This window comes from Reichenbachiella sp., from assembly GCF_965223055.1.
Lineage (GTDB): Bacteria > Bacteroidota > Bacteroidia > Cytophagales > Cyclobacteriaceae > Reichenbachiella.
Genome location: NZ_CBDCVM010000012.1, coordinates 1 through 57,671, shown reverse-complemented (window position 1 = coordinate 57,671; position 57,671 = coordinate 1). Strand labels below are relative to the sequence as shown.

The window sequence follows — 57,671 nt, the reverse complement described above, 5'->3', positions numbered from 1 at the left end:
TTTTTGAGCTGCCGACTTAGCTTTTGGGCAGCCAGTGGTTCGTCTTCTACAATGATAACTCGGGTCATTTTATTCCTCTTTGATCAATGGGAGCTTTGCAACATACTCTTTTTCAGTTTTTAGAAAAACAGGCTTCAGACTGGCCAGCATCTCATACCTGGCGTTTAGGTTATTCAACCCAATCCCTGTAGACTTGAGACTTTCAGACCTAAGCTGCAAAGAGTTCTTCACAACAATCATGTCCTCTTCGTCCTTGATAGATATATTCAACGGCTGTTCAGCAGTGACTTGATTATGTTTAATAGCATTTTCAACCAACAGCTGTAGCGAAAGAGTAGGTATCAAATATTTCAGCTTGTGTTCCTCAACCGCTATTGTCGACTGCAAGCTTTCACCAAACCTTATCTCCTGTAACGACAAAAAAGAACGAACAAAAGTCAATTCATCTTCTAACAAGTGAAGGTTTTTATCTTGGTGCTCCAGCAAAAATCGATAAATTTTTGAAAACTCATCGATAAACTCTTCGGCTCTATTAGGGTCTTCATGAATTAAGGCAGAAGCCGTATTCAAGCTATTGAAAAGGAAATGAGGGTTGATCTGGTTCTTAAGTGCCTCATATCGGGCGGTCATATTTTCTTTTTTCAATTGTTCATTTCTGACCAATGAAGTTTTCCACAAATTAAAAAAATAATACCCTTCATAAATTCCCACCATGATCATGTCCATCACTATAGCCATCACCAAATTAGTAATCATGTGATCTCTCAATGTAGGATGATCATAATCCATGCCTACGTAAAACGTAGTAATCGAAAGCGGTACCATAACCACGACAGCCACCAGAGGAGTAATTAACAGGTCGGCTGCAAATCGCAGATAAGCATTTTTGTTCCAGGGAAATACTTTATTGATCCATGACAAAACCAATAACACCACGCTAGCTACGATAACTACTAAGAGGTAGCCTTGAATTGCATTAAGAAAGAAATTTCCGCAGACGTTTATAATATCTCCCTCAAAATTATTCTGCACAAATCTCAGCACAGACATAAATGCAGAAGATAACACACCCGCAAACCCAAAGTAAAGTATGATTCTAAAATTGAATTTCATCAACCGTAAAGATGTTTGATTTTAGAATATATCAGTCATAAAAGAGAATGAACCTGAAAAGATTAGGTATGAGCCTGAAATTTGACGGCTAGTATAAAACTATTGACTGTAGTGGCATTAACCTCAATTGATAAAAACAGACCTTTGCGGCGAGCTAGTTACCAAATGATCTGTCCAATAAACAGACCTTTTTGATCAGTAGTACCTGATTTCTACGCGCCTGTTCTTCGCATCTGCTTCAGCAGATTTGGTTTTGTCTATAAGCTTGGTTTCTCCATAGCCTACTACTTTCGCTCGTTTGGCATCATACCCATGATCGAACATATAATCGGCTACTACTTTCGCTCTGCGTTCTGATAATTTCTGATTGTATGCCATTGGCCCTTTTGGATCCGTATGCCCGCTAATTTCAATTTTATACCTGCCGGTCTTCAACAGATCCTTATACAACTCATCCAGTACTTCTCTGACTGATGAGCTCAATTCTGTACTATTAAATTCCAGATACACCGTAACAGTACCCGGTCCTGGAGGAGCATGAGCAATTCTAACCTTTTCGTAGTGGTTTTTGAGACTATCTGACCAGCTAGAAATTTCGTCTTTTGCTACAGATTTTATATAAGGCTTTTCCTCAAAATCATTTTTCATTTCTACATGAATGAGCTGTGGACCAGCAGCAGCTGAAGCTACAGCTCCTTCACTTGGAATCTCAAGATCAAAGCCTAAATTATCTTCCTCTCTAAAAAATACATCTAAAAAGTACTCCCCTTGAGACAATAGTCTGTCACCGTCAACAACAGTGATCTTCATATTCTTATTTACTGGTGCATAAATTTCATACTTACCATTTTTATCTGTGTACGTTCTAAAGTACAATGAGTCATAAGCAATCTCTACGGCAGCGTTCGGCACGGGTTCTTTCGTTTTTTCATCTGTAATCGTTCCACCAATTAAGATTTCGTTAAACAACAATATTCTGTACAGATCTAAAGATCCATAGCCTCCATTTCTGGTTGAGCTAATGAAGCCCACTTTGCCATAAGTAGAAAAATAAATATCCTCAGCTACTGTGTTTATGGGGTAATCCAAGTTGATTGGCTTCGCCCATTTTTTTGTCTTCTTGTCATAGGTGGTTTTAAATACATCATATCCACCCAAAGAACCATGTCCTCTTGAGCTGAAGTATAATGTACTATCATCTGCCAGAAAGGGAGCATCTTCATCAAAGTCAGTATTCAATTCAGCTATTGGCTCTGGCTCACTCCAAGTACCATCTTCTAATTTGTAGGCCGTGAAAAGATCTAGATTGTGACCATAGGTATGAAAATCTGAAGCGAAAATGATACTACTTTCATCATCGGCAATGTGGCAGTGTGTATCTGTAGCCACTTCATCCGCATGCAATTCTAATGGCCCATCCTCTTCCCATACGTTATCAATTCTATGAGATTTGAAAAGTTGACCATCATGGAAGGTAATTAGTTTATTGTGGTTTTGGTAAACCTGAACAGTGGCGTCATGTCTTTGCTCATGATTAGTATGAAACTCAAAAGGATCAGCTACATGCCACTTATTCAAACTATCTATTCGTGTATCATGAATAGCTTCAAAAGCGAGGCCATCATGCGCCGTATATTCACTTGAGTCATTTCTACTAGTAAAAAGTAGTTCACTAAACCCATCGTACATCACGGGAGCATATTCTCTAAACTTTGTATTGACCTCTGGACCAAAATTCTGAACTACATATCCTTGAGCATCTCGATAGTGATGCATCACATCTTCTATTCTATCGTGCATTTCTTTCACATGATAGGTAGCTGTGTCAGTTACAAACGAGAGCTCAACAAAAGCCTCTTCGAATTCTTCCAGATAATAATGTGAAATCGCTAATAAATAATCTAAATCCTGATTTCGATCCTTCGACAATAATAGAACATCTTTAGCAGCATGAGGTTCGTGCAGTTCCAAATGAACCTGCGCTTGATATGCAATCAGGTCATGATCACGATAACCAGAGTCCAACAAAATCTGAAATTGCTCCTCGGCTTTTACATAATTTCCATTTTTGAATAGTCTTGCTCCCTTTTTATATGCCTTGTGGTCTGATGCTGGATCTTCTGCCTTTTGGGCACTACAAATAAAAATAGGAGTAATAAATAAAAGGAGGAGAATAAGCTGAGCGCGCTGTTTCATTGCTGTAATGAGGAATAGATGTATAGATTAATCCGCTAATTTAACTTCATTCAACGAATCCTAAAACTCTTAAGCATTAAATCCACTCAAAAATTGTTCTATTTAAAGAATTAATTGCATCAAAAGGATTTGTCTGACATGCTTCGGCTATTTTAAAACTTGTATTTTTTTAATAAAAATGAATCATACTATCCTGAACTGATATTAAACTCAGAACGGAATGATTATCAGTGCATTTTCTGCCATTTGACAGCTTTACATAACGGGGGATGCAGTCCTCGAAAACACGATATAATTAGCCAAAATAACTCAACTAATAGATTTTGAATTTCACCTTCAAAAAAATGAAGGTCACCGATTTTCACTTCTAAGATCTTCTGTTCAGGGCTATCCTTGCCTTGTAATTAATTGTTCACAACGAAATAAAATTTATTATGAAAGCTTTAAAATTAACAGTAGTCGCATTCTTCGCTCTTACGACATCAGCTTTGGCTCACGTGGACAAAGCAGGAAAAGAAGAAAGAACAGAAGTAAAAGCCAACATCTTTTCACACTCCAACGATATGGTTTACTTACAACTGGTAAATCCTGCTGACAGCAAAATACAAATTGCAATCATCGATCAAAAAGGGAAAACGCTTCATAGCGAAACGGTAAAAAAAGATCTGGCCATTTTGAAAAGATTTGATGTATCGGCACTTCCATCCGGATTGTATTCTTACAAAGTGTCTAACAAATATTACACCGTGATCAAAAAAATAGAGAAGAAATAAATCTTCATCATTATCTGCTGGAGCATCAGCATGGCCAGCTAAAAAATAATCGTTAAGTAGTTTTGTTTTTGTATCATGCTGAGGATCCTGGTCTGGCCACCAGGATCCTTTTTTTATTTACCTTTCATGAGTCAACGTTTATTCACAAATAAAGAATTGAAAATTCCAGGCACATATTCAAACAATAATTTAAACTGGTGGCGCTGGCTTAGCATTCTCATCATGGGTATAGGCACCCAATTTTTTGTAGACTTTATCTACAGTCTGTTTTATGAAGAATATGGTCTGAGTAGCCAATGGCAAGAATACCTCATTGCTATTGTCATTGCATTTATTATCCTCGAAGGTGTCCGTTGGATAAACCGCCGTCTAGAGAAAAATATGCCATGGGTGGAAAACATTTCAAAGAGGTTTTTCATACAATTAGCAACTAATAGTCTGTTTGTGGTTTTTGCCGTAACTGGTCTTAAGTTCATATTTAATCATCTCCTTGGTAAACCAGTCGTTCGGCCTATGTTTGATGATGTAGTAGTCATCACCACCACTTTTTCAATTACTGTTATAGTAGTAGCAATCGAAATGGGCATCTATTTCTTGAATCGTTGGAGAAGATCAATGGTTGAGCTAGAAAGGTTTAAAAAATCAAGTTTGGAGTTTCGCCATGAAATGCTCAAAACTCAGGTAAATCCGCATTTCTTGTTTAATAGCCTCAACACACTGTCTTCACTGGTCTATTCAGATCAGGAAACCGCCTATCATTTTATCAGACAATTGGCTAGTGTTTATAGAAATGTACTTGAACATAGAAACAAGGGTCTAGTCACATTAGAAGAAGAACTCAAAGCCACTTCCTCCTACATTGATCTCATGCGCTTGCGTTTTGGTGATAAACTCAATCTCCAATTTGCTATATCTGAAGACAAAAACCTACATCAACTACCTCCCTTGATGCTGCAACTCCTTATAGAAAATGCCATCAAGCACAATGTAGTTTCTGAAAAATACCCACTTTCACTTTGGATCACATTGGAAGAAGACCAAATAGTTATTAAAAACTCATTACGGCTAAAATCTTCGAAAGGCTATTCATCTAAAATTGGATTGGATAATATTTGCAGCCATTATGATATCGTGACCGACAAGAAGGTGGTCATTGAACAAACAGAAGAATTTTTTACGGTCAAAATTCCATTACTGGATCCTGATTATGAAGGTGTTAATTATTGAAGATGAGAAATTCGCGCAAGAAGAACTAAAAAGGTTTTTAGAGCGAATAGACGACTACAAAATAGAAGTTTTGGATTGTCTGGAGTCGGTGGAAGACGCCGTGGAATGGTTCGACACAAACGATGAACCTGATTTAGCATTCATGGATATCCAACTTTCGGATGGTTTGAGTTTTGAGATTTTCAATCAAAAACAAATTACTTGCCCTGTCATTTTTACCACTGCTTTTGAAAACTATGCCATCCAGGCTTTCAAGGTTAATAGTGTAGATTATTTGCTCAAACCTATTGAAGAAAAAGAGCTTAAAGTGGCTATGGATAAATATAGCGCAATTAAAAACCAGTTTTCCCCTCAAAAAACACCTTCACTCAATTCCATTCAAGTGGAAAAACTCCTTAATATGAGTATGGAAGCCGTAGAGTATAAGAAACGTTTTATCATAAAAACCGGGGATCGACTGAGGCATGTATCGGTAGACGATATTGCCTATTTCTATTCTGAAAATGACTACACCTACCTGGTGGCAAAAGAAAACGCAAAGTTCATTATAGATTACAAACTGGATGAATTAGTTGAATTGCTAGATCCAAATGAGTTTTTCAGGCTTTCCAGAAAGTTTATAACCAATATTCATTCGATAAAAATGGTCAACAAATACTTTAATAGCAGACTTGAAGTAATCCTTGATCCTGAACCTAAAGACCAAATATTGATAAGTAGAGTTAGAGTTCCTGAATTCTTGAATTGGCTGGAAAGATAACATTCAATTAATCAGCATAGAATGTAAAGTGATCGTTTCGTATTAATATTGCCACACGAATAATTTCAATTGACATGAAACTAGCATTAGTTGCCTTCCTTTTAAGTTTCTCCTTTACTCTATCACAAGCTCAAGATGGAGACAAAATATACTCTCTTGCCGATGAGCAACCGGCTTACCCGGGTGGCATGTCCGCTTTTTTCAAATACATTCAAACTGATATGCAATATCCTGATACGGCAAAAGCTGCCAATGTGGAAGGTCGTGTATTTGTAGAATATGTAATCGAAAAAGACGGCAGTGTCTCTAGCGCAAAGATCCTTAAAAGTTTAAATGAAGATTGTGACAAAGAAGCTCTCCGATTGATTTCAAACTCTGTAAAATGGTCACCAGGAAAAATAGATGGCAAGGCAGTCAGAGTAAAAATGGCACTGCCCTTGAATTTCAAACTTCCACGATAAGTTTAACCTTTTCCTTTCAATATAGTCTTAATCTCATTCAGCTTTAGCAACGCTTCAACTGGTGAGATGGTATTGACATCTAATTTATTCAACAGCCCCAATACTTCTTCAAAATGAGGGTCGCTTTCGAACATGCTCAACTGAAAATTATTCTTGGGCAAAGACTCAATTTTTTCGTCATGTTCCTCCCTGATCTTATCTTTTTCAAGGTGTTGTAGAATTTCATTGGAACGAATAACAACCTCATTTGGCATACCGGCCATTTGCGCTACATGAATACCAAAGCTATGTTGACTGCCACCTTCTTTTAGCTTCCGCATAAAAATGACTCGGTTATCTAACTCCTTCACGGAAACATTAAAATTTTTCACTCTCGGAAAATCTTCAGCAATCTGATTCAATTCATGATAGTGTGTCGCAAACATAGTCTTGGCATGACACTTTGCATGATTGTGCAAATGCTCAACAATCGACCAAGCAATAGATACCCCATCATATGTACTTGTACCTCGCCCGATTTCATCCATCAGCACCAAACTGTTTTCACTCAAATTATTCAATATACTAGCAGTTTCAGTCATTTCTACCATAAAGGTCGATTCACCTTTTGAGAGGTTGTCTGAAGCACCGACGCGTGTGAATACTTTATCTATTATGCCAATTTTAGCATAGGTTGCAGGCACATAGGAACCCATTTGAGCCATCAATACAATCAAAGCAGTCTGACGAAGTAAGGCTGACTTACCCGCCATATTTGGTCCTGTAATGATCATGATTTGCTGAGACAAGTCATCAAGAAATACCGAATTGGAAATATACTCTTCGCTAGCCGGCAATTGTGTTTCTATTACTGGGTGACGGCCTTCTTTGATGTCAATAGCTTTTTCGTTATTGACAGAAGGGCGGCAGTAATTATTTTTGACTGCAACTTTAGCGAATGACACCAAACAATCTATCTGTGCAATATTTCGAGCGTTATTCTGAATTTCTAAGACATAGTCAGAAGTGAAGGCCACCAGTTCATTAAATAATCGCAGCTCAATACTACTTAGCTTTTCTTCCGCGTTGAGGATTTTTTCTTCGTAGGTTTTTAGTTCTTCTGTGATATATCGTTCAGCATTGACCAACGTCTGCTTCCGAATCCACTCTTCTGGCACTTTGTCTTTATGTGCATTGGATACCTCCAAGTAGTAACCAAACACCTTATTATAGGCTATTTTTAGAGATGAGATACCCGTGCGCTCCTTTTCTCGCTCTTGGATTTGCAATAAGAAATCTTTACCTGAAAAAGCAATTTTTCTCAACTCGTCCAACTCATCATCTATTCCATCTTGAATGATATTGCCCTGAGTTGCATTCAACGGCAATTCCTCCTTCAAATTGAGATCAATTTTCTCAATCAATTGAGTACAAGGATTCAACTTGTCTCCAAATTTTTTTAGGTGCTCATCAGAAGTGCCCTCCAGGATTTGCTTGATTGGGGCAATGTTTTTAAGTGCCTTTTTTAGGTGTAGCAGCTCTCGAGGATTTATGCGAAGTGCAGCTACTTTTGAAACCAAACGTTCTACATCGCCAATTTGCTGTAGATGAGAAAGCACTTGATCAGTAGTTTCTGAATCATTTATTAGTGCCTCGACTACATTCAATCTAGATTCGATTTCAGCCTTCTCTTTTAAAGGGAGTACCATCCATTTTTTAAGCAGCCGAGCGCCCATGGGTGTACAAGTATGATCCAGCACATGTAAAAGTGGCACGCCATCTGCCTGCTGAGCATACACCAATTCTAGATTCCGAATGGTAAACTTGTCCAGCCACACATATTTATCTGTATCAATTCTAGAGACCGAAGAAATATGACTGATTTCTTTATGTTCAGTTTCTTCCAAATAAAAAAGAATCGCCCCTGCCGCACAAATACCTTCTTTTGAATCTTCGATTCCGAAACCTTTTAAGTTTTTAGTATTGAAATGAGCATTCAATTTTTCATACCCAAAGTCAAATCCATAGATCCACTCCTCCAGACAAAAGGTATTAAAATCTTCTCCAAACTGAGATGCAAACTGCTCTTTGTCCTTTTTGCAATAGATGACTTCCGAAGGGTTAAAGCCTTGAATCACCTTATCTATATAAGATAAGTCTCCAGCAGACACCATAAACTCACCTGTGCTTAAATCCAAGAAAGCAATACCGTGCACATTCTTACCAAAGGCAATGGAAGCGAGATAGTTATTTTTCTTTTGATCTAGAACATTATCGTTGAGAGTTAGCCCAGGAGTCACCAGTTCTGTCACTCCCCTCTTTACAATACCTTTTACTGACTTCGGGTCTTCAAGTTGGTCACATATAGCTACACGATTACCTGCTCTTACCAGTTTGGGCAAATAAGTATCTAAGGAATGGTGAGGGAATCCTGCCAATTCAATGTGAGAAGCTGATCCATTGGCACGCTTAGTGAGCACAATATCTAGTATCCTGCTAGCTTTTACCGCATCCTCTCCAAAGGTCTCGTAAAAATCTCCCACTCTAAATAACAACAACGCATCAGGGTGTTTGGCCTTGATGGCATTATACTGTCTCATTAAGGGAGTTTCTTTCTTTGCGGTCGCCATTTCACTTTTAGATCAAACCACGAATTTAATAAGTCGAGGAAAGTATTGACACTACACTAAGCAGAAATTCTCCGAATCATTTTTATTTGCAACCATAAGAACTAAAGGCTACTCGTTTCATGCGAAAATTAAAGAATGAAGAATTGAATCGTCACTCCATTGAGGATTATAAAGACGTAAGGAAAAATGATGTCATTCTCATACTCGACAATGTACGCAGTTTGAACAATGTGGGCTCAGCCTTCAGAACCTCCGATGCATTCAACGTAAAGAAAATATACCTCTGCGGCATTACAGGCCAACCTCCTCACCGAGATATTAACAAGACCGCTCTGGGTGCCACAGAAACTGTAGAGTGGGTACATGTGAATAATACAATTGAAGCCATCAATCAATTAAAAGAAGATCATTGGGAAATATTGGCAGTAGAACAAGCAGAAGGAAGTTTGATGCTCAATGAATTTCATCCAAGCTCTAATGGAAAATATGCATTCATTTTCGGGAATGAAGTTTTTGGTGTAGAACAGGAAGTCATATCTGCTTCGGATCAATGCTTAGAGATCCCTCAATTCGGCACCAAACATTCGCTTAATATATCTGTAACAATCGGAGTAGTGCTCTGGCACTACATTTCGAAAATTACTAGCTAAAAAAATCTATTAAAGACTCGCAAAGCGTACTATCTTTGTTTGAGTATTGCAAATCATACATTATGGAATATAGAATCGAAAAAGATACCATGGGGGAAGTAAAAGTCCCTGCTGAAAAATATTGGGGTGCACAAACCCAGCGTTCATTGATGAACTTTAAAATTGGTGGTGAACACATGAAAATGCCAATGGAAATTATCCGTGCATTTGCCATCTTAAAAAAATCTGCTGCAGAGACCAACACCGCATTGGGTGTGATGGATAAAAGTAAGTCAGACTTGATTGGTCAGGTATGTGATGAAATTTTAGCAGGAAAACTCGATGACCAATTCCCGTTGGTAGTTTGGCAAACTGGCTCGGGCACACAGTCGAACATGAACTCTAATGAAGTAATTGCGAACAGAGCTCATGTGATCAACGGTGGAACTTTGACGGACGACAAAAAAGCCATCCATCCAAATGATGACGTGAACAAATCGCAATCATCGAACGATACTTTCCCAACAGCTATGCACATTGCAGGCTACAAAATGTTGGTAGAAACTACTATTCCTAAAGTAGAGAAGCTAAGAGATACTTTAGCTAAAAAAGTAGAAGCCTTCAAGGATGTAGTGAAAATTGGAAGAACACATTTCATGGATGCTACTCCACTGACCTTGGGTCATGAGTTTTCCGGCTACGTTGCTCAATTGAACTTTGGGTTGAAAGCATTAAAAAACACACTGCCCCATTTGTCTGAATTAGCACTTGGAGGTACAGCAGTAGGAACGGGATTGAATACACCAGAAGGATATTCAGAATTGGTCGCTGAGAAAATAGCTGGACATGCGGGTCTACCACTAGTTACGGCTGAAAATAAATTTGAAGCCTTGGCAGCTCATGATGCGATCGTAGAATCTAGTGGTGCTTTGAAACAGTTGGCAGTAAGTTTAATGAAAATAGGAAATGACATCCGAATGCTATCCTCTGGACCAAGAAGTGGCATTGGAGAAATCACCATCCCAGAAAACGAACCAGGCTCTTCTATCATGCCTGGGAAGGTAAATCCGACACAATGCGAAGCTTTGACCATGGTGTGTGCTCAAGTGATTGGAAATGATGTAGCGATCTCGGCTGGTGGTATGACCGGTCACTTTGAATTGAATGTCTTCAAACCTATGATGATCTACAATTTGTTGAATTCAGCCAGATTAATTGGAGATGCTTGTGAGTCATTTAACGATAACTGTGCCGTTGGTATTGAACCAAATCATGCTGTGATAGAAGAGAAACTTGAAAAGTCTCTCATGCTTGTCACTGCCTTGAACACACATATTGGCTATGAAAATGCAGCTAAAATTGCCAAAAAAGCACATAAAGAGGGGAAAACGCTACGCGAAGCGGCTCTCGAATTAGAACTATTAACCAATGAGCAGTTTGACGAATGGGTAGTACCTGCTGATATGGTAGGTAGTTTAAAAAAATAATCAAACATTTCAAAAACTTGAAAAAGTACAATTATTGACTAAATTGGCCTATATTTAGATTAATTTTTTTGTACATTAGTCATTATAAGTAGGATTAAATCATAAAACCATGAAGAATATACTAGCAATTTTTTCACTTCTGATGTTCGTGGGATTCGCACAAACTGCGGAGGCACAGATGTCAAAACAAGAAAAGAAAGAATGGAAAAAAAGAATTAAAGCACTTAGCCCAGAGCAATACAAAGCGCTTTTAGAAGAGAATAAGTCTCTTAAAGGTCAGTTGAGTAGCTTGAAAAAAGAAGTAGCCGGCGTTGATGATCGCATCAAAGAAAAAGATGATCAGATCGCAGACTATCAGGATCAGGTATCAAGTTTGAGAAGAGAATTAGCCGACGCAAAAAAGAAAGCAAAAGCTGCTCCTAGCAATGAAGATGCTTCTTCTGCAGGAGCTCAAACAGCGGTGAGTACTAAAGGCGTTCTATTTAAAGTTCAAATTGGTGCATTTAAAAAGAAGGATTTGTCCAAATTTTCGCAAGGCAACCCATCGTTCCAATTGGATGAAAAAGATGGCGTAATGAAGTACACCATTGGCATGTTCAAGGATTACTGGGAAGCCGATACTTTCAAAAAGTACTTGAGAGAAATGGGCGTTAAAGATGCCTGGATTGTAGCTTTCAAGGATGGCAAGAGAGTACCTATCAAGCAAGTGCTTGAAGGGGTGATCTAAGAAACCTTCTCTAAGAGACATTAAAACCGTCCCGATAGCTATCGGGACGGTTTTTTTATTTTATTCCTATACTTTTGCACTCCATTATTAGAAATCTACATGATAAAATATAAGACCAGGGAAGAAATAGAGCTTATAAGACAAAGCGCGCTAGTTGTATCTAAGACTCTTGGATTGATGGCTTCTAAGATTCAGCCAGGTATTACTCCACTTCAGCTAGACGCTATGGCCGAAGAATTCATTCGTGATCAAGGAGCTGAACCTGGATTTTTAGGTCTTTATGATTACCCCAACACTATTATCACTTCAGTGAATGAACAGGTGGTTCATGGAATTCCTACCAATAGACCATTAGAAGAGGGTGATGTAGTAGGTGTAGATATTGGTGCCAAAATGAATGGGTTTTATGGAGATCATGCCTACACATTTGAAGTTGGTGAAGTAGATCCCAAAACTAAGAGATTACTTGAGGTTACTAAAGAATGTCTTGATCTGGGTATTGCACAAGTCAAGAAAGGTAACCGTATGGGTGATTTGAGTTATGCCATTCAGCAGCACGCTGAAAAAAATGGTTATGGAGTAGTACGTGAGCTGGTTGGACACGGGTTAGGGCGTGAAATGCACGAATCTCCAGAGGTACCCAATTTTGGAAAGCGTGGAAGAGGGCCTTTGTTTAAAGATGGATTAGTGATAGCAATAGAGCCAATGATCAATATGGGCACCAAAAATGTTAAGCAACTATCAGATGGTTGGACCATTATTACAGCAGATAAGCAGCCTTCTGCACATTTTGAGCATGATGTGGCCTTTATTGACGGCAAAGCAGAAGTATTATCCACATTTGACTATATAGAAGAAGCTTTGGCTAAGGTCAATGCATAGGACACTCTGCGCGAAACTCTCATATTTTTTAATAGTTGAGTCCAAGTCCTATTTTTTTTCTTATCTTTAAAATGTGAATATTTATACTTTTAAAAGAATATTATGAATCAACCCGATGCGTCTTTAGTAGAGATGTTGCATTATGCACAATATCTCGCTGAATTTATAGCAATTATTCTCGTTAGCGGATCACTAATTGGTTATCTATTTTACTACGGTGTAATACAGGTAATATCAGGACGATCTACCAGATATCGTTTTAGAGCCAAGAATGAGATCAACGTACTTTGGACTGCTGCTCTTGGCCTTGTAGCTGCTGGTGCCATTTTTATTTCAGCTGTTCTAATTAAGGATAGGGATTTGACCAACTCGATAGCTTTGGGCATGAAGCTCATTTTACCTCTAGGCTTTGCCTTTTTGGTAGGCTCGGCAATCAATTCTTATTTGAGAATTTATTACCCTTCTATTCTTGAAGATAAGTTGGCAAAAATCCGTTTCAAAGAGAGAAAAGCTCCTAGCGGAAAACCTATGAGGTTGCTCAATGAGGAAGAAGAAGATGCATATTTAACTAAAGAAATGATTCACGAAGAGGAGTTGAATCACTTTGACTACGATGTTTGGTTAGATGAAGAAACCAAAGTTACTGTCATTGAAAAATATGTAGGTAATCCTAACAAACTTTGTCCAAGTTGTAAATTCAGAACGCTTAGATTAGAAAGCGAAGAAGATGAAGGCAGCTATACGACACAAAAGTACAAGTGTACTTATTGTGGCAACAAGGAAACTGAAACAGTAGACAACGACTAATATTCGTAAAAAACATAGAGAAAGGCTCTGAAGTATAACTTCAGAGCCTTTTTTTGTTTTAATTGACCACCTCTCCTTTTATACTCAAAGTGATGGGTCCTGTGCCGGTATTGGCATTGACAGTCACCGTTTTGTTGAATGCTCCAATCTTTGCGGCATTGTAGGTGGCGGTTACTTCACCAAATTGGCCAGGTAGGATTTCACCCTTGGTGTAAGCCGCTACCGTACATCCACACGAGCCTTTTACTGAAACTATCATCAAAGGTGTGCTTCCAGTGTTTTGAAATTTGAAATCTGCCGTAACCGGTTTGTTCTGTAGAATTTGACCAAAGTCATATTCAGTCAGACTCCATGACATCACTGCCCCAACTGTGGGCTTGTCTGTAGTTGTGAAATTTAACGAAACTATGGCAACAGCCAATGTCAAAAATACTAGGTACTTTTTCATAGTATTATTATTTAAGTTTAAAATAAATTACCCTCCAAATGTGATGTATGGACAGAAAAAGCATTGTTAATATATTCCTATCAATTGTTAATGTAATGTTAAAGCCAGTAGAATCAACAGGATTTCGATATAGAATGAAGTCCTTTGAGTAGGTAAATAGCCATGAACAGAAAGACATTCAGACTTGTGGTATTTCTTGCTGCCATTTCTATTGGTGGCATTCTTTTCATTCAGATTTTCTGGGTGGGCAAGGCATTTGATCTAAGCAACAAACAGTTTGAGCATAATGTGAATCTGGCATTGCTCAACGTCACCAGCACACTGTGCGAAATCAATCAAAATGAAATATTACCAGACCCCATCGAACAGCTTTCTTCTAATTATTTCATTGTCAACCTCAACAATAAAATCGCACCCGAACTGCTAGAAGCCATTCTAAAGAGTGAGTTTCAAAAACGAGAGATCGCAGAAAATTTTGAATACGGTGTATTCGACTGTACCAATCGCGAAATGGTCTATGGCCGATACATCGACCTCCAGAAAAACACCCAGTCGGCCCCTGCTTCGTCAACTTTTCCTCAACTTAATAAAGACGCCTACTATTTTGGTGTCTACTTCCCCAACAAAACTTCTACGCTGGCTGGCGAAATGTGGATATGGGGCTTTTCGTCGATAATCTTGCTCGTAGTCGTTATATTTTTTGGATATACCTTAATGGCCATTTTTAGGCAAAAAAAACTATCTGAAATTCAGAAAGACTTTATCAATAATATGACTCATGAATTCAAAACGCCTATTTCTACGATTGCACTTTCATCCGATGTACTTCAATCCGATGAAATTACCAATCAACCTGAAAGGCTGTCTCAATATGCGCAAATCATAAAAAAAGAAGCCGCACGATTACAAAATCAGGTGGACAGAGTATTGCAAATGGCTACCGTGGAAAAAGACACTATCAGCCTTACCAAACAAGAGTTTAATCTCAACGAATTGATAGAGCAGTCTATTCAAAGTGCCCAATTGAACCTTACACAAGGAGGACAGATTACATTTTCTGAAAAGACGGTAGAAGCAATGATTTCGGCAGACAAAGTGCACCTCACCAATATCATTTATAATCTGTTGGACAATGCGATTAAATACAATGAAAATATTCCGCAAGTAAATATCTCTACTGTTTCCAAAGAAAACAGATTGTCAATTGCCATCCAGGACAACGGCAAAGGCATTGACAAACAAGTACAGGATTTAATCTTTAAAAAGTTCTACCGTGTGCCTACCGGCAATGTTCACAACGTCAAAGGGTTTGGACTGGGCTTGTATTATGTAAAAATGATTGTTGAAGCACATGACGGAATGATTTCGTTAGAAAGTTCTACATCCGGCACTACGTTCACTTTAGACCTCCCCAAAGCATGAAAAAAAACATTCTATTAGTTGAAGATGATGAAAGCTTGGGCTTTGTCATAAAGGACAATCTAGAAAACAAAGGCTATGTGGTCCAATTGAGCAAAGATGGTGAGGCAGGTTTAAACGACTTTGACAATAAGACATTTGACCTTTGCATTTTAGATGTCATGTTGCCAAAAATGGACGGCTTCACCCTGGCTGAAAAAATCAGACAACGTAGTAAAGTAACCCCCATCATCTTCCTAACTGCAAAAGGCATGCAGGAAGACAAATTGGAAGGCTTTAAAATCGGTGGGGATGACTATATGACCAAACCTTTTTCTATGGAAGAGCTCACTTATAGAATTGAGGTCTTTTTGAGAAGAGTAGGATCCGCTACGAGCGAATCAACTGTTCGGCCTCTAGGCAACTTTTCGTTTGACATAAATAGTTTCACGCTGTCGATAGGTGGTCAAACTCAAAAACTCACTCGACGAGAAGCCGAGATTTTACAATTTCTATCCGACCGCAAGGACACGTTAGTAAAAAGGGAAGAGTTGTTGATTGCCCTATGGGGAGACGATGACTATTTCAAAGGTAGAAGCATGGATGTGTTCATCTCTAAGCTGAGGAAATACCTAAAAACAGACGAAAATGTTGATATAGAAAACTATCATGGCGTGGGGTTTAAGTTGGTGGTTAAAAACTGAAAGTAGAAAGTCAAAAGAGAGAAGACTTTCTACTTTTAACTTTCCACTTTTTCTCTTCACTTACTTAATTTTATATCTCAAACCCGCATAGGTATTTCTACCAAAAATCGGCCCCCAGACCAGTGAACTGTCAAAATAATCGCCAAATGGATCATCGCTCGCCAATATTGGATTCTCTTGTCTATAGTTGAGTAAATTTTCTACACCTACATACACCTCGAATCGTTCACCCCAACTTTTAGTCACTTGCACATTCATCAAATAGAAATCCGGCGATTTTTGTTGTAGCTGGTAATCCGACGGATTACTACCAGTATACGGGATTCGCTTCTCACCCTGCCAGTTGAATGTATAATCAAATTTCCAATCTGAGCGAGTTTCATAGCCAAGGTTCAAAAAAGCTCGATGTGCCGAAACTAGCGGTTTTTGCAAAGTAACATCTCCATAAGTTGTATTCACATCAAACCAACGATAACCGATTCTCATGTCAACAAACTTCAGGACTTCATAGTCCACTTGTAGTTGAAAACTATTGGAATAGGACTCTCCATTTAGATTGTAAAAAGCTACTTGCTGAGGACTCTGATCCAGATCCACTACGATCTGATTTTCGAAATTGGTGCGATAGTACTCTACACTAAAACTACCCTCTCGATAATCCAGCCTAAACTCCTGAGTCAAATTGATTCCAAAGTTCCAGGCCACTTCGGCATCCAGACCATAAGGTTTATCACTCCCATCACCCTGAACGATGATCTGTCTCGACGACGCAAAAACACCAATGTTCTCAGCCAAAATACTTGCCGTTCGTTGACCTCTACCCATTGATGCTCGCAATACTGTTTGATCAGTCAGTGCATACCTCAAATGGACTCTTGGCGTCATAAACGTACCATATAGATTATGATGATCTACTCTGATACCCGCCATGGCATTGAACTTGTCAAGAAAGGAATAGCTGTACTCAAAATATGCTCCGGGCACCACTTCGGTTCGGCCATAGTCATTGATATTCAATACTTCATCATATCGATCATATTGAATGCTCGCCCCAGTTTTGAACTGATGATCGGTAGTACCAATCATACTTTGGTATATGAAATTTCCATAAAAGCTCTGCTGATCCGCGTCATACTCATTCAATCCAAAATATGAATCCTGATCATGGTAAACGCCAGAAACTTGAACTCCTACAGACTTCCAGGGTTGTTCTATGTAAACTTTTCCAATCTTAGTCCATGCCTCAAATCGTTTGGTGAAAAGATTCATCCCCCAAAGATTGGTAGTACCTCTATCCCTACCAGGGTCAAAACCTACTTGCCCTCCTAGGTTATCCAGATAAGTACCCTTCACACCAAATTGCATCATCAGGCCATTCTGACCAATGTACTTCCAGCGATTGAGCCCAATGAAATGCTGACTTAAGGGATTGTCTAAAAAGCCATCCTTGTTTCGGTCTCGCTCGATGGCGTTGGCCTTTGTATGCAGCAAAACAGCTGTCGACCAGTTTTCACCAACCCTTTGACTCCAGTTCAGGTTAGCCTCAAACCTACCCCCTTCATTGGCATACAGGTTAGCATAAAACTTATCGCTCTTTTCTGGTTTTCGAAGTTCCACGTTGATCTGACCTGCCACACTTTCATAGCCATTGACCACCGAACCTGCGCCTTTATTGAGCTGAATGCTCTCTATCCAAGTGCCAGGGATATACACCATACCATAGATGGCAGACAGACCACGTACGTCTGGCATGTTCTCCCTGGTGATTTGTGTATATGGCCCTGCCAATCCCAACATCTGAATTTGGCGCGTGCCCGTCACGGCATCGGTAAAAGATACATCTACACTTGGATTAGTTTCAAAACTCTCACTAAGGTTACAGCATGCCGCTTTCAATAACTCCTTTTCACTGATGAGCTCAGACTTCAAAGGATTCAAATAATCTATCTGAACTGTTTTTTGTCTGTACTCGACCTCCACTTCATCTAGGGTCACATCAGGAAGAAGTTGAATGGAAAGCTCTTGATCATCTGACACACCCAAAGTGTCATTCAGATAACCAATGTAGCTTGCTACTAACTGGTCAGTGTCAGAAACACGATCAAGACTGAAATTACCATCTGCATCCGTGGGAGCTCCTTTAGTTGTGCCTAGCCAATAGATGTTGGCACCAACCAATGGAATTTTATCTCCATCTTCTCCCAATTCAAATACTTTTCCTTTGACGGGTGATTGATTAGATTGAGCGAATGCCAACTGCATTGACCCTAAGGCCAACGCCACCAATAAAATACATCGTAGCATGATTGTTAGTGTTTATCTACACCGTCGTTGTATTGGCAACAATCAGGTAGTTTACTGTAAGCCTCATCGGTAGTGGCTACTTGATCAGTGGTATGACCTGCTGCTGCTATGGCTTCATGAATTTCCATTTCGGAAACCTTATCCTCACGATAGACTGCCTTAAAGGTCCCTGAAGGAATATCCCATTCAGTCAATTTCACTCCTTTAATTAGTGCGGCTTCTTCGATTCGTTCCTTACACATTTTGCAAACACCCTGTACGGTAAACTCACAAGTGGCAATGGATTTTTCTTTCTTTTGGGCATTCGCCAAAACAGGCAATACCATCAAAATCAGTAGGTATATAAATTTCTTGTATGTATTCATTATTGTTAATTTTTTGATTGTAATAATTAATCTGGACCATGACTAGTACAGATGGCAATTGAAGCGTACTCTGAGTAATTACAGAATACCTGTTGGTATCAAAAAAATTAACCGTAGAAGGTAAAAGAGCAATACTTGACGTATGCTGGAATATAGGAAGGAGGATCTACATGAGTAAATCCAAAAACTAGCTGATCTGGATTGTGTTTTTCCAAAACCAGCAAAGAAGGCACTTCGATCAACTGAAAAACATCATTTTCAAAAGAAAAGGAATAGTTACTTACTACTTTCTCTTCTTGATCCTGTGGCAAATCCACTGTTTCGTTTTCACAGCAGCTGTCCATATTCATGTCGCCACAACAACAAACTTCTGCTGTCTGAACCAAGTCTATGGATTCGATAGAGCCCATGCATTTGTGTATAGCCACGGAAGCATCTGCTGCGATGAGCAGATAAAAGAGTGATAATATAATCGCCGTGGTTTTACGCATGTCTTACTTTTGCTTACGCAAAACTAAAAAGAAGGATTTATTCTGCCGTAGAATATTTCAATTTTAAGTTTTTAATCATATCAGCAGTCATAGATTTCAAATCAAAAGCAGGCTTCCAGCCCCAGTCAGCTCTGGCTCGTGAATCATCGATACTCTGAGGCCAGCTAGCGGCGATCTCCTGTCTGAAGTCCGGATCATAAGTAATTTCAAAGTCAGGGTAAATTTCTCGAATAGCAGCTGCAATTTCTTTTGGTGAAAAACTCATGCCAGCCAGGTTGTAAGACGTTCTGGTTTTGATACTCTCTTTTGGTGCCTGCATCAGTTCTATGGTAGCTCTGATGGCGTCATCCATATAGATCATAGGCAACGTTGTATCTTCCTCCAAGAAACATGAAAATTTCTCCTCCTCAATAGCCTTATGATAAATGTCAACTGCATAATCTGTGGTACCTCCTCCTGGCAATGATTGGTAACCAATCACGCCTGGGTACCTCAAAGACCTGACATCCAATCCATATCGCTGAAAATAGTATTGCGCCCAATTTTCTCCTGCCGCTTTGCTAATACCATACACAGTAGAGGGATTCAGGAATGATGCCTGAGGCGTATTTTGCTGGTCTACTTCACTACCAAATACAGCAATAGAACTTGGGTAAAAAACTTTCTTCACTCCGTTTAGTCTGGACACTTCCAATACATTGAACAAAGTCTTCATGTTGATTTCCCAAGTACCGAGAGGGTTCTTTTCTCCATTCGCAGAAAGGATGGCAGCCAAATGATAGATTTCCTCAATCTTATATTGTTGCACTACCTCAGCGATCCGATCAGCATCTGTTGCATCTATCACTTCAAATGGGCCAGTGATATTATCCAGTTCGCGCATATCGGATCGAACGACCTGATCAGTGCCATATATATCTCGAAGGGCTTGGGTAAGCACGGTGCCGAGCTGTCCGCCTGCACCAATGATTAAGGAACGTGCCATGATTGTTAAATTTTTGGGTTAATGTTCAACACTCACATTGAATACAATTTTAGTACATATCCTTTTCATTTGTAATAACTACCATAATATTAGCTGTTATTAATACACTACTCCATAAATATTACTTTTCAACTATATTTATCCAATAATAGAAAGCAAAAATTACGGAGCGATGGATGAAATAGACAAAACCATTTTGAGAATCCTGCAAAAGGATGCAAAGATTACTGCCAAAGAAATTGCCACCCAACTCAACCTTACCATCTCTCCGGTTTATGAGAGAATACGTCGATTAGAAAAGGACGGGTACATCAAACGCTATGCGGCCATTCTGGACAAAGAATTGATCGGCAGATCAGTAACCGGACTCTGCCAGGTCTCTATGCAATACCACAATGCTGCCTTCATAGACAATTTTGAAAAACAGATCCAGGACTTAGAGGAAGTACAGGAATGCTACCACATGGCTGGACAGGTTGATTTTATACTCAAGATCAACGTAAAAAGCCTCGAAGACTACCATGAGTTCGTCAGATACAAATTATCCAAGATTGAGAACATAGGCGTACTCAACACGACCTTCGTATTGAAGGAGATCAAACATACCTCAGAGTTTTATATCTAATTTTATAGATTAGTATTTCTATCAAAACAACATCCCTTCATGATACTACCTGAAAACAACCGAAGAGCATTCATCAAAAAATCAGCATTAGCGGGACTGTCCCTCTCCTTTCTGAATCCCATGGAACCGTTCGCTCAAAAAAAAGACAAAATCAAACTGGCATTTATTGGTGTGGGAGCACGAGGGACTAACCACGTACAATTAGCACTGGAAAGAAAAGATGTAGAAATCACAGCACTGTGTGATATTGATGAATTAGTGCTCAACAGAGCTTCCGACATGGTGACTAATTCAGGTGGAAAAACGCCAGCGCTTTTTAGCACAGGAGATTATGCCTATCGCGATCTTTTGAAGCTAAAAAATGTAGATGCGGTCATCATCTCAACACCTTGGCTCTGGCATACGCCTATGGCTGTAGATGCCATGAATGCCGGTGTAGCTGTAGGGCTCGAAGTGGCCGGAGCTGCAGACATTCAAGAATGCTGGGATCTGGTAGAAACCTATGAAAAAACGGGCACGCCTTTTATGATACTTGAAAACGTGATCTATCGGAGAGATGTGATGGCGATTTTCAATATGGTAAAAAAAGGAATGTTCGGAGAAATGATTCACTTGGAAGGAGGCTATCAACATGATCTCAGAGCCGTAAAATTCAATGACGGTAAGCAGTTGTACGGTGGTGGTGTAGAATTCGGAGAAAAGGGAATGAGCGAGGCCCGATGGAGAACCCAGCATTCGATCAACAGAAATGGAGAGCTCTATCCCACTCACGGATTAGGTCCTATTCACATGATGACAGACATCAATCGCGGCAACAGATATTCCTATCTCACAAGTACCGCTTCTAAAGCCCGAGGTCTGCATGACTATATAGTCAATCACCCAAAAGGAGGCGAAGATCACCCAAATGCTGAAGTAGCATTCAAGCTTGGAGATGTAGTTACTACAGTAATCAAAACGACGAACGGTGAAACCATTACGCTCAATCATGACACTAGCCTACCCAGACCTTACTCTCTTGGGTTTAGAGTCCAGGGCACCAAAGGAATCTGGATGGACTTGAATAATTCTCTTCATATCGAAGGAGTAAGTCCGGCGCACAAATGGGAAAGCGATGAAAAGTATATGAAAGAATACGACCACAAGCTTTGGAAAAAATACGAAAACCAAGCAGCCGGTGCCGGACATGGTGGCATGGATTTCTTCGTGATCAATGCCTTTATTGAAGCCCTCAAAAGAGACGCTCCGATGCCCTTGGATGTGTATGATTGCGCTACCTGGTCAGCTGTGACTTGCCTATCCGAAGAGTCCATTGCTCAAGGCAGCGCTCCTGTACCATTTCCCGATTTTACCAAAGGAAAGTGGATCAATAGAAAGCCAATTTTTGGGGTGAATGAAGTTTACTAAACTGCTTTGATAATGGCGGACATTTCTGGAAGTCTGTCCAGCATTTGCTTAGTAAACTTTAGCTGACATCGTGCCCGATCTAGGTTATGCGTCTCATGCTTGATTTTGTAATACACGTCACCAGCCAAATAATCAGTTAAGAACCGAACCCCCATAATGTAAGCCAATAGAGGTGCAGATAGTGCTAAATATTCTATTTCCAATGGATGAAGCACATCTTTTGATGTTTCGATAAAACCCTGAGCAAACCCTTTAAACTTTTCCATGTCAATATTCACGAGACTTAAATCTCTCTCATCCTCCTCGGCTGTGCCTGCCGAAGTCCGCACTCCATCACCAAAATCATAATGAACAATACCTGGCATCACAGTATCCAGATCAATCACACAGTGACCTGAAAAATCCTCTTTGAGCAACACATTATTGAATTTGGTATCGTTGTGCGTCACTCGATCTTTGATTTTTCCAGACCTTCTCAATTGCTCAATCACACTCATTTGTTCAGCCAGATCAAGCACAAGACGAATGTCTTCCGTACACTCTAGCACTCGCTCGGTTTTTTCGGTTGTGGCCATGACCTCTTTGAGCGTATTTAATCTCTTGATGATATCATGAAAACCAGGAATGGTTTCTTTGAGATTTTGTACCGGAAAATCATCCAATAAAAGCATAAATTGCCCAAATGCTTTAGCACCCTGATAAGCTTGTTCAGGTGTTTCCACATAATCATAAGATTGATAGCCTTTCAAAAATTTAACTACTCGCCAAAAGCTTCCATTCTCATCATGAAAAAAACTGGCTTTACCCCTCGTCGGTATGATTTGTAGAGTTTCGCAAGTGCCTTGAAGTTTTGATGACAATATTTTCTCATTCAAAAACTGAGTGACCAGCTCCATATTGTGCATGAGACCGGTCACATCTTTGAATACTTCATGATTGATCCGTTGAAGAAGAAAGTCATTACCATCTTCATCATGATTTCGGACACGAAAAGTATCGTTGATCAGACCTCCGCCGAATGGTTCAATAGATTTAACTAGAATGTGCGCATCAAATGCATTGAAGATCTGTTCCATATTTTAATCTGCTACCTAGCGTAAAAGTATGCTGATACGTCTCGATTGGCAACAATAATTACCAATCCTGTTGATGAACCCCAGAATAGTGTCGTTGACCGGAAATCATTATTAAATCCCTATACTACTTGATATATTTGGAAAATGACACCCCAAAAGAAGCCGTTCATAAGTGTACGTGAAGCAATATTTCAATTGATATTGAATGCAGTGGTTTTTGTTTTTTATGGCTATAGCCGACACAATCCACAATTTGAAGAATACGAATATGTATTTTTTATGAATTATGCAGTAGGTGCGCTTGTTATCAATTATTGGCTACTACCCTCCTTTATTTACACCAAAAAGTACATTGAGTTCACTGCGTATTTTATTGTAATAGTGATGGCCATGATGTTGATGGAAGAGTTCGTACTCGAAAAAATATACTTCCCAGACACCAGAGGACAGCGGTTCTTCGCTGTGGGCAACCTACTAAGCATGCTGCCTATTATTGGCATACTTTCAGGGTTTAAATTTGGATGGGATGCACTAGGCAAACAAAAAGAAGTAGAGGAGCTAAAGGATTCAGTCAAAGAAAGTGAACTTCAGTTTTTAAAATCTCAAATCAACCCTCATTTTCTTTTCAATAATCTAAACAACCTCTATGCACACGCTATAGAAAACTCTCCTCAAACGCCTACGATTATTTTGGAGTTGTCAGCAGTGATGAGATATATGCTGTATGAATGTCAAGCCAATTATGTCTCATTATCCAAAGAGATAGAACATCTAAGCAATTTTATCAACCTCAACAATTTACAAATAGAAGGAAGAGGAAAGGTTGATTTTGAAATGCCAAAGATTTCACAAGACCATAGGATAGCTCCTTTAATATTGATCGTATTTGTAGAAAACGCCTTCAAACATAGTTCGTCAAGTCAAACAGAAGACATAGAAATATCGATAGGATTGGAGGTATCAACGCAAGGCGAATTGAAATTTACGTGTTCCAATTCCTACCTGGCCCAAACCAACACACAGAACATCAATAGCGGGATAGGTTTAGAAAATGTAAAGAAGAGACTACAGTTGCTTTACCCAAATGCGCATACCTTAGCTATCACAAAATCTAATGACCAGTACCAGGTAACACTGGAAATGAATCTGAACCACTAGAAAATGAATTGTATCATTATCGAAGATCAGCTCCCGGCACAGCGCATTCTCAAGAGGTACATTGATGAGATCGGTACACTGAAGCTGATAGGTACCTATTCCAATGCCCTTCAAGCTTTAGATACCATCAATTCACAGAAAATAGATCTATTGTTTTTGGATATCCATTTGCCCAAATTATCGGGAATAGACTTTTTGAAGACACTTCCTAATTCGCCCTACGTGATATTGACTACGGCATTTTCAGATTACGCGCTGGAGAGTTATGAATTCAATGTGATAGACTATTTGCTCAAACCCTTTTCGTTCGAACGGTTTGTAAAAGCCGTATCCAAAGTATCTTCATTACAAACTATTCCAGATAAAGAAGAATTGGATGAAGACATATTCATTAAAACAGGGTATGAGTACCTACGCATAAGTTTGGCAGACGTCTACTATATCAAATCTGACGCAGACTACACCGAAATTCACCTTACTGATAAGAAACATCTATCCTCGGAAACCCTAAAGAATTGGGAAGAAAAACTCGCACAACAAAAATTTCTTAGAGTACACAAATCCTATTTGGTAAACACCTGTAAAATCACAAAGCTGGTAGGCAATCAGATTTACCTCGACAACCAAAAAACCATCCCCATCGGAAGAGCCTACAAAGAAGGGCTAATCAGCAAGTATTCCAATTAATTTATTGAAGGCTGCAACTTTTTAAGGTCGAATCGCATCTTAAGATTATCAATACTACAAAATAGTCTTTGCTTGTAGATAAATCTGCTTTAGCTTAGCAATACTACAAAGTAGTTATTGAATGTAAAAGTTATGAAAGAATATCAATTAGGTGAATTTGAAGAAATCGTAATGCTCACGGTAGGTGTGCTATATGATGAAGCATATGGCGTGGCTCTCAAAAACGAAATCGAAGAAAGAGGCCAACGAAGTGTCAGCATCGGTGCACTGCAATCGACGCTTCGTCGGCTAGAGAAAAAAGGATTTTTGGATAGTAGACTGGGGGAGCCAGATAAAGAAAGAGGAGGAAAACCCAAACGCTTTTTTAGAATCACCGCTTACGGCAAAAAGGCACTCACACATTCAAAAGAAATTCGTTTAGGGCTGTGGGACTCTATTCCCAAAATTGCCCTTGACCTAAAAATAAGATGATAAAAAAACTAGCATCTAAGTTTTTCAAATTCTACTGTCACCCAGATTACTGGGTGGACATCTCTGGTGATCTGGATGAGATCTACGGACACAATGTGAGAATGCGAAAAAAGTATCCTCAACTCAGATACTTTATTCAGGTGCTACAGCTATTCAGACCCTCTCTAATGAGGCCAATTACAGAAAACTCAATAATACACTCAAATCACACAATCATGTTAAAAAACTACTTCAACGTGGCTTTTAGAAGCCTACTCAAAAATCGATTGTACTCATTTATCAACATTTTTGGTTTGGCCATAGGCCTGGCTGCCTTCTTAATGATCAACCATTTTGTAGCCTTCGAAAAAAGCTATGAAAATCATGTGGCTGACAAAGAAAACATCTATCGCGTTCAGCTAGATGTCTATCAAAATGGTGAACTCGTTTACAAAAGTTCGGAAAATTACCCCGGTGCAGGCCCTGCCCTGTTGGAAGATTTTCCAGAAGTCGTCAGCTCCGCCAAGCTCTACAACATGGGCTCCAAAAACAATGTGATCATCACTTCTGAAAATGGAGAACAGAACCCTCAGGTGTTGAAACATAGAAGGTTTCTGTATGCCGAAGCGGCATTCTTACCCATGTTTTCAGTGCCTATGATTCAAGGAGATGCGGCCACTGCACTGGAGAAACCACACACTATTGCCATTTCAGCATCTACTGCCAAAAAGTACTTTGGCGATGAAAACCCCATGGGCAAATTGCTCCGTCTGGAAGATGATGACTTCAACAATGAACTATGCACCGTGACCGGTGTATTCCAGGATGTGCCTGAGAATACACACCTCAAATTTGACGTACTGATTTCATTCAACACACTATACACCAGAGAAACAGACGGTAGCGGCTGGGCAAAAAGGCGGTATGGCAATGGCTGGAGGAGAAAAGACTTTTACACCTATGTTCAATTGAAACCCACTGCAGACCCCAAAAAGCTAGAATCTCAATTTCCCGCACTTGTTGATAAATACAATCCGGAAAATAAAGAGAGAAATAAGAAAGATGTGCTGTCGCTACAGCCACTCAAAGACATTCATCTCTATTCTCAACTCACCGATGAAGCCGAAGTCAACGGCAACGGAGACGGCGTCTTTTATATCTCTATCATTGCCTACTTCATCTTGATCATTGCCTGGGTCAACTATATCAACCTAAGTACAGCCAGATCATTTGATAGAGGCAGAGAAGTGGGTTTACGAAAAGTAATGGGCTCCTATCGGTCATCACTCATCGCTCAGTTCTTAATCGAATCTCTAGTGATTAATGGTCTGGCCATGCTCCTGGCTTTTGTGATCATATTTTCAACTGGAAATCTTTTTCACAATCTAAGCGGTACTCCGCTCGACTATGTCATTTGGAATCAATCCTGGTTTTGGATCATGGTAGCCAGCGTGGTACTCATCGGCTCACTTTTGTCAGGCATCTATCCGGCATTCGTTATCTCTTCATTCAAGCCTGCTCAAGTACTTCATGGCAAACTTAAAACTTCTACTGGAGGGGTCGCTTTGAGAAAGGCTCTGGTAATTTTTCAGTTTGCGATGTCCGTAGCCCTGATTGTTGGCACAGCCACTGTGTTTGATCAGATGGAATACATGCAATCAAAAGACCTGGGATTCGACATGGAACAGACCATCGTCGTGGAACGTCCGCCCAAACAGGATACCTCACGAGAGGTAAGGTCAAATCGAGTTAAATCTTTTAAAACGGGTCTAAAACAACGATCTGAAATAATATCTGTGGCTGGATCTACCTTGCTGCCAGGTAAAAAGCTCCGTTTCAAAACACCTATTCGCACGAACCTTCAAAGTCAAGATGAAGCCGTTCCCTTGAGTATTGCAGGAATTGACTTCGATTTTGCTGAGTCCATGAATATGGAAATCATTGCAGGTCGGGCATTTTCTGAAGAGATGCGTGATGATTTAGATAGTTTGGTCATCCTAACCGAAAACTCGTCTCGTGCCTTAGGTTTCGAAAAGCCAGAAGATGCCATAGGCAAAAGAATAGAAATCGAAAGGTTTAGGTGGAGCCCATCGGTAGTCGGTGTAATCGCCGACTATCATCAGGAAAGCCTAAAGGAAGAAAAACCGAAAAGTTTAATATACCTCAGTGGAACTAATTCAGAGTACTTTATGGTCAAAGTAAATATGAACCAATCCACTCAAGCCATTGCCTCCATCGAAGAACAGTGGCACAGGAGCTTTCCCGGCAATCCATTCCACTATTTCTTCTTAGACGAATATTTCAATAGCTACTACGAATCAGAGCGGCAATTCAAAGACCTGTTTGCTACGTTTTCTATTTTGGCCATTATCGTAGGCTGTCTTGGGCTATTTGGATTATCCTCATTCACTGCTATCCAGCGCGCGAGAGAGATAGCCATCAGAAAAGTGCTGGGTAGTTCGATCCTCAACATTATCCAGCTGCTCTCCAAAGAATTTTTGATTTTGGTAGGCAGTGCGACCCTGATCGTATGGCCGGTGAGTTACTACCTCATGGATCAGTGGCTCGACAACTACCCTTATCGTATCGACATCGGGTGGACTTCGTTCGTTTATTCAGGCCTGGTAGTTTTAGCTGTCACGGCCATCACCATCAGCTATCAGACACTCAAATCGGCTACAGCCAATCCAGTGGATGCGCTGAATCATGAGTGATTAATGAGTGAGTGGAAGTACGACTGATGGCTTTTATCTGAGCTAGATATTAGGTTTTTTTCAGAGTTTAATTGACTTGACAGCTTAGGTTCAAGTCGTACTTCCACTAGCATTCTGAGTCTAGCAGAGGCAATTTTCTAAACACCTCATATTTCTGCCACTCATAAGTCTTAACAAAACCGTCAGCCCATACATTAAATTGAGGGTTTTTACCCTTTCATCTTCTCTGGGTCTTGTCTACTATCAAAAAAATCAGTGATATAAATGGTTTCCTTTTCTACTTTATAAATAATCTTAAAATACCTCTCAATGATTCTGCGATGGCCTTCTTTAAGGTGCTGTAGGTTTTCTTCTAATTGGCCTTTATGCGGATGAGCCTTTAGACTTTCTGCTCTATCGAACAATTGATTTATAATCAATGCTACACTCTCTCTTTCATACCCCTGACTCTCTATCAAAAAATTTAGCAGCTCCTCAAGACTGACAAGAGATTGGTCAGTATAAATTACTCTCATATACGCATACGCTCTTTTAACTTCCCCTCTGCTTCCTCTCTGCTGTACACTTTTCCTTCTTCTATATCTTGGTTGGCTTTTAATGACCTAGAAGTGAGTTTGTCTTTTAAAACAGGGTTCAATTTTTCTTGCTCCTTTTTTAATAAAGAATTCAGTTTATCGATAATTATTTCGTTATTCAACGAAAGCACTTCTTGAATGAAATGGAGCTTTTTTGTCTTTATATCCATAATACACTTCCTTTTTTACAAAATAACGCATTTTAGGCTGTTTTGTGGTTCTCCATTGAGTTTTTTAAACTCCTAGCAGAATTTTACATTGGATCAACATCCAACACCAATCTCCTAAACACTTCATTTCGTAGGATTTGAATGAATTTTAAATTTACTAATTATATTAGCTATTACTATATTTTTTAGTATTTTTGTCAAAACCAAAAAGACCCTATTTTGGAAAACATCAAATAAATGGCTTAGTAGATCGCACTGATCAGTTGTACAGGGCTGGTTGAAAAGCTATAACTTTAGTTTAATCAAGCAGATACTACTATGTGCGGCAGATATACCACAGTCACTCGTATAAAAGCGATCGAAAAACGGTTTAACGTAAAAACCGAAAAGCCCGACCTCTATGTCCCCAATACCAATGTATCGCACGGCAATTTTGCCCCCGTGATCACCAATGACAAACCTGATCAAATTCAGTTTTTTCAATTTGGTTTCACTCCACATTGGGCAGACAAGCCTACCTATATGATCAACGCACGTGCTGAAGGTGACTTCAACAAAGCTGACGATCCAACATACACCGGCAGTATGGGCATTATCAACAAGCCCATGTTTCGCCAATCTATCCGATCCAAACGTTGCCTTATCATTGCAGACTGCTTTATAGAAGGGCCAAAAAAAGAACGACTCAGTAAACCCTACGTGCTCTACCTAAAAGACGGGAAACGCCCATTTGCCTTTGCTGGTATTTGGGACGAGTGGGTCAACAAAGAAACCGGCGAAGTGCTCAACTCCTACTCCATCATTACCACCGTAAGCAATGAGCTTACTCAAGCCATTGGACACCACCGATCTCCAGTGATTTTATCAGAAGAACACGAAAAGGAATGGATAGCTAATGATACTGAATTGAATGATGTGACTCAATTACTCAGGCCATACCCTGCAGCCCAAATGAATGCCTATCCAATTTCGCCAGCCATCAAAAGCCCATCAGCAGAAGGTCCTGATTTACTCAAGCCCATAGGCGAACGGATCTATAAAGAGTATGATTACGAAATCTATCAGGAAATAAAACTCGAAGGCATGGGTAGTACATCGGCTCGTGTCAGAAAAAATCAGGAAACACCACCACCCATTGGGCCTGAAGGTATACAAGGAGAATTGTTTTAAAAAAAGCCCCGCATCCACCCTCCCGAACGAATGCTAAAAATTTTGAACACTTCTATTATCAATCCTATTGTATCTGAATACCCATACATATTACAGCCTGCGCTACGGCACCATCAAACCGAAAGAACTCCTTTCGATGGGACAGCAGTATGGGGTGTCTGCGATGGCACTCACAGATATCAACAATACATCTTCGTGTCTCGACTTTGTTCGGCTAGCGCCTGAATATGACATTAAACCCGTTTTAGGAATAGATTTTCGCAACGGTGCCAAACAGCAGTTTGTTGGTATAGCTAAAAACAATCAGGGTTTTCAAGAACTCAATGATTACCTCTCTGACTTTCTTCATCAAAACCAGCCAATTCCCGAAAGAGCCCGGCCACTTGAAAATTGTTTCATTATCTACCCGTTCAAGTCCTTCAAAGGAACAAGGCTACACAGCAATGAATATATCGGCGTGAGCCTTAGCGACATCAACCGACTCTCGTTTTCTCCCTGGAACAAGCATAGAGACAAACTAGTCATCATGCAGACCGTGAGTTTTAGAAATCAAAATGACTTCAATGCGCATCGATTACTTAGAGCGATAGACTTAAACATCCTGCTGAGTAAACTCCCCCAGTCAGAAGAAGGTAGCAAAGGTGACCGTATGGTGTCCGTCAAGCAATTGACAGAAGCTTTCAAGGAATTTCCTGAAGTCATCTCCAATACTGAACAACTCTTAAATAGTTGTAGTATTTCATTTGAATTTGGTAGTGAGTATGATCACAAAAACCAGAAATTCTACAAAGATTCAGCAGAAGAAGACGCAGCGCTATTGCGAGCGCTTTGCCAAAGCGGTTTACCTTATCGCTACCCCAATCCCACGCCTGAAATCATACAAAGGATCGAAAAAGAACTGGATATTATTATACAGAAGGGTTTTGTTTCCTACTTCCTCATCAACTGGGACATCGTAAGTTACGCCAGATCCAAAGGATACTTCTATGTAGGCAGAGGCAGTGGCGCCAATAGTGTCGTCGCTTATTTGCTGAGAATTACAGATGTCGACCCCATAGAGCTCGACCTGTATTTCGAACGGTTCATCAATCTCTACCGTCAAAATCCTCCTGATTTCGATATCGATTTTTCATGGACCGATCGTGATGATGTGACTGATTATATTTTCAAAAGGTTTCCACATGTCTCTTTATTGGCTGTTTACAACACCTTTCAATACAAAGCAGTAGTCAGAGAACTGGGAAAAGTTTTTGGTCTACCCAAAAATGAAATTGACATTTTGAGTTCGGGGCAATTTCAATACGAAGCACTTGATCATATCTCTAAACTCGTACTAAAATATGGCCACCTCATCCAAGGGTTCCCCAATCACTTGAGTATCCATGCAGCTGGTATTTTAATTTCCGAAAAACCCATTCATTATTACACAGCTACCTTCTTACCGCCTAAAGGCTACCCTACCACACAATTTGACATGATCGTAGCCGAGGATGCTGGCCTATATAAATTTGACATATTGAGCCAACGAGGTTTAGGTAAAATCAAGGACGCACTAGGAGTCATCAAAGAAAACCAACCAGATGCAGAAGACATTGACATCCATGACATCAAACGATTCAAAGAAGACCCAAAAGTAAAATCACTCCTTAGGAATGCGCAGGCTATCGGCTGTTTCTATGTAGAATCTCCCGCCATGCGTATGCTCCTCAAAAAGCTTCAAGTGGACGATTACCTGGGACTAGTAGCTGCTAGTTCGGTCATTCGGCCAGGTGTAGCCAAGTCAGGCATGATGCGCGAGTACATCCTCAGGTTCCGTTATCCGGAAAAAAGAAAAGATGCTAACCCTGTCATGCTAGACCTCATGCCCGAAACCTATGGTGTGATGGTGTATCAAGAGGATGTAATCAAAGTGGCACACTATTTTGCTGGCCTCAGCCTCGGTGAAGCTGATATGCTACGCAGAGGTATGTCCGGAAAATTTCGGTCACGTGAAGAATTCCAAAAAGTAAAAGAACAGTTTTTCGTCAACTGCAAAAACAAAGGATACGCTGATGAGCTTACTCGTGAGGTTTGGCGCCAAACGGAAAGTTTTGCTGGCTATGCATTTGCCAAAGGACATTCTGCCTCTTATGCAGTAGAAAGTTACCAGTGTCTCTTTCTAAAAGCCTATTACCCTTTGGAATATATGGTCGCCACCATCAACAATTTTGGTGGGTTTTACCGAACAGAATATTACTTTCATGAAGCTCGTATGCATGGGGCTAATATTTTACCTCCATGTGTCAACACAAGCCGATATGAAACACATATTCAAGGGAAGGACATATACATTGGTTTTATCCATGTACATGAATTAGAAATTGCAACGGCTAAAGCAGTCGTGAAAGAGCAGGAACTCCATGGGCCTTACATAGATTTCGATGATTTTATTGACCGTGTCCCGATTTCCATAGATCAAGCATGTATTCTCATTCGAGTTAATGCCTTTCGGTTCACTGGCAAAAACAAAAGAGCGCTACTCTGGGAAGCTCATTTCAAACTATCCAAGGCCAAAGTAGACTTGGGCACCCCCGACCTATTCAAAGTCAAAAGACAGGAATTTGTCATTCCTAAACTAGAGAAAAGCACACTTGAAAATGCTTTTGATTATTTGGAGTTGATTGGTTTTCCATTGATGCACCCTTTTAACCTACTAGCAGATGATACCCTGGATGAGATTCTCGTTCGGGATCTAATCAACAATGTAGGACAAAAAGTAAAAGTGAAAGGATACTGGGTAACGGTCAAAAAAACCAAAACCTCCAAAGGAGATCTCATGTACTTCGGAAACTTCCTGGATAGAGAAGGAGCCTTTTTGGATACCGTTCATTTTCCTCAAGTGGCTCGACAATATCCCTTTAGAGGGCGAGGGGTTTATGAACTATATGGGAAAGTGGTAGAAGAATTTGGCTGCTACACCATAGAGGTAGAACGAATGGCTAAAGCTCCTATGATAGAAGACCCGAGATATACTGAAGAAAACAAATTCAAAAAATTAGTCAGCGCCTGATGAACATTTAAAATTAATAACTGCATTGAAGACAAATAGTAGCATTACTCCCGACATCAACAGATCTATCGTTCATATGGACCTGGATACATTCTTTGTCTCCTGTGAGCGATTGATAGACAGTCGGCTCATAGGCAAGCCCATTTTGATAGGAGGCACCTCAGACCGCGGAGTAGTGGCCGCATGTAGCTACGAAGCCAGAGCCTTTGGTGTTCATTCTGCCATGCCCATGAAAATGGCACGTCAACTCTGCCCTGAAGCCATTATCATCAAAGGCAATAGCATGACCTACTCCAAACACTCCAATGCCATTACCGAAATCATTAAAGACAGCGTGCCTCTTTTCGAAAAATCATCCATTGACGAATTTTATGTTGACCTTACTGGCATGGACCAATTTTTTGGTTGTCTCAAGCTAGCCAGCGAATTGCGACAACGTATCATACATGAAACCGGGCTTCCTATATCTTTTGGTCTATCGGCCAATAAAACAGTCTCTAAAATCGCAACAGGTGAAGCCAAACCCAACAATCAAATACAAATCGACAGTGGAAGAGAAAAACATTTTCTAGCACCACTATCCGTTAAAAAAATCCCAATGGTTGGCACTAAAACCTACCAAACCTTGAGAAATCTTGGCATCAAAAAAATACAGACTCTTCAGGAAATGCCTCTTGAACTCATCCACAGTGTATTTGGCAAAAATGGTACCGCCATGTGGAAAAAAGCCAATGGCATAGATAATAGTCCCATCATACCCTATCATGAAAGAAAATCCATTTCCACAGAAAGAACATTCGACAAAGACACCATCGATGTAAACAAGCTCAAAAGCATCATTACCGCTATGGCCGAAAATTTAGCCTTTCAGCTTCGGCGTGGCAATAAATTGACTGGCTGTATCACTGTCAAAATTCGTTATTCAGATTTTAATACCTACACCCTACAAAAAAGAATACCTTATTCATCCACCGATCATATTATCATTCCGCAAGTCCTTGAGCAATTCAAAAGACTATATCAAAGAAGGCTATTAGTCCGACTCATTGGGGTCAGAATGAGCCATTTGGTAGGAGGGGCACATCAGATCAATCTATTCGAAGACGATGAGACTCAAATCAGCTTATATCAAGCCATGGATTTTCTCAGAGAGAAACATGGAGACCGAAAGATCATGAGGGCATCAGGCATGGACGCCAAAACTATCAGCAGAACCAACCCCTTCAACGGAGATGCCCCGCTATTGCTGCCTAATAGAAGATCATAAGAAGGATCTGCATGAGCAATAGATATTACTCTTTCACCGCCAATTTTTCGTTCACGATTTTTCCATCGAAGCTGAATTGTATGGTATACTCTCCTGCTTCTAAATAGACTTTTCCATTCTTGGCGGGAGGTGTTCCATCTTCTGCAGCATCCCCTGATCGAGACAGGTCGTAAGTATGAAAATTGAGTCCTGCGTTGAGGTCAATATTGGTCACATACATAGTACGCTCTCCATCCATTACTTTGAATTGGGCCTTACTCGATGACTTACTGTAGATCACCAACTCGCAAGCGGGTTCATTATAATCAAACCACTGATTGTCATACATTCTTCTCCCCCAGTCGTCATCAAAAGTCATCTCCTCAACAGACAGTATTTTGAAAGCTTCCTTCTTTCCCAATTCAGCAAGGCTTTGGATGGCCTTTACCTTACCTACATACACCGACCTTCCATGTGTACCTACAATCAATTCATTTTCTCTTGGGTGCACTGCCAAATCATGTACCGCCACATTGGGCAAACCACCAGCCAACGGCATGAAAGTACTTCCACGATCAATAGAGGCATAAGCTCCATGATCTGTGCCCACATAAAGCACCTCCTCTTTTGCCGGATCTTCAGCGATTACATTTACCGCTTCTTTTGGGAGTGAAGTGCCCAAGTCGCGCCAAAGCTTTCCATAGTTTTCGGATACATATACTAGTGGGTTGAAGTCATCATTTCGATAACCATTCAAGGTGAGGTACACGCGGCCTTCCTTGAACTTAGAAGGAGCAATACTACTCACCCAATAGTCTTTCGTAAGATTCGGATCGATTATCGTCCAGGTATCACCACCGTCTTTCGATACTTGCACTACGCCATCGTCTGTCCCAATGTAAATCAGGCCTTCTTTCACCGGGGATTCCGCAATGGTCGTCAACGTTCCATAACTCACATTTCCTTCTTTTGGACCTTTGGTCAGGTCTTTGGTCGGTTTCTCAAAGTCATCCCCTTGATTGGTGGATTTGTGCAGTCTATTCGATCCCATATACACCACATCCTGATTGTGTCTGGACAGATGGATTGGTGCTTCCCAATTCCAGCGATAGGGCTTTTGTCCTAAGTCGTGCATCGGGGTGATTTTCTTTTCTTCCCCAGCCGTTTTATCTATTCTATAATAATGTCCAAATTGATAACCGGTATACACCGTATTGTTGTCTCTCGTATCTACTTCTGTCTGCATGCCGTCGCCCCACATCAGCATTTGCCATGGGTACTTGCCAGACATCTGCCAACCAGTTGAAAATTCATAGTCGCTAGGCCCCCACCATACACCATTGTCTTGCAAGCCTCCATAAATATTGTAAGGCTCATCCATATCAAAATTGATATCATAAAACTGCCCGACAGCATGTGGGTTGCTCTTCGTCCAAGTTTTACCATCGTCGTAGGAGATATTTACTCCGCCATCATTTCCACTAATCAAGTAGCCTGAACCTGATGGATCGACATATAAAGCCTGATGATCACCGTGCTGATTATCCCCTCCGATGTCCTTCCAGGTTTTGCCCCCATCCTCAGATTTGATAATCGGCACACCTAAAGCATACACCTGATCTGGGTTAGTAGCGGATACCCTAACCTCACCAAAATAATAACCATAGGAGTAGAACATATTGTCAATAAAGTCCGCATGTGCTTTCTTCCAGGTAGCCCCTGAATCATCGGACCGATACAGTTCCATTCCTATAACCGGTATGTTGAATAGTTGTGCATTGGCATCGTCGAAATAGGTGGCCACCTCGGCAGGTCTGGCTTCTCCCGACTTCACCACACGTTTCACCTCCGCAAAATCATACTTTTCTGGAAACCCGTTATCCTTAAGATAGTCATTGAGTAGCGAATCATCGAGTGCCAAAAAAGTGGCCTTATCCATAGCCTTGATTTGACCTTTGGTCAGGCCTTCAGTTAGTGGGTCTTCTTTTTCCTCTGGTCTTCTTTCTTGATTATCTAAAATGGCATAAAGCACCTTAGGATTCTTGGGATAAATGGCTAAGCCAATTCTCCCAGTACCTTCTGTGTCAGGAAACCCCGAATTGCCACCACCCATCTTTTCCCAGTGCTGACCACCATCGGATGATTTGTAAATTCCACTTCCTATGCCAGAACCATCAAAATTCCAGGCCTTGCGATCGCGCTGCCACATCGAAGCATATAAAATGTTCGGATTAGAAGGGTCAACCATCAAATCGATGGCGCCCGTTTGATTATCTACAAAAAGTGTTTTAGTCCACGAACGACCACCATTGTTGGACTTGTAAACGCCACGCTCTTCATTGTCAGAATACAAATGACCCAAGGCCGCTACCCACAAAATTTGATCATTGGTAGGATGTAGGACGATTCTACCGATATGCTGCGTGTCGGTCAGTCCCAGGTGTGTCCAGGTCTTGCCATTGTTGGTAGATTTGAAAATACCCATACCTGAATAACTGGATCGGCTGGAGTTATTTTCTCCGGTGCCGACATAAATAGTGTTGGTCTTCCAGTTTACTGCAATATCCCCAATAGACATCACCATCTGATCATCAAATAATGGCTCGTAACTCACCCCTCCATTTTTGGATTCCCAAAGTCCACCTGAAGCATAAGCCACATAAAAGTGCAAAGGGTTTTTCGGGTTGACGGCCAAATCAGTCACTCGCCCGCTCATTATGGTTGGCCCCACATTGCGAAAAGGAATGTCCTTGAGCAAGGAGCGTTTTAACATTTCCTTTTTCATAGTTTGGTTATTCATTCTATCCGTAGCTGAAGTGGCCTGCTGGGCCAGAATCTGAGTGGAAAGAATGCAAAGAATAAATAGGGCTATTGATCTGATCATGGGTTTCATTTTTCGGTTTGGAACAGGTAGAAATTTAGGTATAATATTCGTACCCTCCTAGAGAAATGTTTTGGTTGCTCTTAAGAAATATTAAAGCCAGAATTTGTACTTTTTAAATGGGGCTTGTGGAAATAATGAGCACATTTTATTTAAATCTCAAAACAGAGTAACTCTTCATTTTTGGCTTAGCCCAAAAACGAAGCAAAAAACCCAAGGCTTTGAATAAATCCCTAAAATTCAGACTGTTCACGTTCTGAAATCCAAACTCGCTGCGCTCAAACAAGGATTTCATATTAATTTTCATGGCCTGAATTTCTATACGGAATTAATTCAAGGCCAAATCAATATCAGTAGACTTCTCGAGGTACAAAACAAAAAAGCCTCATCCGATTACGAATGAGGCTTACACTGGTGAATGATCTTTCAGAATTAAATTTTAATTCTGTGCTCTTGCAAAGTATTCAATGCCGTCTGCAATTCTCTTTTTAGTTTGGTTTGATTCTCCCGCGCTCGTTCCTGATGAGCGGTGTACTCCTCTTCCACTTTAGCCAACATCTTTCTGGCTTCTCGGGTGATTTTATTGTTTCTCAAATAGATCAGGTACAAGCCTGCAATTCCCACAATAAGTATCAGGATAATGAGCCAAACAAAAGTGTTGTAGGCCGACTTGCTCATGTTGATCCCAATGAAGGCAATAGAATCATTGAGTTCTTCACTGGCTGCCAGAGAAGCTTGTGTTTGCGTTAATTCTTGATTGACGGCGGTCAATTGTCCTTCCAGAGACTTTACTTCTTCACGAGCAGCAGCGATTTTTCCTTCTTTTACTTTGATGGTGTCAGCCACCACTTTCCAAAAGTTCTTGAGCTTTGGCATTTTTACCAATTTGTACTCCTGCCAGGACGACGTTTCATTGGCATAAAACTGATCAAATTGCTCCTGAATATTTTGCTGACCCTGTACGGCTCCAGTCACGACCAAAACAAGGACAAAGGATAAGATGTTTTTTCTGAATATCGATAGCTGCATGATACGGTGTATTACGATTGTGTTGTTTTAAGATGCAAAAATATGAATATTTTATCTTCTTATATTCCTATGCATGTTTATAACTATCAAAGTTCTCGAATATTTCATGGACGACAACATCTGTGCGTAGATTTTTACTATTTTGGCATCAAAAAATAGCATGGCTCTATACGACATTGTTTTACTCACAGACTCCAGATTTACAGTTGACAATCCACCAGATCAGTATGCTGACAATGTGGTCCTAGAAGATCGGTTGCTTTTTGATGCTTTTAAACAAAAAGAACTGAAAGTATTCAAGACCAATTGGGACAATCCGGATTTTGACTGGACTTCTACTAAGTGTGCTATTATCCGTACGACTTGGGACATTTACGACGACGGTAAGTTTGAGCAATTTCAGGCCTGGCTGGATCGTGTGAAAGACCAAACTCACTTAATCAATGATTATGATACCATCCAATGGAATGTAGACAAGCACTACCTGAAAGATTTGGAGGCTCGTGGCATTAAGATTCCTCCGACGGTTTTCATACCTCAGGGAGACAGTCGCTCACTTGAAGAAATTGCACAAAGCTCTGGCTGGACAAATCCCATCTTGAAGCCAGCCATCTCGGGCGGTGGTAGACACACGTACAAACTCACAGATGAAAAACTAAAGGAAGTGTCTGACACCTTTAGCGAACTGATACAAAACGAAGCCATGTTATTGCAGGAGTTTCAGCACAATGTAGTAGAGAAAGGAGAATTGACTTTGATGGTATTTGATGGAAAGTACTCCCATGCGGTACTCAAAAAGGCCAAGGCTGGTGACTTCCGTGTACAGGATGATTTTGGAGGTACGGTACACGCCTACGAACCTTCTCCAGAAGAAATTGCCTTTGCCGAACATGTGGTGTCTGTCTGTGATCCTATACCACTGCAAGCCCGCGTGGATTTCATTTGGGACAATGAAGGAGATCTCTGTGTTTCCGAACTAGAACTGATCGAACCAGAGCTTTGGTTTAGAAATAAAAAAGGATCAGCTGAGGCTTGTGTAGAGGGTGTAGTGAAGCGGTGGTTCTGATCCCCTAAGACTACTTCAGCATTTTTTAAGAATCTATAATTTGACTATTCTGATGGGCTTTAATCGCAATAAAGTCACCGATTTATAAAAAACTTATCCTTCTCTCTTTCTATAAATGCTTTTATTGACGTTGGTGTTTTGCCTGTGAGTTCCTGGTAGGTATTTGAAACGTTTGGTTCGCTTTGTACTCTGGGCAAAAAATGAAGCAGGGTCATTACAAGGGCAAAGCCAGAAGAAATACCTTCTTTCTTCTTCTTGAAATAGAATGATATGGGGTTCAAACTATTGAATTTTAAGTCAATGTCCAATACATCATTCATCAGGTCAACTACCTCTGGAAAGCCTTTATTTTCAAGCCCTGTGATTTCGTATGATTTATTTATATATTGATCGAAAGACTGTATAAAATGAGCCACAGCTTCTCCGATATTTTGTACATCTATCCAGTTGAATTTCGCATTGGCAGAGGGCAATGTAATTGTTCTGCTCTCTAATATTTCGGGCCGCAGGGTAGTAGTTAGATTCTGCATGAAATAGCTTGGACGAACCATAATGTATGCAAAACCAAAGTCACGAATCAGTCTTTCTATTTTATTGTGCGGGATGACTTTGCTTCGCTCCGCGCCCTGTACGGATAGAAATACTATGCGTTGGATACCGCTGGTTTTGGCAGAAGCTAGTAGCGGCTTAAAATACTTATCAACATCCGAAATGTGTGGCGGCCTCAATAGAAAGAGTATGTCTATCTCCTGAAATCCAGATTTAAAAGAATTAGCGTCCTCCATATCAAAGACCCTAAAAGTCAGATTGGGTAATTGATCCAGCTTGAGGCTTGCCCTTTCTATATCCCTCACTCCAGCAATAATTTCAGCATCAGTAGTTAATGCACCCAGGTATCGAATTACTTCTGATCCAATATTTCCTGTAGCACCTGTGATAAGAATTTTTTTCATCCCAAGATTTGTCATACACTAAAAAAGGGGCTTTAGCCCCCTTTTGCAATTCTTATGGAATAATTCATTGAAAAAACCAATGGCACCTTAGCGCCATTGGTTACAATCCATAAACCTAAAATCTTACCCTTGTCTTAAAACTTGATGGAAACATTATAGCCTACCCACATTTTGACATTGGTTCCAGAAAATGTTTCGTTGTAGAATGTACCCATATCTATGTCGTTGCCATATCGACCGGATTCTTGATCATAGACCTCGGTGACATAAATGTTGAGTACCGGACCGGCAGAGAAAGCCAGATGATTGGAAAATTGATAGCCGAAGTTCCAGCTGAGTCTGTTCAGCAGATTGATCTCTTCATAGTGATCGTCTTTGGGGTTGATGCTCTGTGTGGTGAGTTCAACACTTGAATTCCAGTTCTTCTTCAGTTTGAACTCTGTACCAAAACCACCGCCATACGTCCATAAGTAATCGTCTTTTTTGGCTTGAGAACCCACGAACAGCACACTGTAGAGTCGGTTAGTTCCAGAACGAAACGCAATATTGAAATCGATCACCTCATTGTGCTCCAATGCAAATTGAAGTTTGCCTTTTTTGACAATGTTGATCAAACCTACCGTCACTCCTCGCTCGACTGTATCTGCGATATTGATCAGCCCAATTTGCGTTCCTCTCACATGCTTGGCTCTATTGACCAAACCAGCCACTTGAACACCTTCCAGGTCGCGGGACCAGTTGCCAAGTCCAGCCAATTGCACACCATCAGCGCTTTTTTTACTGACATTCATAAGACCTGCCGCCTGAACGCCCTTAATACTGTCAGACAAGTTCATGAATCCTGCCAACTGACCGCCTTGCACTTCTTCTACACTTACATTGAGAAAACCTGCTGATTGTACTCCTCTCACCTTTCCATTTACCGTATTCAGGAATCCGGCGAACTGAGCACCTCTTACGTTGCCTCCAACCGTGTTACCGAAGCCTGCGAATTGAGCACCTGCTACATTGGCTTTGTTGATGTTGTAAAAACCACCAAATTCAGCTCCATCTAAGCTATGTTCGTATCCTACAAAAATGTTTAATGAAAACTGATTGGTGTATCCTTCTTTTGGACCCTTACTGGTACCAAACCCTGGCACAAGTGAAATTTGAAAGGGTCTTTCTTTGACCGTTGATTGATTCTCGTTTGTATCTTGACCTTGAGATTCGAATGCTACTAATAGCATCATGAGTAATAATATTAATTTTGAGTTGCTTTTATATGAGTTCATATCCTTTGTGTTTTTTATACACTCAGGGAAACCAAAAGAAATTTTACCCCCACACGGTGAATCAAAAAAAATATGGAGAATCGACTAACGACGTCTGGAAACGGGTAAACTCATAAAATATTTCGGTGAATGAACCAGGCGACTTCCATACCAGCTAAACATTTCGCCATCTACGAGAAGGACCTCGGCGTCTGGAAAAAGGTCTTGATATTTTTGAATGTGTTTTTCCTTGAAAGGGTAAGGCTCTGAGGATAGAAAAACATAATCAGGCGTAAGGTTTTTCAACTGACCTTCACTCAGCTCGGGATATCGTTTCATGTCACCCACAGTATTTTCCAAACCTAACCATTGCAATAGAAAATCGATGAAATTTTGGGACGCTGCTACCATGACCGGATGCTGCCAAATGAGATAAAGCACTTGGCCCTCCAGTTTATCTTTTACATTTTCAAATCCTTGTTGAATTTTTTCCACGATGTGTTTCGATTGAGAAACACTGTCAGTCATCAGGCCAATATTTTGAATGGTCTTTAGTGCATCTTTCAGATCGAAAATATCTGATATATAAACCACATAATCCTCACATAATTGCTCAATCCCTTCTTCGTAGTTTTCTTCTTTGTTGGCGATGATCAAGTCCGGCTTCAGCTCTTCAATTTGATCAAAGTGAAATTTTTTGGTGCCTCCAATTTTCGTAGCTACTCGCTGAGCATGGGTAGGATGTATACAAAATTTAGTGACTCCGACTATTCTTTCCTGCAATCCCAGATCAAAGAGTAATTCTGTTAAAGAGGGAACTAATGAAATGATCCTTTGAGGAGGATTTTTTATGGAAATCGTTCGGTTGAGATCGTCGGTGATTTGCATTAAAGCTTCAGGGTTTTTTCTTTCATCCTCAAAACAGAAGTGTCGTTTCCAACATGCTGTTCCAATTCATCTATGGCTATCCAAGCCACTTCGTTTGATTCCTCATTTTTCTTCAGTTGTTCGGGTTTGTTGGCGATGAAAGCAAATCTGATATCATAGTGATCATGTTCAGGCACATCCTTCCTTTGTGGTATACTATGAATATCAATATCAAAAAAAGAATCACCAATAAGGCTGACGTCTGTAATTCCGGTCTCTTCTTGCAATTCCTTTAAAGCCACACGTTTCACATTTTCGTCGCCGTCGGCATGCCCTCCTGGTTGGAGCCATCGATCCAGTTTTTTATGATGTAATAAGGCCACTTGATTAAAGTCTGATGTCAGCACCCAAGCGGAAGCCGTGATATGGCCTGAAAGCAAGGAACGTTCAAAGCAGTTATCAAAAAAAAGCAGGTCCAAAAACCTGCCTTTGTATTTTTCCTCTTCCTTATAGGGAGTATGATACTTTTCTATCTCAGACCTAAGCCATTCTCGATTCATAATTATTGTACTACTGTATTGACTTTATTAATTCGGCCTTCTACTAATTTTTCTGTTTGTACACCGCCTCCTACATTTGTTTTACCATCGAAGTCTGCATGAATGAAGTAGCTTGTTACTTCTAACTTTTTAAATACTACTTCCCCATCTTCGTCTGTGGTCTTTTTTACCAGTAGGTTTTCACCTGCGCGGTAATCTTCCTCTGAATTAAATAAAGAAACCTCAGCCCCTTTCACAGGATTTCCTAACTCATCTAGGACAAGAACTTTCAATGAAGTGGGTAATAGATGCAAATCCGTATAGGCATAAGCTGACACAGCAAAAACAGTCAAGAAAGTAATAATCAAATACTTTTTCATCTTTTATATAATTGTTCTAATTACAATTTATCATTTATCGTGCCGAAAAGCTATTGTCAATTTTTATCTGAGTATGGCCACTCCTCCACGCTGCTCTATTTCACCTAATTCAGGCATTAAAGAACTGGTAAATCGCATGACATAGATGTAACTATCTATTTTTAGAATTTTACCACGGTAGGTACCATCCCACCTGAAGGCTATATCTTCAGATTGGTATACCAACTCTCCCCAGCGAGAGTAGATTTTGATTTCAAAGTTGTCTACATATGGATTGGGATAGACAAAAAACTCATCATTGAATCCCGGTGAAGTGTCAGGTGTAAATGCGTTTGGAGCATGAACTTTTGGTAGACAATCGTCAATCACCTCAACATTATCTCGAATACAAGTAAAACCATTGCTCAGAGTTACTTCATATACACCTCCTTCATTAGTATTTAATATTCGGTCGGTCGATATCAATACGTCATCATTGATGAGGGTCCATTCATAGGTACTAAACTGTCCAGGATCCAAATCCACTGAATTGTTAGCTGGGTCTGGGTCCTCACTACAAATCATTTCTCGATCGCCTAATAATAATTGATCCTCGGTAATCGGAACAACCATCAGGTTTAAGGAGGCGTCTGCTTCACAAGTACTAAGGTCAGAAGCCACATGAATGGAATAAGTACCACTTTCGCCAACGGAGATCTCGGCACTTTGATTTTCTAAAATTTCACCTGTAGGGCCGGTCCAAGTAAATGTAACATCTTCAGTAATATTTGAATATGCTGTCACAAATACTTCTTCATTATTATCGCAATTTGGAGAAGCTGCCGCAAAAACCGTCAATTCACTAAATACGTTTACATCACGCGTGGTCGTACCGGTACAGCCTGTGCCCTGATCCAATACCAACACATCGTATGTCCCCGAAGATGTAATTCCCCTTCTAGATCCATTGGCTCCATTGTCCCACTGATATCCCCCATTTCCGACCAATCCATTGGTAACATTGGCAAATAAAATCAGAGAACTTTCGCATTCAGCGCCTTCTTCTAAAATCTCAACAATTGGAGCCGGACTCTGAACAACGTTTACAGTCTCGGTAACCTCACAATAGCCCGCTCCTGAAGAAGTGACTGAATAGTTTCCACCTGCAGATACAGTAATCGTCTCGCCTAATGAAGAACCTACAATTCCTGGCCCACTCCAGGTATAGGTAATAGCTGGATCAACCGTGGTTGGATAGATACTAATTTCGCCTTCAGTTCCACATACATTCTGAGGAGTGGTAGCATATTCTGCTAACGGGCTACCTGGTAATAATATATTGTCAAAAGATTGCGTACAGTCATTGCCACTTATTTGTTCGACTACTGTGATTGAATAAGTGCCTGAATCCAGATTATTGATTGAAAATGTTGGTGCCGGTGATGGGGAAGCGCCTGCACCAACCGCTAACGAACCAAATTCATCAAATAATTCATAAGTTACACTTGCTATTGCCGCATTAAGTTCAATGGCAAGCATACCATCTCCCGGACAATCTGGTGTAGGCACATAGTTGTCTATTGTAAACCCAGCACCTGCATCATCCACAGTAGCTACTTGACTTAATGTACATCCGGTAAGTGTGTTGGTTACTGCTATCGAATATCCTCCTGGGTTGAGTGTATTAGGCGTAGTAATCAACGAGGGACCAGCGACTGGTGTTGTACCAATGGGAGAAGGGCCAGTTACGGTGTAATTGAAACTTCCAGTTTCTGTTACATCTATATCAATTGTTCCATCATTGTTTCCGCATCCGGTAGTAGTTCCGCCTATGGTTGTAAACTCAGGATTATTTACTATAGTAAATGCCACATCATCTGTTGTGACACAATTCAAGATGTCCTCAACAGTGACTTCGAAGACATATACGCCCGGCACGGAAGTATCTACTTCTTGTGTCCGCAGTACATTTCCATTCGCCGATCCATTAAGCGTCCATAGATAGGTAGAGCCTGGATTCAAAGCATCCAGGTCAGCAAAAGCAACATCCTGACAAATTGTTTGATCTGCTCCAAGGTCCACTTCTGGTCTTGTATCATCTATGAATGACTCCCTTGGATCAGATTGACAACCATCAGAATTTGTTATGAAAACAGAAATCAATGCAGGTGAATCAACTTCGATGGTACGCGTTGTTTCTCCTGTGGACCATGTATATGAAAAGTCAGCAGTATCTACTGGCCACGCTTCCAAAGTCAATGGCCCATTACAAAGTGCCGCAGCATCGAGCAGGGTTGGCTCGGCAGGAATCGGAAAGATATCTACAGGCTCCAAAAAAGTTGTGTCTAGCCCACATCTGTTGGTCACTTGTAGCGTTACATTGTAAGTGCCTGATAGGTTATAGATATGGGTGGTATCTTGAACAGCTGCCGAAGTACCATCATCAAAAGACCAGAAAAACTCATCGATGATGGAAGTACCGGTACCACTAAATTGTGTTTCAAGACCTAAACAAGGGTTCGTATAGGAGATCCCAGGATTTTGCGTACTCAGCGGAAGCTCTTGCACAAAATTAGGAAGCCCCAGTCTACTGGTTCTCCCCATTAGATCGAATCCACTTTCATTGAATGAGGCCGCTGCGTCATCACTGTTGGGACTATTTATCTGCCCAACAGATGTTTGCCCATCCACTGCTAAGTAAATAATTCCATCTGCACCTGTCTGTAGAGCACCGTATTGCAGGGCACTTGTACCTAATGTGAATTTTGATGCTTCTATATCCGCCTTGGCGGTAGGCGCATTTAAACTGTCCAAATCATATTGGAGAAGTGTTGAGCCTGAACCTCCATTGGTACTGACATACAACCTTTGTAAACTGGATGAAAATTCAATCCCGTACACCTGGGCAGGTGCTGCTTCTTCAATATCTATCTTGGCTATACCAGTAATTTGTCCGGTGCTATCTGCTACACTGAATAGTTCAACAAAATTTTCGGTTTCATCCTGGAAAGCTACGGCTATCACACCACCGGCGGCCGCATATTTCATTTGAGCCCGACCTGTTCTCTCCTCATCAAATCGCATGACACTACCCGCTGAAGAAGTAATGGGGGCTCCTATTCCATTTGGTGTAATGGGATAGGACCTGAATTGATTATTCCCGAATTCATGAGTAACCAACCAAGTAAAACCTTGACCTAAACCAAAAGCAGCTATCCTTTCTGTGCTATTGGTGAAAAGAGAAACATCCTTAACAATCACTTCTCCTTGAGCGGTATCCTGCCGCATATCTACTACGGCATACTTCATGTCATAAGTAAAATCTCCATAGACGGGATCGGTAGTAAAGACATAATAAATAGAACTGTCTTGAGGTAATGGGACTATCATCACTCCCTGACTAGAATTAGGATCTCCACCAATATTATCTCCATTGTCCATTATTCGATGATTTTTATTCCAAATGGTTTCTCCATTGGTATAAAACAATACATCACCATTCAAGTCCGAAACAGAGGACGCTCCTTGAGCGGAGCTCATCAAATTAGCATCTGTAATGGCCGTAGTCATCGGCGGATTAAAATCAATTCCGGCATTTTCACCGAAGTACCACTGATTTCTGAAGATGTTCGTGTCTTCGTAAGTATCTACTTTTACATAGTCGTAATTAATGCAGCCGGTCGCGGCACTTTTTACTGCCACAGAAAACAACCCTGTGGTATCTACATTGATAGACTGTGTGAATTCACCAGTATTCCAATAATACCACTCTCCTCCTGGCCCTGCGTCATAAGTGAATATTTCTCCGATGCATCTCACGGTATCCATCCCTAAATCTATTTGCAAATCATTGTCTACAACAGTTATTGAGCGTGTGTACGTTTCTATGACTCCATTTATTTCTACAGTGAGAGAAACGGGATAGCTGCCTGCAGCCTGAAAAGTATGCACAGGGTTAATGGCGTTAGTCGAAAATCCGTCTCCCATATCCCAAGTATAGCTTTGCGCTGGTGGTTCTACATTAGAGAAGAATTTGGTCGTCCTTAGCGCACAAGTATCGAGATATGAAAATCCTACAGAATCAAATGCCTCAAAATGTGGCGCTGCAAAATGTGGGAATTGAGTGCCGCTGATACCAGATGGAGTGAAAGCTAGACTATCATAACCTACATTGAAGAATACGCTATCCACATTATAAATACTATCAGCTTCTAAAATGACTCCTAATTCGATCGCTGTGGCACTTGTCTGTTGATACAAGTGGTAGATATTGTTGTCCGGCCCTCTTTGCACTCCATAACTTCTAAATACTGGTTGAAAGAGGATAGAATTTACGGTATTGAGAGGGTCATCCATATTGAATTGATATAGATCTGCAACCGCTCCAGCACCGCCATATCTTGATATGTATAGATTATTTCCACTAGCTGACCATTCGATGTCATACACGGCCTCAGTACCAGAATCAGCATTACCTGTATTTAGTATGGCTGCATTCAGAGTAAGTGCACCCGTTACAAGATCAAAATCATATAAGGTCACATTTCGATTGGCGTCTTTTGGCGCTACTGCCAATACTGAATTATTAGCGTCATATGCGAATGATGCAGCTTCAAAATCAGGCGCAGAAACGTCGTTCAAGTCAAATGTCTGGATAGCACCTATAACCCCATTGTTGATTTCAAGTACTTGAAAGTCGAAAGTTGTTCTATCGTTTGTTATGACCCAATAATTGTCAATATTTCTTTGAATAACTATCATCGCTTCAGAGGGATTGGTCAACCCAGTCCCAATATTCTTTCTTGCCCCGTCTACATCTCCTAGCGGAGGTTCTCCACCGGCAGCATTTCCTACTAGGTTTCTATCTGCCACTGTGTATAAAATTTCTGGGCCTGAACCTCCAGGGTTTGTAAAAATGTAATACTCTCCATCAGTATAAGGCATAGGCATCACAGCAGCTGACCGGTTGATACTCGCATCTCCCCCTAATCCGCCACCATTTGGCACTAAATCATGGTTTGCGTCGTAAACGTTCTCTCCATCAGAATAAAATAAAAGATTGCCCGTAACGGGATCAGAGATGACCATGCCCCCTCCTGTACCATAAGGAACGAACTGCAAAGTATCGAGCTGTGCCCTTGCATCGGACTTGTTGAATGTGATGGTAGAGGTAGAATTACCGAACAACCAATTATATTCTGAATAGTTTTGTGCTTGAAGTAATGTGTTGGAAGAAATGAACGACAAAAACACAACCCACAATGGGATGCTATTTCGTTTCACCACGTTAATCGTTTCGATAAGGGTTCTCAAATCTTTAACTGTCCTTTTTAATTATATTAGGAGTATGGTAATCAAGGGCTAAAAATAACTCAATTACTAATACTAACGATGACAAAATATATTTCAATGCATATAACCCAACAAAAAATAATTGATTTCTCATTTGGGACAATATTTTATATTTTGCAACGATTCTATTTAAAGGCATAGGCCTGATTTAAACAAACAGATGCAAAGAATTTCATTAGTCTTACTAATAATAGCTTCACTGCTTAATACTAACAAGGCCTGGGCTCAAGACCCTCAGTTTTCGCAGTATTACTCAGCGCCGTTGTATCTGAATCCAGCTCTCGCTGGAATCACACAAGAGGGCCGCGCGGGACTCAACTATAGAAATCAATGGCCGTCGATAGATGCCAACTTCGAAACCTTCTCCGTCTATGTAGACAATAATTTTGATGAAAAGAACAGTAGCGTTGGTCTTTTATTTGTCAATGACAAAGAAGGGTTAGTTGGTCTTCAATCAAATGAAATCGCGCTACAATATGCCTATCAGGTCAATGTGAATTACAAATGGGTTTTTAGACCTGCATTTCAAGTTTCATACACCTCTCGAAATGTAAACTTCAATAAATTGGTTTTTGGAGATCAGTTGGACAACAACGGAGTGACTGGAAACCCAAGTGCAGAACAATTCAATACAGACTGGAAGGTGAACTATTTCGATATAGCCTTAGGCGGTGTGGTATATTCTGCCCGAGCCTGGATCGGAGTGTCTATGCATCATATACGTGAACCTAATCAATCTTTCTTAGGTGATGAAAGTCCATTGCCTCAAAAGCTATCTATTCATGGAGGATATATGTTTCCTTTGAATACAGGGTATTCCAAAGGAGAGACAGTATCCGGTGCAAAAAGAAGCTTATCACCTACTTTCAACTATCGAGCTCAAGGAGAATTCAACCAACTGGATTTAGGTCTGTATTTCACCTGGGATCCTGTAATATTTGGCCTATGGTATAGGGGAATACCTCTCAAAAGTCCTGAAGGAGGTGGGTCTAATAATGAGTCATTAATATTCATGTTTGGCGTGACTCAAAAGAAATTTACCCTAGGTTATAGCTTTGACTATACCTTATCCAACCTAGGGATCCAGAGTGGGGGAGCACACGAGGTTTCATTGATTTATAGTTTCAAGTGGGGAGACCCTCGAAAACCATCACGTTCAGTAAGGGAACTGAAGTGCCCGCTCCCAATGATTTTCTAATTCCTCAAAATCCTTAGATTTGCGCAAAACAAAGCGCATGGATTACCAAACAATTCTCTACCTCCTTATTGGGATTTTAACTTTCGATTTTTTACTTAATAAGGTATTAGGCATACTGAATAATAAAAGTAGAAAGCAGCCCATTCCGGATGAATTAGACGGTATTTATGATGAAGAAAAGTATCAAAAATCCCAAGCCTACCAGGCAGAAGTGTTTCGGTTTTCCATAATCAGTTCTTCTTTCAGTTTTGTGCTCATGTTGTTTGTTCTTTGGTGGGGAGGGTTTGGTTGGCTGGATGAATATTTGAGAGGAATGGCTCCTGTTGAGCCTTTGACATCTTTGTATTTCTTTGGCGTAGTCTATTTTGCATCCGATATCATAGGCATCCCATTCGATCTTTACGGAACTTTCGTAATCGAGGAAAAATATGAATTCAACAAGATGACAGCCAAGACTTATATTCTTGATAAAATCAAAGGCTATGTTTTGACATTGATTTTTGGAGGAATTATCGCATCCCTTTTCATTGTTTCAGTGATGTTTTTTGAGGAAAATTTCTGGATATACTTCTGGGTTATCATCAGCATATTTATGATTTTCATCAATATGTTTTATACCTCACTGATCATTCCGATGTTCAATAAACTGAGCCCATTAGAAGACGGTGATCTCAAAACAGCCATTACTGACTATAGTCATACCGTAGACTTCCCTTTGAATAATATTTTTGTAATAGATGGGTCTAAGCGTTCTTCAAAAGGCAATGCCTTTTTTTCCGGTTTAGGCAAAAAGAAAAAAGTAGTTCTATACGATACGTTAGTAGAAAAGCACACTAAAGAAGAACTTGTAGGTGTGTTAGCTCATGAAGTAGGTCATTTTAAGAAAAAGCACATTGTCTGGTCTATGCTTCTTAGCATTTTGCAAACTGGCTTTATGCTGTGGTTGCTTTCTAAGTTTATATTTAGCAGCGAAATCTCATGGGCGCTTGGGGGCAACGTCACTGCTCTGCATCTGAATGTTTTTGCCTTTGCGATTCTTTTCTCTCCCATTTCAACGATCATAGGAGTGTTTATGAATTTATTTAGCAGAAAAAACGAATATGAAGCGGATGCCTATGCAGTAAACACTTATAAAAAAGAACCACTGATCACTGCCTTGAAGAAACTCACATCTGATAGTTTAGGGAATTTGACGCCACATCCTTGGTATGAATTTATGAATTATTCGCACCCAAGCCTTCTCAAAAGGATTAGAGCGATGCAGGCGATTAAATAAAATCTATTTCAGATCTAAAAGGAAACTTCATGAAGTACGTATAGGCCTCCTGAACACTCATTTCTCCTTCGATAATGTTGTGGAGCGTCTCGGTAATAGGAACACGAATATTGTAACTTTCAGCTAGTCGATCGATGATTTTGATAGTATTCACTCCTTCCGCTACTTCTTCCATTGATTGAATAATATCATCCAGTGATTCACCTTTGGCCAACCGATAACCTACAGTAAAATTTCGGCTTAATTTTGAACTACAGGTAGCCACTAAATCTCCAACACCCGCAAGACCCAAAAAAGCTTTTGTATTGCCCCCTAAAGCATTTCCGATGTAGACCATCTCTACCATTCCACGGCTGATAAGCATGGCTCTGGAGTTCTCTCCAAGTCCCATGCCACTGATCATTCCAGTACCAATGGCAATAATGTTCTTGAGTACCCCGCACAACTCTATCCCGATGAGGTCGCTGCTACCATATACCAGGAATCTATCATTTTTCAGTAGTTTTTGACCTTGGTCTATCACTTCTTCAAAATGACTGGCTACAACAGTAGCTGCTGGCTGTTTCTCTTCTATCTCTTTGGCCAAATTTGGACCTGCCAAACAACCTACGCGTAAAACTGAAGTTTCTTCCAGTATTACTTCACTCATGGTTTTTACATGCTTTCTTGAGAGAGGGTTCTTTTTTGAGATCTCTTCACCTTCCTTTAGAGTTAAATCGAGTCCCTTGGTGCCATGAATCAATATATGATAAGGTTTCAAGAAAGGAGACAAATCCCTTATCATTTGTCTAAAATTGGCAGAAGGTACAATAGGGAAAATTATTTCACAACGTTGGCCTACAGTTGAAATATCATTGGTTATTTCAATTTTATCAGACAATGTATGTGAACCAATACTTCTTGACTTAGAAATTTTTTCTGCTTTTTCTTTATCACGAACATAAAGCAACACAGGGCTTTTCTCTGCTAACATATTAGCGATTGCAGTCCCGAAACTACCTGCTCCGATTACACCTACTATTTTTTCAGAGGTATTGTTCGAGCTCATAGCCGTCTAGCCTATTGTGGTAATAATACAGCAAATTCATGTTTTGGATCACCACATCACCTTGTTTGGATAATCCCAATGGAGGTTGTGCATGATACATTCCTAAATTCTTGATTCCATGCTGGATGATCTCATCTTTTTCTCTATTCAAATGATCAGCCAAACCTACTTCGCCTGCATCTCTCATGGCCTTTAAAGCATCCAGTAGGTTGGATAATCCCGCTTTGAAATCTTCGTATGGAATAACCAATTCGTCATCAGATAGTCTTAGCAAACCGTATAAATCTAATGCTTCATGCTTTCTTCCTAGCATTCTGAAAGCAGTAAAAGCAACCAAATGGCTAGAAAACACTCGGTTATGCCTATGAAATTCCTTGACTATTTTTTTACCGAGAATTCGATTGTATTCCTGTTCTCTTTGCGCATCTTCGGTTATCTCTCCATTAGATTTGAAATAATCTTTCAGATCAATTTCATTACCATGTTTGTCAAGACTTTTCCCGTTGATATCAACTTCATTACCTAGTACATCGAGAGCGTTTCCTATACTCACAGAAATATCCGAGCCTCGGGTAAAGAATTTCATTAGGAATTTAGAAATCTTAAATGAAGTAGTGAACTCATCATTTTCCTCATAGTAACGTTCCTGACCTTTGCTTTTCAAATAGTCATTGATCAAGCTAGGAGCTTCTAGCACGAAATGATAATTCAATGTAACTGGTACAATGAAAATTTTCTTTTCCTCAGGGTTTTCTTCGAATTGGAAAATTTGTCTCTGAGCTTCAATAGTTGTGCCTAATAAACCGAGCTTCAAAGCCTTTTCAATTTTACCACTTCTAGATCTGGTTCCTCCTGGGAAAAACAAACTATGGCACCCTTCCCTTAGTGCTATGGTCGAATAGGACTTGAGGCATTCCAAGTATATTGAATTCTTCTTACGACGGTCCACTTTATAAGCACCTACACTATTCATAAAGTAAGCAAATACTTTCAGATTGAATAGGTTCAATCCTGCACCATAAATGAAAGGAGGCAATCCGAGAAATTGTATAATCCAGCCTATGAGAACCGAATCGATATTACTAAAATGGGTCGGCACCATAACCACCGTACCCAATTTGGCTAGTTTTCTCAATTCATCCACATGCCCTTTGATATGAATTTTATCGTCCAGATCAAGTTGGTTACTGAACAAAGACCATGGCCCTTTGACACGCGCAGCGTTCAGCAGACGGCCAAAACCTAGGGTCACCAAAGTTCGCGCCACATGATAATGGGAAGGATTGAAATTACCCGCTATTTCATTACCATAGCGATTGATAATTTCTCTTAATATTTCTTTTAGATGAACCTCTTGTTCCTTTTTTGGGGTACCATCCAATTTAACTACACGTTGTTGAACTCCGTCCCAAAACTCAAAGTCATCTTTCGGGTCTACTTTCCATGGATGCTTCCTTGCTCTTTGCTTCTCACGAAATGCAGTCATCTCAATCTCTTCACGCAATGTGCGTCCGCGACCAAGCGATATCATGTTATCAAAGCTTTCCTCTACAACCAGTTGAATAAACTCATCTCTCTTCTTGGCCATTTGCATAACCGGCCAATTCTGAGTACTCTTTAGAATGGGTTTATATCTCGCCTTTTTATTCCTTCTCCTTATCACCAATGGCTTCATAGAATTAAATTAAAAAGGATGAACTTCCATCCACCCCTTTAGAACCGGCAAATTAACGAATAATATGCGATTTATGGAGGTATTCAAGGAATGATATTTGTCTTTTCACTTCTCCTAAGTCAGATTCAATAGACAGATTTATGATCATAGATCTTTTGTAATAGACTGTTAGAGTCTGTCGTTTTAACAAGGTTCATTTACTCTTTTTGTATTCAAAATAAGCGTGTAAAAAATTCTGACTAATAGAATAACCAAGGTTTATTCGAAAATACCTAGGTGCTCAGTGCGACGACGATTGTTCCACTCGGGACACTATCCCTACACGTAGAGTAGCCGTCCGGGGAACCGGTCGTCGGTGGTATCTAAAAGAATGCATAAAAAAAGGGATGCTGTAGAAACAACATCCCTATTTGATAAAAACTGGCGACGACCTACTCTCCCGCGTATTACCGTAGTACCATCGGCGCTGAGTGGCTTAACTGCTCTGTTCGGAATGGGAAGAGGTGGACACACTCGCAATAATCACCATAAAGTCTTGATGAGTATCTAGTATTTAGTAACTAGATGTTAGACTCTTTTGTCTACTCATTTAATTTTTTTAAAGTCTCAATACTAAGTACTAACTACTCAGTACTGCAAGCTTCGCTTGCTTGACATGAATATTGTGAAAGAAAGAACGTGCAGAACACTGTTATAGAAAGTTTACAGGTAATTAGTACTACTCAGCTTTGACATTACTGCCTTTACACCTGTAGCCTATCAACGTCATCGTCTATAACGACCTTTAAAAGAAATCTCATCTTGAGGAGGGTTTCGCACTTAGATGCTTTCAGCGCTTATCCTCACCGAACGTAGCTACCCGGCGGTGCAGTTGGCACCACAACCGGTAGACCAGAGGTTCGTCCAACTCGGTCCTCTCGTACTAAAGTCAGAGCCTCTCAAATTTCTTACGCCCACAACAGATAGGGACCGAACTGTCTCACGACGTTCTGAACCCAGCTCGCGTGCCACTTTAATGGGCGAACAGCCCAACCCTTGGGACCTTCTCCAGCCCCAGGATGTGACGAGCCGACATCGAGGTGCCAAACCTCCCCGTCGATATGAGCTCTTGGGGGAGATCAGCCTGTTATCCCCAGAGTACCTTTTATCCTTTGAGCGATGGCCCTTCCATACGGAACCACCGGATCACTATATCCTAGTTTCCTACCTGATCGGCTTGTTGGCCTCACAGTCAAGCACCCTTATGCTATTGCGCTCTACGCACGGTTACCAAACGTGCTGAGGGTACCTTTGAAAGCCTCCGTTACTCTTTTGGAGGCGACCACCCCAGTCAAACTACCCACCACACAATGTCTCCCGCTGAGCGGGATTAGGCATCAGATAAATAAAGGCTGGTATTTCACCAACGGCTCCACCACGCCTAGCGACGCAGCTTCAAAGCCTCCCAGCTATCCTACACATCATTTACCCAATACCAATGTGAAGCTATAGTAAAGGTTCATGGGGTCTTTCCGTCCCGTTGCGGGTACGCGGCATCTTCACCGCGACTACAATTTCACCGAGCTCATGGCTGAGACAGTGCCCAGATCGTTGCACCATTCGTGCAGGTCGGAACTTACCCGACAAGGAATTTCGCTACCTTAGGACCGTTATAGTTACGGCCGCCGTTTACCGGGGCTTCAGTTCAGCGCTTCTTCCCGAAGGAATAACGCCCCCCCTTAACCTTCCGGCACCGGGCAGGTGTCAGGCCTTATACATCATCTTTCGATTTCGCAAAGCCATGTGTTTTTGTTAAACAGTCGCCTGGGCCTTTTCACTGCGGCCAGCCGAAGCTGGCGCCCCTTCTCCCGAAGTTACAGGGCCATTTTGCCTAGTTCCTTAGCCATGAATCACTCGAGCACCTCAGGATTCTCTCCTTGACTACCTGTGTCGGTTTACGGTACAGGTACCATACACATAAGTTTAGAGGTTTTTCTTGGAAGTCTGATTAGGCGCATATCAACGCTCCCGAAGGATTGTTGTACTATCAGGTTCAGCTAGCCATGCGGATTTACCTACATCGCCAATACCTACACCCTTCAACGTGCTATTCCGTCAGCACGCAGCGCTTTCACTACTCCGTCACCCCATCACTGAGTATGGTAGTATGGGAATATTAACCCATTGTCCATCGACTACCCCTTTCGGGTTCGCCTTAGGTCCTGACTAACCCACGGCTGATTAGCATTGCCGTGGAAACCTTAGTCTATCGGTGTGCGGGTTTCTCACCCGCATTATCGTTACTTATGCCTACATTTGCTTTTCTATACGCTCCAGGATACCTCACAGTATCCATTCAACGCAGAATAGAATGCTCCCCTACCAGTGTAATAAATTACAATTCTAAGCTTCGGTGATATGTTTGATGCCCGATTATTATCGATGCCCTGTCGCTCGACAAGTGAGCTGTTACGCACTCTTTAAAGGAATGGCTGCTTCCAAGCCAACCTCCTTGCTGTCTCGGCAACTGGACCGCCTTAGTTCAACTTAACATATACTTTGGGACCTTAGCTGTAGATCTGGGTTCTTTCCCTCTCGGACAAGGACCTTAGCACCCATGCCCTCACTGCAGAGTATATCTAACGGCATTCGGAGTTCATCAGGATTTGGTAGGATTTGACTCCCCCTAGTCCTATTGGTAGCTCTACCTCCGTTAGACTTAACCTCCACGCTGCTCCTAAAAGCATTTCGGGGAGTACGAGCTATTTCCCGGTTTGATTGGCCTTTCACCCCTACCCACAACTCATCCAAAGACTTTTCAACGTCAACTGGTTCGGTCCTCCATTGCGTGTTACCGCAACTTCAACCTGGTCATGGGTAGATCACCGGGTTTCGCGTCTACCTCCACTAACTATGGCGCCCTATTCAGACTCGCTTTCGCTCCGGCTACGTCACTTAATAACTTAACCTTGCTAGTGAAGAGTAACTCGTAGGCTCATTATGCAAAAGGCACGCCGTCAGCACACTAAGTGCCTCCGACCGCTTGTAGGCGTGCGGTTTCAGGTTCTATTTCACCCCTTTATTCAAGGTACTTTTCACCTTTCCCTCACGGTACTGGTTCACTATCGGTCTCTCAGGAGTATTTAGCCTTACCGGATGGTGCCGGCAGATTCAAACGGAGTTTCACCTGCTCCGCCCTACTCAGGATACTACTAGGTAATGTAAGCTTACTTATACGGGGCTTTCACCCTCTGCGGCTCAACTTTCCAGTTGATTCTAATTCAATTACATAGTCCATATCGTAGTCCTACAACCCCACAACTGCCGTAACAGTTATGGTTTGGGCTAATCCGCGTTCGTTCGCCACTACTTACGGAATCACTATTGTTTTCTCTTCCTCCAGGTACTTAGATGTTTCAGTTCCCTGGGTTAACCTCCATTGCTGGATAACTAGTCTTCAACTAGCTGGGTTGTCCCATTCGGAAATCTTCGGATCAAATCAT

Annotated in this window: 45 protein-coding genes and 2 rRNA genes (1 of these 47 running past the window's edge); 23 read left to right on the top strand and 24 right to left on the bottom strand. The window is 40.7% G+C overall.

Going from position 1 to position 57,671, the window contains the following annotated elements; genetic code table 11:
• The 3 genes from ACOQO5_RS15470 to ACOQO5_RS15460 form a co-directional block, all read right to left on the bottom strand.
• On the bottom strand, positions 1–68 hold the 5' portion of the coding sequence (locus ACOQO5_RS15470) for a LytR/AlgR family response regulator transcription factor (RefSeq protein WP_420582601.1). The gene continues 694 nt to the left of window position 1, outside the view; only the first 68 of its 762 coding nucleotides appear in the window; the start codon lies at positions 66–68; the stop codon falls past the left edge of the window.
• 1 nt (position 69) lies between these two features.
• Positions 70–1,113: a sensor histidine kinase gene (locus ACOQO5_RS15465; protein ID WP_420582600.1), complete on the bottom strand. Its 1,044-nt coding sequence runs from the start codon at positions 1,111–1,113 to the stop codon at positions 70–72.
• A 195-nt stretch (positions 1,114–1,308) separates the two neighbouring features.
• Positions 1,309–3,309 carry an OmpA family protein gene (locus ACOQO5_RS15460; protein WP_420582599.1) on the bottom strand — a complete coding sequence of 667 codons (2,001 nt, stop codon included), beginning with the start codon at positions 3,307–3,309 and terminating at the stop codon, positions 1,309–1,311.
• Positions 3,310–3,743: 434 nt separating this feature from the next.
• On the opposite strand from ACOQO5_RS15460, the gene ACOQO5_RS15455 reads away from it, so the two are divergent.
• From ACOQO5_RS15455 to ACOQO5_RS15440, 4 genes are all read left to right on the top strand, one after another.
• Positions 3,744–4,082, top strand: coding sequence for a T9SS type A sorting domain-containing protein (locus ACOQO5_RS15455; RefSeq protein WP_420582598.1), 339 nt, complete (start codon positions 3,744–3,746; stop codon positions 4,080–4,082).
• A 126-nt stretch (positions 4,083–4,208) separates the two neighbouring features.
• The gene (locus ACOQO5_RS15450; RefSeq protein ID WP_420582597.1) at positions 4,209–5,309 is read left to right on the top strand and encodes a sensor histidine kinase; all 1,101 of its coding nucleotides are present in this window, start codon (positions 4,209–4,211) and stop codon (positions 5,307–5,309) included.
• Positions 5,290–6,069: a LytR/AlgR family response regulator transcription factor gene (locus ACOQO5_RS15445; RefSeq protein ID WP_420582596.1), complete on the top strand. Its 780-nt coding sequence runs from the start codon at positions 5,290–5,292 to the stop codon at positions 6,067–6,069. Before ACOQO5_RS15450 ends, ACOQO5_RS15445 begins: the two co-directional genes overlap by 20 nt.
• A gap of 74 nt (positions 6,070–6,143) precedes the next feature.
• Positions 6,144–6,530, top strand: coding sequence for an energy transducer TonB (locus tag ACOQO5_RS15440; protein ID WP_420582595.1), 387 nt, complete (start codon positions 6,144–6,146; stop codon positions 6,528–6,530).
• 2 nt (positions 6,531–6,532) lie between these two features.
• On the opposite strand, the gene mutS is transcribed toward ACOQO5_RS15440, so the two are convergent.
• Positions 6,533–9,139, bottom strand: a complete 2,607-nt coding sequence (gene mutS / locus ACOQO5_RS15435; protein ID WP_420582594.1) for a DNA mismatch repair protein MutS — start codon at positions 9,137–9,139, stop codon at positions 6,533–6,535.
• Between the two features lie 119 nt (positions 9,140–9,258).
• On the opposite strand from mutS, the gene ACOQO5_RS15430 reads away from it, so the two are divergent.
• The 5 genes from ACOQO5_RS15430 to ACOQO5_RS15410 all read left to right on the top strand — a co-directional run bounded on the left by ACOQO5_RS15430 (position 9,259) and on the right by ACOQO5_RS15410 (position 13,671).
• Complete coding sequence (locus tag ACOQO5_RS15430; RefSeq protein WP_420582593.1) at positions 9,259–9,789, top strand: RNA methyltransferase; 531 nt, start codon at positions 9,259–9,261, stop codon at positions 9,787–9,789.
• A gap of 62 nt (positions 9,790–9,851) precedes the next feature.
• Entirely contained in the window at positions 9,852–11,255 is a 1,404-nt protein-coding gene (fumC, locus tag ACOQO5_RS15425) for a class II fumarate hydratase (protein WP_420582592.1), read from the top strand.
• A gap of 109 nt (positions 11,256–11,364) precedes the next feature.
• Positions 11,365–11,982: an Ezrin/radixin/moesin family protein gene (locus ACOQO5_RS15420; protein WP_420582591.1), complete on the top strand. Its 618-nt coding sequence runs from the start codon at positions 11,365–11,367 to the stop codon at positions 11,980–11,982.
• Positions 11,983–12,081: 99 nt separating this feature from the next.
• Positions 12,082–12,864, top strand: a complete 783-nt coding sequence (map, locus tag ACOQO5_RS15415) for a type I methionyl aminopeptidase (protein WP_420582590.1) — start codon at positions 12,082–12,084, stop codon at positions 12,862–12,864.
• Positions 12,865–12,966: 102 nt separating this feature from the next.
• Positions 12,967–13,671 (top strand): hypothetical protein, encoded by a 705-nt coding sequence (locus ACOQO5_RS15410; RefSeq protein ID WP_420582589.1) that lies wholly within the window; start codon positions 12,967–12,969, stop codon positions 13,669–13,671.
• A gap of 58 nt (positions 13,672–13,729) precedes the next feature.
• Here ACOQO5_RS15410 and ACOQO5_RS15405 read toward each other — a convergent pair whose 3' ends face one another.
• Entirely contained in the window at positions 13,730–14,119 is a 390-nt protein-coding gene (locus ACOQO5_RS15405) for a DUF1573 domain-containing protein (protein ID WP_420582588.1), read from the bottom strand.
• 162 nt (positions 14,120–14,281) lie between these two features.
• Between ACOQO5_RS15405 and ACOQO5_RS15400 the strand changes: the two genes are divergently transcribed.
• Complete coding sequence (locus tag ACOQO5_RS15400) at positions 14,282–15,541, top strand: sensor histidine kinase (protein ID WP_420582587.1); 1,260 nt, start codon at positions 14,282–14,284, stop codon at positions 15,539–15,541.
• Positions 15,538–16,221, top strand: coding sequence for a response regulator transcription factor (locus ACOQO5_RS15395; RefSeq protein ID WP_420582586.1), 684 nt, complete (start codon positions 15,538–15,540; stop codon positions 16,219–16,221). The genes ACOQO5_RS15400 and ACOQO5_RS15395 overlap by 4 nt, the downstream gene beginning before the upstream one ends.
• Positions 16,222–16,281: 60 nt before the next feature.
• On the opposite strand, the gene ACOQO5_RS15390 is transcribed toward ACOQO5_RS15395, so the two are convergent.
• From ACOQO5_RS15390 to ACOQO5_RS15375, 4 genes are all read right to left on the bottom strand, one after another.
• Entirely contained in the window at positions 16,282–18,525 is a 2,244-nt protein-coding gene (locus tag ACOQO5_RS15390) for a TonB-dependent receptor (protein ID WP_420582585.1), read from the bottom strand.
• Between the two features lie 5 nt (positions 18,526–18,530).
• On the bottom strand, positions 18,531–18,890 hold the full coding sequence (locus ACOQO5_RS15385; RefSeq protein ID WP_420582584.1) for a heavy-metal-associated domain-containing protein: 360 nt from the start codon (positions 18,888–18,890) through the stop codon (positions 18,531–18,533).
• A 107-nt stretch (positions 18,891–18,997) separates the two neighbouring features.
• On the bottom strand, positions 18,998–19,381 hold the full coding sequence (locus ACOQO5_RS15380) for an HYC_CC_PP family protein (protein WP_420582583.1): 384 nt from the start codon (positions 19,379–19,381) through the stop codon (positions 18,998–19,000).
• 37 nt (positions 19,382–19,418) lie between these two features.
• Positions 19,419–20,366, bottom strand: a complete 948-nt coding sequence (locus tag ACOQO5_RS15375) for an NAD-dependent epimerase/dehydratase family protein (protein WP_420582582.1) — start codon at positions 20,364–20,366, stop codon at positions 19,419–19,421.
• 172 nt (positions 20,367–20,538) lie between these two features.
• Here ACOQO5_RS15375 and ACOQO5_RS15370 point away from each other — a divergent pair, with 172 nt between their 5' ends.
• Both ACOQO5_RS15370 and ACOQO5_RS15365 read left to right on the top strand, forming a co-directional pair.
• Positions 20,539–20,991 (top strand): Lrp/AsnC family transcriptional regulator, encoded by a 453-nt coding sequence (locus ACOQO5_RS15370; protein ID WP_420582581.1) that lies wholly within the window; start codon positions 20,539–20,541, stop codon positions 20,989–20,991.
• A 39-nt stretch (positions 20,992–21,030) separates the two neighbouring features.
• Complete coding sequence (locus ACOQO5_RS15365; RefSeq protein WP_420582580.1) at positions 21,031–22,398, top strand: Gfo/Idh/MocA family protein; 1,368 nt, start codon at positions 21,031–21,033, stop codon at positions 22,396–22,398.
• Here the strand turns inward: ACOQO5_RS15365 and ACOQO5_RS15360 are convergent.
• A complete protein-coding gene (locus ACOQO5_RS15360; protein ID WP_420582579.1) occupies positions 22,395–23,474 on the bottom strand; it encodes a phosphotransferase enzyme family protein in 1,080 nt (359 codons plus the stop codon). The two genes, ACOQO5_RS15365 and ACOQO5_RS15360, sit on opposite strands and share 4 nt — an antisense overlap.
• Before the next feature lie 144 nt (positions 23,475–23,618).
• On the opposite strand from ACOQO5_RS15360, the gene ACOQO5_RS15355 reads away from it, so the two are divergent.
• From ACOQO5_RS15355 to ACOQO5_RS15340, 4 genes are all read left to right on the top strand, one after another.
• On the top strand, positions 23,619–24,632 hold the full coding sequence (locus ACOQO5_RS15355) for a sensor histidine kinase (protein WP_420582578.1): 1,014 nt from the start codon (positions 23,619–23,621) through the stop codon (positions 24,630–24,632).
• A 3-nt stretch (positions 24,633–24,635) separates the two neighbouring features.
• Complete coding sequence (locus ACOQO5_RS15350; protein ID WP_420582577.1) at positions 24,636–25,319, top strand: LytR/AlgR family response regulator transcription factor; 684 nt, start codon at positions 24,636–24,638, stop codon at positions 25,317–25,319.
• 132 nt (positions 25,320–25,451) lie between these two features.
• Positions 25,452–25,790: a PadR family transcriptional regulator gene (locus tag ACOQO5_RS15345; protein ID WP_420582576.1), complete on the top strand. Its 339-nt coding sequence runs from the start codon at positions 25,452–25,454 to the stop codon at positions 25,788–25,790.
• Entirely contained in the window at positions 25,787–28,483 is a 2,697-nt protein-coding gene (locus ACOQO5_RS15340; protein ID WP_420582575.1) for an ABC transporter permease, read from the top strand. Before ACOQO5_RS15345 ends, ACOQO5_RS15340 begins: the two co-directional genes overlap by 4 nt.
• A gap of 209 nt (positions 28,484–28,692) precedes the next feature.
• Here the strand turns inward: ACOQO5_RS15340 and ACOQO5_RS15335 are convergent, their stop codons facing one another.
• Both ACOQO5_RS15335 and ACOQO5_RS15330 read right to left on the bottom strand, forming a co-directional pair.
• A complete protein-coding gene (locus ACOQO5_RS15335) occupies positions 28,693–28,998 on the bottom strand; it encodes a type II toxin-antitoxin system RelE/ParE family toxin (protein ID WP_420582574.1) in 306 nt (101 codons plus the stop codon).
• Positions 28,995–29,228, bottom strand: coding sequence for a hypothetical protein (locus ACOQO5_RS15330; RefSeq protein WP_420582573.1), 234 nt, complete (start codon positions 29,226–29,228; stop codon positions 28,995–28,997). The genes ACOQO5_RS15335 and ACOQO5_RS15330 overlap by 4 nt, the downstream gene beginning before the upstream one ends.
• Before the next feature lie 318 nt (positions 29,229–29,546).
• Here ACOQO5_RS15330 and ACOQO5_RS15325 point away from each other — a divergent pair, with 318 nt between their 5' ends.
• The 3 genes from ACOQO5_RS15325 (at position 29,547) to dinB (ending at position 34,714) form a co-directional block, all read left to right on the top strand.
• Complete coding sequence (locus ACOQO5_RS15325; protein WP_420582572.1) at positions 29,547–30,398, top strand: SOS response-associated peptidase; 852 nt, start codon at positions 29,547–29,549, stop codon at positions 30,396–30,398.
• A 67-nt stretch (positions 30,399–30,465) separates the two neighbouring features.
• A complete protein-coding gene (locus ACOQO5_RS15320) occupies positions 30,466–33,447 on the top strand; it encodes a DNA polymerase III subunit alpha (RefSeq protein WP_420582571.1) in 2,982 nt (993 codons plus the stop codon).
• 25 nt (positions 33,448–33,472) lie between these two features.
• Positions 33,473–34,714: a DNA polymerase IV gene (gene dinB, locus ACOQO5_RS15315; protein ID WP_420582570.1), complete on the top strand. Its 1,242-nt coding sequence runs from the start codon at positions 33,473–33,475 to the stop codon at positions 34,712–34,714.
• 25 nt (positions 34,715–34,739) lie between these two features.
• On the opposite strand, the gene ACOQO5_RS15310 is transcribed toward dinB, so the two are convergent.
• Complete coding sequence (locus ACOQO5_RS15310) at positions 34,740–37,577, bottom strand: WD40/YVTN/BNR-like repeat-containing protein (protein WP_420582569.1); 2,838 nt, start codon at positions 37,575–37,577, stop codon at positions 34,740–34,742.
• Positions 37,578–38,006: 429 nt separating this feature from the next.
• Positions 38,007–38,603: a hypothetical protein gene (locus tag ACOQO5_RS15305; RefSeq protein WP_420582568.1), complete on the bottom strand. Its 597-nt coding sequence runs from the start codon at positions 38,601–38,603 to the stop codon at positions 38,007–38,009.
• 160 nt (positions 38,604–38,763) lie between these two features.
• Between ACOQO5_RS15305 and ACOQO5_RS15300 the strand changes: the two genes are divergently transcribed.
• Positions 38,764–39,669 carry an ATP-grasp domain-containing protein gene (locus ACOQO5_RS15300; protein WP_420582567.1) on the top strand — a complete coding sequence of 302 codons (906 nt, stop codon included), beginning with the start codon at positions 38,764–38,766 and terminating at the stop codon, positions 39,667–39,669.
• A 74-nt stretch (positions 39,670–39,743) separates the two neighbouring features.
• Here ACOQO5_RS15300 and ACOQO5_RS15295 read toward each other — a convergent pair whose 3' ends face one another.
• From ACOQO5_RS15295 to ACOQO5_RS15270, 6 genes are all read right to left on the bottom strand, one after another.
• The gene (locus ACOQO5_RS15295; RefSeq protein WP_420582566.1) at positions 39,744–40,622 is read right to left on the bottom strand and encodes an NmrA family NAD(P)-binding protein; all 879 of its coding nucleotides are present in this window, start codon (positions 40,620–40,622) and stop codon (positions 39,744–39,746) included.
• Between the two features lie 134 nt (positions 40,623–40,756).
• On the bottom strand, positions 40,757–41,854 hold the full coding sequence (locus tag ACOQO5_RS15290; protein ID WP_420582565.1) for a hypothetical protein: 1,098 nt from the start codon (positions 41,852–41,854) through the stop codon (positions 40,757–40,759).
• 126 nt (positions 41,855–41,980) lie between these two features.
• Positions 41,981–42,763: an ABC transporter substrate-binding protein gene (locus ACOQO5_RS15285; RefSeq protein WP_420582564.1), complete on the bottom strand. Its 783-nt coding sequence runs from the start codon at positions 42,761–42,763 to the stop codon at positions 41,981–41,983.
• On the bottom strand, positions 42,763–43,302 hold the full coding sequence (locus ACOQO5_RS15280) for an NUDIX hydrolase (protein ID WP_420582563.1): 540 nt from the start codon (positions 43,300–43,302) through the stop codon (positions 42,763–42,765). Before ACOQO5_RS15280 ends, ACOQO5_RS15285 begins: the two co-directional genes overlap by 1 nt.
• Positions 43,303–43,304: 2 nt before the next feature.
• Positions 43,305–43,661, bottom strand: a complete 357-nt coding sequence (locus tag ACOQO5_RS15275; protein ID WP_420582562.1) for a carboxypeptidase-like regulatory domain-containing protein — start codon at positions 43,659–43,661, stop codon at positions 43,305–43,307.
• Positions 43,662–43,724: 63 nt separating this feature from the next.
• Positions 43,725–48,953 carry a PKD domain-containing protein gene (locus ACOQO5_RS15270; protein WP_420582561.1) on the bottom strand — a complete coding sequence of 1,743 codons (5,229 nt, stop codon included), beginning with the start codon at positions 48,951–48,953 and terminating at the stop codon, positions 43,725–43,727.
• A 199-nt stretch (positions 48,954–49,152) separates the two neighbouring features.
• Between ACOQO5_RS15270 and ACOQO5_RS15265 the strand changes: the two genes are divergently transcribed.
• Both ACOQO5_RS15265 and ACOQO5_RS15260 read left to right on the top strand, forming a co-directional pair.
• Positions 49,153–50,190, top strand: coding sequence for a type IX secretion system membrane protein PorP/SprF (locus tag ACOQO5_RS15265; RefSeq protein ID WP_420582560.1), 1,038 nt, complete (start codon positions 49,153–49,155; stop codon positions 50,188–50,190).
• A 37-nt stretch (positions 50,191–50,227) separates the two neighbouring features.
• The gene (locus ACOQO5_RS15260; protein ID WP_420582559.1) at positions 50,228–51,466 is read left to right on the top strand and encodes a M48 family metallopeptidase; all 1,239 of its coding nucleotides are present in this window, start codon (positions 50,228–50,230) and stop codon (positions 51,464–51,466) included.
• Here ACOQO5_RS15260 and ACOQO5_RS15255 read toward each other — a convergent pair.
• From ACOQO5_RS15255 to ACOQO5_RS15240, 4 genes are all read right to left on the bottom strand, one after another.
• On the bottom strand, positions 51,459–52,514 hold the full coding sequence (locus ACOQO5_RS15255; protein WP_420582558.1) for an NAD(P)H-dependent glycerol-3-phosphate dehydrogenase: 1,056 nt from the start codon (positions 52,512–52,514) through the stop codon (positions 51,459–51,461). The genes ACOQO5_RS15260 and ACOQO5_RS15255 overlap by 8 nt on opposite strands.
• The gene (locus ACOQO5_RS15250; RefSeq protein ID WP_420582557.1) at positions 52,492–54,189 is read right to left on the bottom strand and encodes a 1-acyl-sn-glycerol-3-phosphate acyltransferase; all 1,698 of its coding nucleotides are present in this window, start codon (positions 54,187–54,189) and stop codon (positions 52,492–52,494) included. Before ACOQO5_RS15250 ends, ACOQO5_RS15255 begins: the two co-directional genes overlap by 23 nt.
• A gap of 418 nt (positions 54,190–54,607) precedes the next feature.
• A 5S ribosomal RNA gene (rrf, locus tag ACOQO5_RS15245) occupies positions 54,608–54,719 on the bottom strand.
• A 162-nt stretch (positions 54,720–54,881) separates the two neighbouring features.
• A 23S ribosomal RNA gene (locus tag ACOQO5_RS15240) occupies positions 54,882–57,671 on the bottom strand; the annotation flags it as partial.

Bases quoted from the DNA above. Each gene is read 5' to 3' on its own strand.
- ACOQO5_RS15385 (WP_420582584.1), bottom strand. From the start codon at position 18,890: ATGAATACATACAAGAAATTTATATACCTACTGATTTTGATGGTATTG.
- ACOQO5_RS15345 (WP_420582576.1), top strand. From the start codon at position 25,452: ATGAAAGAATATCAATTAGGTGAATTTGAAGAAATCGTAATGCTCACG.
- ACOQO5_RS15410 (WP_420582589.1), top strand. From the start codon at position 12,967: ATGAATCAACCCGATGCGTCTTTAGTAGAGATGTTGCATTATGCACAA.
- ACOQO5_RS15420 (WP_420582591.1), top strand. From the start codon at position 11,365: ATGAAGAATATACTAGCAATTTTTTCACTTCTGATGTTCGTGGGATTC.
- ACOQO5_RS15390 (WP_420582585.1), bottom strand. From the start codon at position 18,525: ATGCTACGATGTATTTTATTGGTGGCGTTGGCCTTAGGGTCAATGCAG.
- ACOQO5_RS15450 (WP_420582597.1), top strand. From the start codon at position 4,209: ATGAGTCAACGTTTATTCACAAATAAAGAATTGAAAATTCCAGGCACA.
- ACOQO5_RS15260 (WP_420582559.1), top strand. From the start codon at position 50,228: ATGGATTACCAAACAATTCTCTACCTCCTTATTGGGATTTTAACTTTC.
- ACOQO5_RS15365 (WP_420582580.1), top strand. From the start codon at position 21,031: ATGATACTACCTGAAAACAACCGAAGAGCATTCATCAAAAAATCAGCA.
- ACOQO5_RS15400 (WP_420582587.1), top strand. From the start codon at position 14,282: ATGAACAGAAAGACATTCAGACTTGTGGTATTTCTTGCTGCCATTTCT.
- ACOQO5_RS15340 (WP_420582575.1), top strand. From the start codon at position 25,787: ATGATAAAAAAACTAGCATCTAAGTTTTTCAAATTCTACTGTCACCCA.
- ACOQO5_RS15375 (WP_420582582.1), bottom strand. From the start codon at position 20,366: ATGGCACGTTCCTTAATCATTGGTGCAGGCGGACAGCTCGGCACCGTG.
- ACOQO5_RS15335 (WP_420582574.1), bottom strand. From the start codon at position 28,998: ATGAGAGTAATTTATACTGACCAATCTCTTGTCAGTCTTGAGGAGCTG.
- ACOQO5_RS15440 (WP_420582595.1), top strand. From the start codon at position 6,144: ATGAAACTAGCATTAGTTGCCTTCCTTTTAAGTTTCTCCTTTACTCTA.
- ACOQO5_RS15465 (WP_420582600.1), bottom strand. From the start codon at position 1,113: ATGAAATTCAATTTTAGAATCATACTTTACTTTGGGTTTGCGGGTGTG.
- ACOQO5_RS15265 (WP_420582560.1), top strand. From the start codon at position 49,153: ATGCAAAGAATTTCATTAGTCTTACTAATAATAGCTTCACTGCTTAAT.
- ACOQO5_RS15325 (WP_420582572.1), top strand. From the start codon at position 29,547: ATGTGCGGCAGATATACCACAGTCACTCGTATAAAAGCGATCGAAAAA.
- ACOQO5_RS15275 (WP_420582562.1), bottom strand. From the start codon at position 43,661: ATGAAAAAGTATTTGATTATTACTTTCTTGACTGTTTTTGCTGTGTCA.
- ACOQO5_RS15445 (WP_420582596.1), top strand. From the start codon at position 5,290: ATGAAGGTGTTAATTATTGAAGATGAGAAATTCGCGCAAGAAGAACTA.
- ACOQO5_RS15360 (WP_420582579.1), bottom strand. From the start codon at position 23,474: ATGGAACAGATCTTCAATGCATTTGATGCGCACATTCTAGTTAAATCT.
- ACOQO5_RS15305 (WP_420582568.1), bottom strand. From the start codon at position 38,603: ATGCAGCTATCGATATTCAGAAAAAACATCTTATCCTTTGTCCTTGTT.
- ACOQO5_RS15330 (WP_420582573.1), bottom strand. From the start codon at position 29,228: ATGGATATAAAGACAAAAAAGCTCCATTTCATTCAAGAAGTGCTTTCG.
- ACOQO5_RS15455 (WP_420582598.1), top strand. From the start codon at position 3,744: ATGAAAGCTTTAAAATTAACAGTAGTCGCATTCTTCGCTCTTACGACA.
- mutS (WP_420582594.1), bottom strand. From the start codon at position 9,139: ATGGCGACCGCAAAGAAAGAAACTCCCTTAATGAGACAGTATAATGCC.
- ACOQO5_RS15250 (WP_420582557.1), bottom strand. From the start codon at position 54,189: ATGAAGCCATTGGTGATAAGGAGAAGGAATAAAAAGGCGAGATATAAA.
- ACOQO5_RS15355 (WP_420582578.1), top strand. From the start codon at position 23,619: ATGACACCCCAAAAGAAGCCGTTCATAAGTGTACGTGAAGCAATATTT.
- ACOQO5_RS15290 (WP_420582565.1), bottom strand. From the start codon at position 41,854: ATGATGCTATTAGTAGCATTCGAATCTCAAGGTCAAGATACAAACGAG.
- ACOQO5_RS15300 (WP_420582567.1), top strand. From the start codon at position 38,764: ATGGCTCTATACGACATTGTTTTACTCACAGACTCCAGATTTACAGTT.
- ACOQO5_RS15285 (WP_420582564.1), bottom strand. From the start codon at position 42,763: ATGCAAATCACCGACGATCTCAACCGAACGATTTCCATAAAAAATCCT.
- ACOQO5_RS15380 (WP_420582583.1), bottom strand. From the start codon at position 19,381: ATGCGTAAAACCACGGCGATTATATTATCACTCTTTTATCTGCTCATC.
- ACOQO5_RS15405 (WP_420582588.1), bottom strand. From the start codon at position 14,119: ATGAAAAAGTACCTAGTATTTTTGACATTGGCTGTTGCCATAGTTTCG.
- ACOQO5_RS15280 (WP_420582563.1), bottom strand. From the start codon at position 43,302: ATGAATCGAGAATGGCTTAGGTCTGAGATAGAAAAGTATCATACTCCC.
- ACOQO5_RS15460 (WP_420582599.1), bottom strand. From the start codon at position 3,309: ATGAAACAGCGCGCTCAGCTTATTCTCCTCCTTTTATTTATTACTCCT.
- ACOQO5_RS15395 (WP_420582586.1), top strand. From the start codon at position 15,538: ATGAAAAAAAACATTCTATTAGTTGAAGATGATGAAAGCTTGGGCTTT.
- ACOQO5_RS15295 (WP_420582566.1), bottom strand. From the start codon at position 40,622: ATGAAAAAAATTCTTATCACAGGTGCTACAGGAAATATTGGATCAGAA.
- ACOQO5_RS15255 (WP_420582558.1), bottom strand. From the start codon at position 52,514: ATGAGCTCGAACAATACCTCTGAAAAAATAGTAGGTGTAATCGGAGCA.
- ACOQO5_RS15350 (WP_420582577.1), top strand. From the start codon at position 24,636: ATGAATTGTATCATTATCGAAGATCAGCTCCCGGCACAGCGCATTCTC.
- ACOQO5_RS15430 (WP_420582593.1), top strand. From the start codon at position 9,259: ATGCGAAAATTAAAGAATGAAGAATTGAATCGTCACTCCATTGAGGAT.
- ACOQO5_RS15310 (WP_420582569.1), bottom strand. From the start codon at position 37,577: ATGATCAGATCAATAGCCCTATTTATTCTTTGCATTCTTTCCACTCAG.
- fumC (WP_420582592.1), top strand. From the start codon at position 9,852: ATGGAATATAGAATCGAAAAAGATACCATGGGGGAAGTAAAAGTCCCT.
- map (WP_420582590.1), top strand. From the start codon at position 12,082: ATGATAAAATATAAGACCAGGGAAGAAATAGAGCTTATAAGACAAAGC.
- ACOQO5_RS15370 (WP_420582581.1), top strand. From the start codon at position 20,539: ATGGATGAAATAGACAAAACCATTTTGAGAATCCTGCAAAAGGATGCA.